Raw genomic sequence first — 56492 nt, 5'->3', positions numbered from 1 at the left:
GTTTCTTCCCCGACGAGGGGCAGTACATGCCGATTCCGGACCCAGATGCCGAAGGGATGAAGATTGTAGAATTTGAAATGGAGCCCGGTGACGCAGTGGCCTTCAATTATCGCACACTACACGGGGCTCGAGGCAATACTTCCGATAGCCGACGCAGGGCATTTTCGCTGCGATTGGTTGGTGATGATGCACGTTATGTCGAGCGTCCAGGCCGGACTTCGCCGCCATTTCCGGGACATGAAATGGTGCCGGGGCAGCGGCTGCGCGAGGACTGGTTCCCAGTTCTGCTACAGCGTTAGAACCTAGAACCACTGGCCCGATTCGATCAGGCCCAGATCCAGCAATTGGCGCGAGTCCCACTCGAACGGAGTTGAATGGTTCCAGCAGAAGTTGGAGATATCAAACGTCGATCCGGCGTTCGTCTTCAATGCTTTGGCCGCCCGGAACGAACAGATCGCGGCGGTCAAGTTGTTGTGCCACGGGCAGGCGTAGGTGTTGTATTCCGGCTCATTGAAAGTGTGATCAGGCAGAAGTTTCAGATCGGCTTTTGCTTTGAATAGCGAAATCCGATCGATACGGCGTCGTTCATACGGGATATGATCTTCGAACCGCCAACGCAGACCACCGGACATATCCAGTTGCCGCTCTAGCGGCTTGCCAGATGCGTCATGCCGCGTGTGGGCGTAGTATCCGGTCTTGTCCAGCATTGCGTGGTCGGGGGCCACTCCGTTTGGATAGGCCGTCAGATCATTCGCATAAAGATCGATCACATGGGTCAGCATGGCCTGGCGCCGTTCTTCAGAATGGAAGGCCAGCAACTCTCCGACCGAGCGGGTCTCGCAGAAAGGGTAGAACAGATATTCAGAGTTGTAGCAGTAGTATACCCACGTGCCTTGAGCCGCCTGAATGATCCGATTGACGGCCTCAAATACGACGGTTCTGGGCGCGCAGGTCATCGTCACTCGATGAACCCTTTCCCCCAGCGCTTCATCCAGCGTGAATTCCTGGGGCAGGAATGTGATCACGGATTTGAACCCCAGCTTCAAATGATGGTGCAGCGTCCCTTCTAGCTCGACATTATCTTCGGCAAATATCAGTGCCACGGGTCCCTTGCTCAGGATCGACCGATCGGATTTCAGAAGGTGATCAAGGGATTCGTACTGCATCGTTGGTTTCGTTGCCGCCTTGCTGGAAATTCCCGCCAAATTCGGGTAATTGCGCCAGCATTGCAAGCGGCGTTCGATACGTATAGACGACGCCGACCCAGCGACTGCAAAGGCCAACCCATGTCTGAACCGAAAAAGCTGTTTATCAAGACCTATGGCTGTCAGATGAACGTCTATGACAGCGAACGCATGGCCGAAGCGCTGGGCGGACAGGGCTATGTCGAGACCAAATCGCCCGATGATGCGGATATGATCCTGCTCAATACCTGCCACATACGAGAAAAGGCAGCTGAGAAAGTCTATTCCGAACTGGGCCGTTTCAAGGGCCTCAAGGCGGAAAAGCCGGAACTTAAAATCGGTGTCGCAGGTTGCGTCGCTCAGGCCGAAGGCGAGGAAATCATCCGCCGCCAGCCGCTTGTCGATCTGGTGGTGGGGCCGCAAAGCTATCATCGCCTGCCCGAGATGGAGGCGAAGACGCGCGCGGGTGAAAAGGCGCTGGATACCGAGTTCCCCGAAGAAGACAAATTCGAAAAGCTCGAGAACCGCCCCAAGGCCAAGCGCGGACCGACGGCATTCCTGACCGTGCAGGAGGGGTGTGACAAGTTCTGTGCCTTCTGCGTTGTGCCCTATACACGCGGGGCCGAGGTCAGCCGCCCGGCAGATCGCATCCTGTGTGAGGCCCGCGATCTGGTTGAACGCGGTGTGCGTGAGATCACGCTGCTGGGGCAGAACGTAAATGCCTATCACGGGGCTGGACCGGACGGAGACATGACCCTTGCCGGTCTGATCTGGGAATTGAACAAGGTCGACGGGCTAGAGCGCATACGCTTTACCACCTCGCACCCGAACGACATGGATGATGCGCTGATCGAAGCGCATGGCACCTGTGAGAAGTTGATGCCATATCTGCATTTGCCGGTGCAGTCGGGGTCGGACAAAATTCTGAAGCGGATGAACCGCAGCCATACGGCTGAAAGCTATCTGCGATTGATCGAGCGTATCCGAGAAGCGCGCCCCGATATTCTGATGTCCGGCGATTTCATCGTGGGCTTCCCGGAAGAAACGGAAGAGGATTTTCAGGCTACTCTGGATTTGGTCGAAGAGGTCAAATACGGCTACGCCTATTCCTTCAAATACTCGACGCGACCCGGCACACCTGCAGCAGAACGGCCACAGGTCGAGGCCGAAGTGGCGGATGAACGCCTGCAGCGCTTGCAAGGGTTGATCACGCGCCACCAGCGCAAGATTCAGGACTCGATGGTCGAAAGGACTGTTAATGTCCTGTTTGAAAAGCCTGGGCGGCAACCGGGCCAGATGGTTGGAAAATCCGAGTATCTGCATGCGGTTCACGTCGCGGACGCTGATATCGCGAGCGGCGACTTACGTAAGGTAAGGATAAAATCGTCTGGCGCGAACTCGCTGGGTGGTGAATTGGTCTGATCCCTTGTGGCTGGCCCGCAAAGGGTTTTCGCCTTGAAATTTAACCCTTGATTTATGGCTTGGAACTATGTTCCGAGGAAGGCTAGATTTTTCTGGGCCGAATTTTGGGTGTCGACAAACTCATCGACCCCGCCTGAAGGCCCGCCTTTGCGGAGGGTACGAGTAGTGAGCTGGATACGTTTTCCGAGTGTAAACCTTTCCCGTGTTTTGTCGGCGACTGTCGTGTTGCTATCTTGCGCTGCCCCGACTTTGGCCGGCGATGTCGTCGGGGAAGTCACTGAGCCCGACGTAATCTCGTCTCAGCGTTTCGCGCGCGACGTCAATGCGTTCTATCTGGGGGTCAGCGCCGGACATGCCTCGGGCGGTTCGGACGAGTTTGGCCTGCGCGTGAACGACGGAGACACGTTTGCTGCGGGCGACCTTAAGCCAAGCGGAAATTTCGCAGGTTTTCGCGGTGGCTGGCGCGGTATTCTGCCAGCCAGAGGTGGGCGCGACTATGTGTATGGGCTGGAAGTCGGCTATGACTTTGGCACGCTCGATGACATCACCTCGTCCCGATCCGGCGGGGCAGAGGTCAGCGGCAGATCCGCGATATCGGATGTTTTGTCCATCCGCTTGCGGAACGGGCTGACGAACCGCAGCGGCAGTGTCCTCTATTTCGTGACTGTGGGTTATGTCCGCGGCGATATCACCACGTCAGGTTCACTAACTGATGCAAGCGGGACAAGCCGATTTGAGAGCGAGGACCGCCGACAAGGTTTCTCGGCCAGCTTGGGCGCTGAACACAAACTGAACGAAAATTGGTCGATCACCGGCGAGATCGAGTATCTGCAGTTCGAATCAAAAACGGTCGAACTGGGTCCGTCATTCTCGACCAAATCGACGCCAAGCTATCGCGGACTGCGGATCGGGTTGAACTATACATTCTGATACCCGTGCGATTGGCGTTCATAGATGGCTGTTTCAGCGTTCATCGGCGCATTTGTCATGAGGTGTGCAAATTTTGAAACTGCCGCTTGCGTCTACCTCTTCAGTTTGTCTACGCTCAAGGTGAACCGCCAAGACAGGAGAACGGATTGGCCATCGGTGCCCTGACCCCACCGCAAGATGACATGCCCCAGCGTGAGGCGCTTGTTGAATTTCCAGACAACAGATTATTGATCGATTTGTGCGGAGAGTATGACCGCAACTTGACCGATATCGAACAGAAGCTCTCGGTGCAGATTGTGCGACGCGGCAATCAGCTTGTCGTGCTGGGCGACGAGGATTCGCAAAAGCAGGCGATTGAGGTTCTACAGGCCCTCTATACACGGCTCGAAGGTGGGCGTGATGTGGAAGCCGCAGATGTCGACCGCGAGTTGCGCATGGGCAATTCCGAGGTCGGAACTGGCACGCGCGATGGTGACCAGCTTGAGATGTTCAAGGGTGGCACGGTCGAGATCAAGACACGCAAAAAACTGGTCGAGCCGCGCACCGACGCCCAGAAGGCCTATGTGCAGTCGCTGTTCAACAACGAACTGGCCTTTGGCATTGGACCCGCGGGCACCGGCAAAACCTATCTGGCCGTTGCGGTCGGGGTGTCCATGTTCATTGGCGGGCACGTTGACCGCATCATTCTCAGCCGTCCGGCGGTCGAGGCCGGTGAAAAGCTCGGTTACCTGCCCGGTGACATGAAGGATAAGGTCGATCCCTACATGCAGCCGCTTTATGACGCGCTGAATGATTTCCTGCCCGGAAAACAACTTGCCAAGCTGATCGAAGAAAAGCGGATCGAGATTGCTCCGCTTGCCTTCATGCGCGGTCGTACGCTGGCAAATGCATTTGTGGTGCTGGACGAGGCGCAGAATGCCACAACGATGCAGATGAAGATGTTCCTGACCCGGCTTGGTGAAGGTAGTCGGATGGTTATCACCGGCGACCGGTCTCAGGTTGACCTGCCGCGCGGTGTGCAATCGGGTCTCAAGGATGCCGAACGGTTGCTGAAAACGATCCCGAATATCAGCTTCAACTATTTCACCTCGAAAGATGTCGTCCGCCATCCGCTTGTCGCCGCCATTATCGAGGCGTATGAGGCCGATGCGGGGCGCGAAACCGGATAACTTTCAAGGCGCCGATTGAAGCTGGGCTCGGAGCCAAAGGTATGAATCTGGAAATCACGCTTGAGGATGATCGCTGGCGCGGGCTGGAGCCTTTGGCCACGCGCGCAATTGCTGCTGTTCTGGAGTATTGCGATCTTGAGGCGGATCAATGCGAAATCAGCTTGCTGGGCTGCGATGATGCACGGATCGCTGAATTGAATGCTGAATTTCGTGAAAAATCCACGCCGACCAACGTCCTCAGCTGGCCTGCCGAAGAACTGGCCCCGGATCGGGCGGGAGACACTCCGCCGGCTCCGCAACCTGACTTTACTGGCGAAATCGTGCTGGGCGACATTGCGATCTCTTATGACACCTGCGCGCGCGAAGCAGCTGAAGCCGGCAAAAGCACCGACGATCACGTGACGCATCTGATCGTTCACGGTACACTACATTTGCTGGGGTATGATCACATTCGTGACCTCGACGCCACTTTGATGGAAAGGGTCGAGGTCGAGATACTTGGCAAACTGGGTATAGATGACCCATATAATGTATGACATGGGCACCTTTGCCCGATCATTTGGAACAGGATAATGGGCGAAACAGACGGCAGTTCTAGGGCGGCGCATGGCGCGCATTCTCAGAACAGCAGCAATGACAGCGACGAAAGAGGCGGGCTTTTTTCTCGACTCATCGACGTATTTTCTTCTCAGGGCGAAGAGACCAGCCAGCTAAACGGGGCAGAGGTCGTCAGCGCTCAGCCAAGGGGCATGATCAACCTGCGCAGAATGCGGGTCGAAGATGTTGCGATCCCAACAGCCGAAATCGTATCGGTCCCCTCGACAACCCCGAAAGACGAACTTGTCCAGATTTTCCGCGACAGCGGCTTGTCACGCATTCCGGTTTACGATGGCACTTTGGATACGCCATTGGGGTTTGTGCATCTCAGGGACTTTGCGCTGACTCATGGCTTTAACGGCAACTCTTCCGAGTTCGATCTGAGGTCGATGCTGCGGACATTGCTGTTCGTGCCACCATCGATGCCAATTGGCGTTTTGCTGACCAAGATGCAGACAGAACGTCGCCATATGGCTCTGGTGATCGATGAATACGGTGGAGTCGATGGTTTGCTGACTATCGAAGATCTGATTGAACAGGTTGTCGGAGAAATCGCCGACGAACATGATGCCGACGAAGATCAGCTATGGATACAAGAGAAACCCGGCTGCTACGTGGTTCAGGCGCGTGTACCACTTGAAGAGTTCGAGGCCGAGATTGGCCGCTCTCTGACCAGCCACGAAGATGTAGACGAAGAAGAGATCGACACATTGGGCGGTTTGGTCTTCATGCTCTCGGGGCGGGTTCCGGCGCGTGGTGAGGTTGTATGCCACCCCGAAGGGCCCGAGTTCGAGGTCATTGACGCAGACCCGCGCCGCATAAAACGGTTGCGTGTCATGCTGCCGGATATTGTTGCATGAACCCTGCCGAGGGGTGGCCCTTTTGGCTGCGGTTGGTGCTGGCGGCGCTGTTGGGTGTCGCAGCGGCCAGTGGTCAGGCACCATTGGGATATTGGCCAATAAGCTTGCTGTCGCTGGTGCTGATAGCGCCGTTGTATCTGAGCACTGAGACAAATCGTCGAGCGGTTTTGCTGGGTTGGGTCTTCGCAACGGGCTATTTTGCGCACGCATTAAGCTGGATTATCGAGCCGTTTCTGGTTGATGTCCAACGCCATGCGTGGATGGCCCCTTTTGCTCTGATCTTCTTGTCGGGCGGGTTGGCCTTGTTCTGGGCGTTGGCCTTCGGAGTTTCGAAACGCATCGGTGGAGCGCCCGTCTTGCAGGGGGCATTGCTGTCTGTAACGCTGGCGCTGGTCGAGTTTGCGCGCGGCTACATTCTGACCGGATTTCCTTGGGCAGGCATCGCGCAGATTTGGGTAGATACGCCATTTGCCCAGACTCTGTCACTTGTCGGCCCTTATGGATTGGGAGCGCTGACACTGCTTGCCACAGTGCCATTGGGCGCAGCCTTGTTCAGCAATCGTACCCGAAGCGGCATCGTTGTACCTATCGCGTTGACCGCAGGCTGTGCGGCCTTGGCTTTGCTCTATGCAGCGAACCGACCTCCAGTCATGCCCTCTGGTCATATCGTGCGGCTGATTCAACCCAATGCACCCCAGCACCAGAAATGGGATCCTGCCTATGCGTCAGTGTTTTTCGCACGCCAACTTGAATTCACAGCGGCCGAGCCCCGCCCAGACCTAATCGTCTGGCCGGAAACCTCGGTCCCAGCATGGCTGGGCAGCGCACAGCCCTATCTTTCAGCAATTGGCGAAGCGGCACAGGGCGCCCCGGTAGTCCTGGGCATTCAGCGTGCCGATGGGCAGCAGATCTATAACTCGATGATCTATCTAAATGAGGAGGGTCAGCAAGACGGGCTATACGATAAACATCACCTGGTGCCCTTTGGGGAATACGTGCCATTTGGTGAAGTGATGGCACGGTTCGGTATCTACGGGATGGCCGCAACCACAGGGAATGGCTTTAGCGCGGGGCCAGGTGCCGCATTGATGGATGTAGGCGTGCTTGGCAAGGCGCTGCCGCTGATCTGCTACGAGGCGGTATTCACGCAGGATATTTTATCCGCGCCGGATCGTGCGGATTTTCTTTTGCAGATTACAAACGACGCTTGGTTCGGAACGCGTTCCGGCCCGTATCAGCACCTCGCCCAGGCGCAGATGCGTGCAATCGAACAAGGCCTACCGATGTTGCGCTCGGCCAATACCGGAGTTTCGGCAATGATTGGCCCATTGGGGCGGATCACCGAGGCGCTGGCGCTTGGGCAGGCGGGGTTTATCGACGCCGAATTGCCGCGTCCTCATGCCCCTACCGTTTATTCTCGAATTGGAGACAGTCCGGTATTTTTAGCTTTGTTGGTGCTATTTGCGCTGCTATGTCGGTACGCCCGGCGCGTAAACGACCAATTTCCGATTGACCCTGTCAAACGCTAAGCGTATTCGATCACACGCCTGCCACAACGGCTTCCTGACGTGGTGGGGAAATCTTAATGGAGCACTTTCATGTCCCGACAGAATTATATTTTTACTTCGGAATCCGTTTCCGAAGGGCACCCGGATAAGGTCTGCGATCGTATTTCCGATGCAGTACTAGACGCATTCCTGCGCGAAGAACCCGAGGCCCGCGTGGCCTGTGAAACATTTGCCACTACCGATCGTGTGGTTATTGGCGGCGAAGTGGGTCTGTCGGATCAGGACAAGCTGCATGATTATATGGCGCATATCGACGATATCGCGCGGGCATGTATCAAAGATATCGGCTACGAGCAGGACAAGTTTCACCACGAAACCGTCGAAGTGACGAACCTGTTGCACGAGCAGTCGGCTCATATCGCGCAAGGCGTGGATGCTGCCGATAACAAAGACGAAGGTGCAGGCGATCAGGGCATCATGTTCGGCTATGCCACGACCGAGACGCCAGCGCTTATGCCTGCACCGATCCAATACTCGCATGCTATCCTTCGCCGTCTCGCTGAAGTTCGCAAAAATGGCAGTGAACCCGCCCTTGGCCCGGATGCAAAATCACAGTTGTCTGTTATCTATCGCGACGGCACGCCAGTCGGTGTCAGCTCAATCGTGCTGTCGACGCAGCACATGGATGAGGCGCTGACCTCGGGTGATATTCGCGCCATTGTCGAGCCCTATATCCGTGAAACCCTCCCTGACGGCTGGCTGACCGCCGAAACCGAATGGCACGTGAATCCCACCGGCAAGTTCGTCATCGGCGGTCCGGATGGCGATGCGGGTCTGACCGGTCGCAAGATCATCGTCGACACTTATGGCGGTGCAGCACCTCACGGTGGTGGCGCATTCTCGGGCAAAGATCCAACCAAGGTGGACCGCTCGGCGGCTTATGCAGCGCGTTATCTGGCCAAGAATGTCGTTGCTGCAGGGATGGCAGAGCGCTGCACCATTCAGTTGAGTTATGCGATTGGGGTGTCAAAGCCCCTATCGATCTATGCCGACACGCATGGAACTGGCCAGATTGCCGATGCAGTGATCGAAAAAGCAGTTGGGCAGGTGATGGACCTGACTCCGCGCGGAATTCGCCAACATCTGCAACTCAACAAGCCGATTTATCAGAGGACCGCTGCTTATGGCCACTTTGGTCGTGAACCCGATGCGGACGGCGGATTCAGCTGGGAGCGCACCGATCTAGTGGACGCGCTGAAACAGGCGGTCTGATCAAAAAATTAGAAAAACGCGCCGGTTTCGGCGCGTTTTTTGCAAGCGGGCGACCACTTGCAACAATTTCAGCCCCACAGTATGGGCTGCGCCATGAGTACAAAGAGCCCAAAACGCCCGCGCAGAAATTTTTATGGCCGCTTTAAGGGCAAAACCCTGAAGCCCAGTCAAAAGACTTATCTGTCGGAAGACCTTGCTGCCTTGTCCCCCGGTGCGGTGGATTGGGACGGTAATCCTGAACGCGATCCGCTTGATCTCGACGGTCTATTCAGAGGCAAGCCTGTTTGGCTTGAGGTCGGCTTTGGCGGCGGTGAGCATCTGGTGCATCAGGCTCAGCAAAACCCGGATATCGGCATCATCGGAGCCGAACCCTATATAAATGGTGTTGCGATGCTGTTGGGTAAAATCCGTCAGGCCGGTGTTGAAAACCTTGCCGTACATCCCGGGGACGCGCGAGACTTGTTCGACGTTTTGCCAGAAGCCAGCATATCGCGCGCTTTTCTGCTCTATCCCGATCCATGGCCCAAAACACGGCATCACCGCCGTCGGTTTGTCACACCTGAACATCTGGAGCCTTTAGCGCGCGCGTTAAAGCCAGGCTCAATCTTTCGCGTTGCCACAGACATCCCTGACTATGTGCGCCAAACGCTGGAAGAGGTGCCGCGGGCAGGCTTCGAATGGCTGGCCGAGCGCCCCGCCGACTGGCGGGAGCCGTGGGATGACTGGATTTCCACGCGCTACGAACAGAAGGCGCTGCGCGAAGGCCGTACACCCCATTACCTGACCTTCCGCCGCAAAAACTGATTGTCGCTGGACCAACCGGCCCCAATTCGCTAATCGGCCTGAGGACTGATAGCGAAAACAGGAGCCCCCATGTCCGGACACGGCACGCCCATCCCGATGACTTCGCAGCCTTGCGGCCCGCTGACAGGCACCGCAGAGGTGCCCGGGGACAAGTCGATCTCGCACCGGTCCCTGATCCTGGGGGCAATGGCTGTGGGAGAAACCAAGATATCGGGCCTGCTGGAAGGCGAGGACGTATTGGACACCGCTAAGGCCATGCGTGCCTTTGGGGCCGAAGTAACGGATCATGGCGGTGGTGAATGGTCGGTGCATGGCGTGGGCGTTGGTGGTTTTTCCGAACCAGATCAGGTAATCGATTGTGGCAATTCGGGCACTGGCGTGCGCCTGATCATGGGGGCGATGGCGACTTCTCCGATCACAGCGACCTTCACCGGAGATGCGAGCCTGAACAAACGTCCGATGGCGCGCGTCACCGATCCGCTGGCGCTGTTCGGAACCCAATCTGTCGGCCGAGACGGTGGACGTCTGCCGATGACCATTATCGGTGCTGCGGACCCCACCCCGGTGCGCTATGAGGTGCCTGTGCCGTCGGCGCAGGTGAAATCCGCCGTTCTGCTGGCAGGGCTTAACGCCCCCGGCAAGACCATCGTGATTGAGAAAGAAGCGACTCGCGATCATTCCGAACGGATGCTTGCGGGCTTCGGCGCAGAAATCACGGTCGAGGACACGGATGAAGGGCGCGTCATTACGCTGACCGGTCGGCCCGAGCTGAAGCCACAAGTCATCGCCGTGCCGCGCGACCCGTCCAGTGCGGCCTTCCCCGTCTGTGCCGCACTGATCACACCGGGCTCGGACGTGTTGGTCCCCGGTATCGGCCTGAACCCGACCCGCGCAGGCCTGTTCACCACGCTGCGCGAAATGGGTGCCGATCTGACCTACGAAAACGAGCGCGAAGAGGGGGGTGAACCGGTTGCCGATCTGCGTGCAAAATACTCGCCCAACATGAAGGGGATCAACGTCCCGCCCGAACGCGCGGCGTCGATGATCGATGAATACCCGGTGCTGTCTGTTGTGGCCGCAAATGCGACCGGCACAACAATGATGGGCGGCGTGAAAGAACTGCGCGTCAAGGAAAGCGATCGGATTGACGCGATGGCCCGTGGCCTGCGCGCCAACGGTGTGACCGTGGACGAGGGTGACGAATGGTGGTCAGTCGACGGTCTCGGCATCGGCGGTGTGCCCGGTGGTGGGACCTGCGAAAGCTTCTTGGACCACCGCATTGCCATGTCGTTCATGGTCATGGGGATGGGGGCTAAAAAGGCGGTTTCGGTGGATGACGGCGGACCGATCGCAACGTCGTTCCCGATTTTTGAGCCTTTGATGGCCGCGCTCGGTGCCAAGGTCGAGCGTACATGAGATTCACCGTAGCTATCGACGGCCCTGCGGCGGCGGGCAAGGGGACGATTTCCAAGGGCGTTGCCGCGCATTTCGGGTTTGCGCATCTGGATACCGGTCTTCTCTATCGCGCGGTGGGGCGTCGTATGCTGCAAGGTGACGAACCGGTTGCAGCGGCAGGGTCCCTGACAGCAGAAGAATTGCAGCAGGGTGATCTGCGTACGGCTGAGATCGCACAGGCGGCCTCGAAAGTTGCGGTCATTCCTGAAGTCCGAAGTGCACTCGTTGATTTTCAACGGGGGTTTGCCCGTCGCGCCGGAGGCGCCGTGCTGGACGGGCGCGATATTGGAACCGTGATTTGCCCAGACGCTGAGGTCAAACTGTTTGTCACCGCCAGCCCCGAAGTGCGGGCGGAACGGCGATATCTTGAGCTTTCGGCCAAAGGTGCGGACGTGTCACGCGAACAGGTGCTCGCGGATGTCAAAGAGCGTGACGCACGTGACGCGGATCGCAGCACCGCACCGATGAAACCTGCAGATGACGCCGTGCAGCTTGATACGTCAAACCTGAGCATTGAGGCCGCGCTGGCACGGGCGCTCGAAACAATTGAACAGAACCTGCCCGCAGCCTGAAGTGGATGCGGACAGGTGTCCGTTAACTACAATTCACCAACTGCGATGCTCTTGATGTTGGTCCACTGGTCATCTGCGGTTTTAGCGGTGCCGGTGACGTCTTTCAGGAAAGCAGCGCGGGTATCAGCATTCAGGAACAGATACAGCTTGCCGTCTGCGAACAGGTACTGATCCGGGTCGCCGTCGAACTTTTTGCCAACAGACACCCCGAACGAACAATAGCCACCGTGCTGGGGCAAGTAAGCCGCCGGATTGGCCTCGAACGCTTCAAGGTTTTCCGCGCTGGTGAAGTAATAGGATGCGCCGTCATAAGTCGCCGAATGATTGGCGAAGCCTTCTACCGGATTGCCATTGTTGACAAGCGCGACCAGATCGACGCCATGGGCTGCCAGGGGTGCACCAGCCGCCGACAGGCCTTTGGAGACGTTGATTTCGTCTGCGGCAAAAGCCGGAGCTGCCAGGGCCAGAGTTGCGGCTAATGCAGTAAGTGCGAGCGATTTCATAGTAGGGGTCCTTTCCCTTTTTGGTTCAAGGCTCGGGTCCGCCCCAAGCCGATGTAACTAAGTTAGAAAAGGTTATTCGGACGGGTAATCGCAGATAGGTCATGAGATTTTGCAGATCGTCCAAAGATCAGTGCGTTTTGCAAAAACTGTTCACATAGCTTTGTTTGGCCACCTGTCCGATGGCCGCCTAAGCTTGCTGGACAACCGTAGGAGTGGCCCATGATCAGACTAGCCCTGTTTTTGTTCTTTCTTGCAGGTAGCGTAGCTGCGCAGCAATCAGATACGCCGGTGCCCGAGGCCGAACCTCCGATGACTTACGAGCGTCTGGGAAAAATCATCTTTGCGCTAGATCCCGAGGCGCAACCGATCGGGCCGGGGTTTGAGTTGACGATATCTGATGTGACGGTGCTGGTTGTCACCGATACCAATGCTGATCGCATGCGGGCGATGGTCGCGATCGGCAGTGCTGCGGATTTGTCGCCAGCCGATTTGCAACGGATGATGCAGGCAAATTTCGACAGCACGCTGGATGCGCGCTATGCGATCGCAAATGGCACCTTATGGGCTGCGTTCATTCACCCGCTTTCGCTGTTGCAAAGGGATCAGTTGATCTCGGGGCTGGCCCAGACTGTGAATATCGCCAACACCTATGGCACATTGTACACCGGTGGTGCGGCGGAATTCGGAGGGGGCGACAGCCATGATCTGCAGCGTGAGCTGATCGAAGAACTTCTGAAGAAGGGTGAGGAAATCTGACACTTGTCCAAAGTAGGCGCACAGCCTGAATTCTGATGACGAATGTGCCAGCGACCATGGGTGTCATAGGCTCTAGCTGGATGCTTGAAAGCTGTTATAGTCTTCCCACAGCTAAATAAGGGAAAGCTGCTGTTAAATCCCCATCACTCAAAAAAAAAGGGGAGGCAGCTACAAAATCCCAAGCCAACAGGGACAAAAAATATGAATAATCGTTTGCGTAAGATCACCATCGTGGGTGGTGGTACGGCGGGTTGGATGACTGCGCTGATCCTGGACATGGTGTTCTCCCGCACGTCAGCACCCAAGGATCGCCCACGCATTTGCTTGATCGAAAGCCCCAACATCTCGACTGTGGGTGTCGGTGAAGCGACGGTGCCGCGTATGCCGGTCACGCTCCGTCAGGCGGGCATATCAGAGCGGGATTTCTTCCGCGAAACCAACGCATCGTTCAAGTTGGGAGTTAAGTTCTGCAATTGGAACAACGACGCCAAGGGCAATCGGATTGACTACGTAAACCCGTTTGCCCATGGTCAATTGCTGGAGGGGTTGGAGGCTGCCGAGTATTTTCTGCGTTTTGGTAACGGGGATCGGGATTTCACGCAGTCAATCTCACCGCATGATGATCTGGCCCGGTTGTGCAAGGGTGCGCGCCCGTTGGGTGCACCTGAGTTCGAACAGCGGTTTGGCTATGCCTATCATCTGGATGCCGTGAAATTTGCGGGCATGCTGACAAAGGTCTGCGCCAAGCGCGGCGTCGAGCATATTCAGGATGAGGTGCAATCGGTCGAACTGGACGAGCAGGGCAATGTCAGCCACCTGATGTTAGAGCGCAAGGGACGCCATGACATTGAGATGGTCATAGATTGCACCGGTTTCCGGGGGTTGATCATCAATCAAGCGTTGGGCGAGCCGTTCATGGATTACTCGGACTACTTGCCCAACGACCGTGCCATGGCCTTGCAGATCGAGCACCCTAACCCCGAAAAGATCGAAAGCGTTACACGCTCGACCGCGCTTGGTGCGGGTTGGACGTGGCGTGTGCCGCTCTACAATCGTGTAGGTACGGGATATGTGTATTCATCCGCGCATCGGACCGATGATCAGGCGGCCGACGAATATCTTGAGTGGTTGGGCGACAGCGGCAAGGGGCTGACACCGCGCGTGATCCCAATGCGTGTTGGTCGTGTACGCAATGCCTGGGTTAAGAACTGCTTGGCGATCGGTTTGTCTGGTGGATTTATCGAACCGCTTGAAAGTACCGCGATCCACATGATCGATCACGCGATCCGCTGGTTTGCCGAGCATCTGCCGACCCGCGATATCGAGCCCGCGCTGCGCAACCGATATAACCGGCAGATGAACAAGCTTTATGACGAGGTACTGGATTTTATCTGCCTGCACTACCGGTTGGGTAACCGCACCGATGATCAATATTGGATCGACGCCCGCACCGAGATGAAGATTCCGGATCGGTTGGCCGAGAACCTTGAGCTGTGGCAGCATCGTCTGCCGATGGAACACGATATCGAGTTTGCGACGCTGTTCAATTTCCGCGTCTATCAGACGGTTCTTCTGGGCAAACAGGTGTATGATACGGGCTATGGCGAAGGTATCCGTGATCGTCTGCGACCGCTGAAGAAACCGATTTGGTTCCAGTGGTGGAAGGGGGCAAAAATGGACCTTGCGCAGATCCTCAAGACCATGCCAGATCACAAAACCCTGCTGCGAGATATCCGGGGCGAGTTGGAGAAGCCTGCCTTTGGCAAGGCCGCAATGGGGCAGCCGACTGTCGCAATGCCGGGCGCGAAACCGGCACCCGTGGTGATCGAGAACATGCCAAACCTCGCTGAGATTCAAAGCGGCAAGAAGGATCTGCAACTGTTCTAGCGCCGCATGGTATCATTCGGCAGAACTGACAAAGAAGGCCGGGGATCGGATCGCGTTTGCTTCGATGCCCGGACCCGATGTTCGGATTTTGTGGGATTGGCCAGTGTTTAAGGGCTTTGCTCTTGCACATGACACGGAATCCGCCTATACGCGCGCTGTCTGAACAAGGGCGGTTAACGTCCGGATGACGTATCTGAGCAGGGCCGGGTTACCTCGGCCCTTTGTGTTTGTTAGCTCGGGCGCGTTCTGGATCACGCATTCAGGCATCATGAAACAAGACCGGCGGAGACAACCGCTCGGCCAGCAAAAACGTTATGTAAAGGAAAACAACGCCACATGGCTAACGCATCCATGGAGGAATTCGAAGCCCTCCTGAATGAAAGCTTCGAAATGGACACACCCGAAGAGGGTTCTGTTGTCAAAGGCAAGGTTCTGGCGATCGAAGCCGGCCAAGCCATCATCGACGTAGGCTACAAAATGGAAGGCCGCGTTGATCTGAAAGAATTCGCAAATCCCGGCGAAGCCCCTGAAATCGCTGTAGGCGACGAGGTCGAAGTGTACCTGCGCGCCGCAGAAAACGCCCGTGGCGAAGCCGTCATCTCGCGCGAGATGGCCCGCCGTGAAGAGGCATGGGACCGTCTGGAAAAAGCATATGCCGACGACCAGCGCGTCGAAGGTGCAATCTTTGGTCGCGTCAAAGGTGGCTTCACCGTCGATCTGGGTGGCGCAGTTGCGTTCCTGCCCGGCTCGCAGGTTGACGTTCGCCCCGTGCGCGACGCTGGCCCGCTGATGGGTCTGAAGCAGCCGTTCCAGATTCTGAAAATGGACCGCCGCCGTGGCAACATCGTTGTTTCGCGTCGCGCTATCCTGGAAGAATCGCGTGCCGAACAGCGTGCCGAAGTTATCGGCAACCTGTCCGAAGGTCAGACCGTCGAGGGTGTTGTCAAGAACATCACCGAATACGGCGCATTCGTTGATCTGGGCGGCGTTGACGGCCTGCTGCACGTCACCGACATGGCATGGCGCCGTGTGAACCACCCGTCCGAGATCCTGACGATCGGCGAAACCATCAAGGTTCAGGTCATCAAGATCAACAAAGAAACCCACCGCATCAGCCTGGGCATGAAGCAGCTGCAGGAAGATCCGTGGGATCTGGTTGCTGCGAAATACCCGCTGGGCTCGGTCCATCAGGGTCGCGTCACCAACATCACCGACTACGGCGCGTTCGTCGAGCTGGAAGCCGGTGTCGAAGGTCTGGTGCACGTGTCCGAGATGTCCTGGACCAAGAAAAACGTCCACCCCGGCAAGATCGTTTCGACCAGCCAGGAAGTCGACGTCATGGTTCTGGAAATCGACGGCGCCAAGCGTCGCGTGTCTCTGGGCCTGAAGCAGACCCAGCGCAACCCATGGGAAGTGTTTGCAGAAACGCACCCCGAGGGCACCGAGGTCGAAGGCGAAGTCAAGAACATCACCGAATTCGGTTTGTTCATTGGCCTCGAAGGCGACATCGACGGCATGGTTCACCTGTCCGACCTGTCCTGGGACGAGCGTGGCGAAGATGCGATCCAGAACTACCGCAAAGGCGACATGGTTTCGGCCGTCGTCTCGGAAGTTGACGTTGAGAAAGAGCGTATCTCGCTGTCGATCAAAGCCCTGGGCGGTGACAAGTTCGCCGAAGCCGTGGGCGGCGTGAAGCGTGGTTCGGTCATCACCGTCGAAGTGACCGCGATCGAAGATGGCGGCATCGAGGTCGAGTACGAAGGCATGAAGTCGTTCATCCGTCGTTCGGACCTGTCGCGTGATCGTGCTGAGCAGCGCCCCGAGCGTTTCTCGGTCGGCGACAAGGTCGACGTCCGCGTCACCAACGTCGACAGCAAGACCCGCCGTCTGGGCCTGTCGATCAAGGCACGTGAGATCGCCGAAGAGAAAGAGGCCGTGGAACAGTACGGTTCTTCCGACTCGGGCGCGTCGCTGGGTGATATCCTGGGTGCAGCACTGAAGTCGGGCGACTAAGTCCGGGGCGTATCCCAAACATGAAATTCGGCCTCGCACCATGGTGCGGGGCCGTTTTTGTTGCGAATCAATATCTTCCAAATAGTCGGTTTAATTTGCCTATCGTTCGCGCATGAAGTGTGGAAATCAGGCCAACGGGCAAAAATTCGCGTGAGATTGTCGCAAAATGCCGCCTTTGCTGGCAGAGTATCCGTTCCCCCGATCCGGGTTTTTTCCTATACTGTCAGAACTATAGGCTTGTCACATCGTCCGCCTGGGAGGGTATTGCGTATGATCCGTTCAGAATTGATTCAGAAAATTGCCGACGAAAACCCGCATCTCTATCAACGCGACGTCGAGCGGATCGTGAATACCGTTTTTGAAGAAGTGACCGACGCCATGGCACGCGGCGACCGTGTAGAGCTGCGCGGTTTCGGCGCGTTTTCGGTGAAAAAGCGTGACGCACGTGTAGGCCGCAATCCTCGCACTGGTGAGACTGTGCAGGTTGAAGAAAAATGTGTTCCATTTTTCAAAACTGGCAAGTTGCTAAGGGACCGTTTGAACGGTAAAGCCTAGCCTCATGATGCGCTACATTCGTTATGCTTTTCTGGCTGCATTGGGGATCGTTCTGGTCTCGGTTTCGCTGGCCAATCGCCAAATTGTTGAACTTAAGCTTATGCCGGATGCTTTGTCCGAGTTGCTGGGGTTCAACCTGTCAACCTCCTTGCCGCTGTTTCTGGTCGTGCTGGGTGGGGTTGTTGCCGGCCTGGTCATCGGCTTCCTGTGGGAATGGCTGCGCGAGCACAAGCACCGCAAGGATGTGACCGTGAAGCAAGGCGAAGTGCGCAAGCTTGAGCGTGAAGTTAAGAAGCTCAAGAAAAAGCAGAATGAAGGTCAGGATGATGTGCTGGCCATTCTGGATGAGGCAAGCTGAGGCCCTACGATGCCCGCTGATATCCGAGTTAAAATCTGCGGCCTGACCGCCCCTGACCACGTGCGCGCTGCTGTGGATGCGGGCGCGGGTTATGTTGGTTTTGTGTTTTTCCCCAAATCCCCGCGGCATGTTGAGCCCCAGACAGCTGCGACATTGGCACAGGAGGTGCCTGCGGGCGTCGCCAAGGTGGCGCTGACAGTGAATGCGACGGACGAGGATTTGGATCACATTCTTTCGATCGTGCCTCTGGATATGTTGCAACTGCATGGCAAAGAAAGTCCTGAGCGTGTGCAGCAAGTGCGAGACCACTTCGGCCTGCCAGTAATGAAGGCCATTGGTGTGGCCGAGGCCGAAGACCTCGCGGCCATCGATCTCTATTCAGATGTGGCGGATCAGCTGTTGATCGACGCAAAGCCACCGCGAAACGCGGAGCTGCCTGGTGGTAACGGTTTGTCTTTTGATTGGCGCCTGCTGGCAGGTCGTAAATACTGGCGTAGGCCATGGATGCTGGCCGGAGGTCTGACCCCTGACAATGTCGCAGAAGCGGTGCGAATGACCGGCGCTCAGCAGGTGGATGTCTCATCCGGCGTCGAAAGCTCTCCGGGTGTCAAGGATGCCGGGCTGATCCGCGCCTTTATCGACGCGGCAAGTTGATCTGATCTGCACGAACCTGCGTATCTCCTCAAAATGGGGGAGAGCATGCTGGCGGTGATCGGCGGAGTTTCACTTAAACGATGGTATCACGGGCCCGAGTTCTTCTGGCGCGCTCATCAATCCTTGCGGCAGGCACGCGGTGACGCGCTGTGCCTGCATGCCGAGGTATTTGTGCGTCAAGGCTGTTATTTTTCATACACAGTCTGGCATGATGTCGAAGCTATGCTGACATTCGCACATTCCGGCCCTCATCGTCGTGTAGTACGCGCGTCGACCCGTCTGGCAGATATCAATGTGTTCTGTCAATTTCCCTGCATTGCTGTTCCAAGTCGAGTTCAGGCACTTCAGGTATGGGAACAGCGCGCTCAGGCGGCGGAATGATACGTTTTGCGATGGCAAATCACTCCATCACCTCCTATGAACATCGGGTACGACGAGGGAGACTTCCATGGCCAACGATCTTTTTAATTCCTTCATGTCCGGCCCCGATGAACAAGGCCGCTTTGGCATCTTCGGCGGGCGCTTTGTCAGCGAAACGCTGATGCCGCTGATCCTGTCACTGGAAGAGGAATATGACAAAGCCAAGGATGACCCCACATTTTGGGCCGAGATGGACGATCTGTGGGCAAACTACGTGGGTCGCCCTTCGCCGCTCTACTACGCGGAACGCCTGACCGAACATCTGGGCGGCGCAAAGATATACTTGAAACGTGACGAACTGAACCACACCGGCGCGCATAAGATCAACAATGTGCTGGGCCAGATCATTCTGGCGCGGCGCATGGGAAAGACCCGGATCATCGCCGAGACCGGGGCAGGGCAGCACGGCGTGGCCACAGCCACCGTCTGCGCCAAGTTCGGCCTGAAGTGCATTGTCTACATGGGTGCCCATGACGTTCAGCGTCAGGCCCCGAACGTGTTCCGTATGCGCCTGCTGGGAGCCGAAGTGATCCCGGTGACATCCGGCAGGGGTACGCTGAAAGATGCGATGAACGACGCTCTGCGCGACTGGGTGACCAATGTGCGCGATACCTTTTACTGCATCGGCACCGTTGCTGGCCCGCATCCTTACCCGGCGATGGTGCGCGACTTTCAGTCGATCATCGGCAAGGAAGCCAAGGAACAGATGCAAAAGGCCGAGGGCCGTTTGCCCGACACCATCATCGCCGCCATCGGAGGTGGTTCGAATGCGATGGGCCTGTTCTACCCGTTCCTCGACGACAAGGATGTGAATATCATCGGTGTTGAAGCGGGCGGCAAGGGCGTGAACGAGAAGATGGAGCATTGCGCCTCATTGACTGGAGGTCGTCCGGGCGTGCTGCACGGCAACCGCACCTATCTGCTGCAGGATGATGACGGGCAGATTCTCGAAGGCTATTCGATCTCGGCCGGTCTGGACTATCCGGGCATTGGCCCCGAGCATTCCTGGCTGCACGACATCGGTCGCGCGAACTACGTCTCGATCACGGATAAAGAAGCGCTTGAAGCGTTCCAGTTGTGCTGCGCCACCGAGGGTATCATCCCTGCGCTGGAGCCCTGCCATGCGCTGGCGCATGTTATGAAAATCGCGCCGGAATTGCCCAAGGACCACCTGATCTGCATGAATATGTGTGGCCGGGGGGATAAGGATGTGCAGACCGTCGCACGGTACCTGAACTTTGATATGTCGGATACCGAAGGTCGCGCAGCGGACTGATTAGGCCTAACAGGCTTTGCGCCTTTGAGGAACTGTGCCAGTTTACATTGCATGTGCAGTGTTTCCTCAAAGGCCGGACCCGACCGACTTGACCAGAAATACGATCAGGCCGCCCCGGGCTGGGCAGACAAGATGCGTCTGCTGGGGTATTTCGATGCCTATCTGGGTTTTCTGTCCTCGGACCCGCAGGTCGAATTGGGCCGTAACGCACTGGATATCGGGTGCGGTACGGGAGCCTTTGCCGAAGCACGCGCCGTGATCCGGCGCGAAGGGCATGTGACGCTTTTGGAACCTTCGGCCCGAATGCTGCAACTGGCAGGGTCAGCGTTGCAAAGGCGCGGTGGAAACGCCGAGACTGTCCAATCGCGCTTGGAAGAGTTCCATCCGGCATCCCGTTTTGACTGCCTGTTGGCTGCGCATGTTCTGGAGCATTGCGTTGATCCGATAGATGCTTTGCGCCGCATGCGCGATCTGGTTGAACCGGGTGCAACGCTTTGGTTGGTAGTCAGCAAGCCACATTGGTGTAATGCGATCATCTGGTTCCAATGGCGGCACCGAACCTATCGACCGGATATTGTGGCGGAGATGCTCGCGCGTTCGGGCTGGGATCTGCAGGCCGAGCATGGCTTTCCAACCGGGCCGCCGTCGCGCACGTCTCGCGGATATCGGGCGATCGCCATCTAGTGCTCGTCTTCAGCGCGCTGCATTTTTAGAATATGGAGAGGTACGATATCCAGCGCCCTCTGGTGCGTGGCTTCAAGGTGCACCTTGGGCGCGCATCCCTCGTCATGGGCTTGCAAAAAGCGCCCCGCACACAAGCACCAGCGATCACCAGGCTTGAGCCCAGGAAAATCGAATTCAGGCCGGGGTGTGCTCAGGTCATTTCCGACATATTTCGAATATGCCAGAAACTCTGCCGTCATCACGGCGCAGACCGTATGGCTTCCCTGATCCTCGGGGCAGGTGTTGCAGGCACCGTCGCGAAAGAAACCGGTTAGTGGTTTGCGCGAACAGGGCGCGAGCACGCCGCCAAGAACATTGATGCTGTCTTGCTTCTGCATGATGGTATCTTACAGGCTTCGCGCAATTTTGCGGAACATTTCTATGTTCTGCTCACCGACACCTGGATCGCGGAACTTTCGGTCTGCGCCCGTCGTGACAATCAGAACACCACGTGGCTGGTCGAAGTAAATGTACTGCCCATACACGCCCCGCGCCATGAATTCACCTTCATGGGCACCGATCGGAATCCACCATTGATAGCCATACCCTATCTTGCCCGGTTCGGTCGGTGCGCTTGGCCAAGTAGCGGCGTCGATCCAATCCGCGGGTACAATCTGCCGTCCATCGCGTTCGCCATCCTGCAAAATCAACTGCCCGAACCGGGCAAAATCGCGCGTTGTGAAGTTGAGACCACCCAGAACAAATGCAACGCCTGCTCCATCGGTGATGTAGTAGCCTTCTCGCTCCAATCCCAGCGGTGTGATCACTTTCTCGGTCAGTAACTCTGCAACGCTGCGTCCTGTTGCCCCCCGTATGACCATTCCGATCACATGAGTATCGATCGACACATATTGCCATGTTTCACCCGGCGCGACGAAACTGTCCTTCAACGAAGCCGCGAAGTCGTCCAGTTCACCTCCCAGCGCCACGACGCGGCCCATGCGATTGATGTCGGAATTATAGTCCAGATAATCCTCGTCAAAGGTCACGCCGCTGGCCATGTTCAACACGTTGCGGATCGTGGCGGTCTCATAGGCGCTGCCCTTGAGGTCAGGTGCGTATTGCACAACCGGATCGTCGAGCGAGTTGATCGCGCCTTCATCCAGCAAAATACCGAACAAGGCAGACAGGTAGCTTTTAGCAATTGACCAGGAGATCCTGCGATCATCCGGCCCGGTGTCCAGATAGTATTCTTCGAAGCGAATTTCTCCGTCCTGCATCACCAACAGGGATGTTACCGAGCGATCTTCTATCCACTGGTCTGTTCCAACGGGAAGATCGAAGCCAGGCCCATACGGCAGCTCCCAGGTCGGGCCATTGCCACGCGGCAGAGTGACCGTCAGAAAGGCTTCGTCCATATGCGAAAAGTTGTGGACGATCTTTTCTTCTGAAAACAGCGAATTCACCGCCATCAGGCGCTGGATTTCCTCGCGTTTCCAAAATCCGACAACCGCCGCTGCCAATGCTAAGGTCAACAGGATACGCAGCAGCCATCTGAGCGCTGTTTTCATTCGACAACTCCCTTTTCCTCTGACATTGGACTTTGGCCTGAGGCTTTGCGCAAGCGCAACGTTGCGGAATGATTATCTGAATTTATCCAGCAGCTTTTGCATGGCCGAACGCTCATCGGGCGCTGAAACGGCTTCGGCGGCAGCTTTGGGGGGCGTATCAGGTTTAGTGGGCTGCTTCGATGATCTAGGCGGAGCAGTGCGCAGGGCAACGGCATTCATGAATTTCCCGCTTTCGTCATCGGCAAGATAGGTGGCACCGTCCGAGACGCCGCGCAGCACGTCATCCAGCCAGTCCGCATCCGCCTTTGCAAAGTCGCTTAGAACATAAGGCGAGACCATTTCTTTGCGGCCCGGATGACCGATACCCAGCCGCACGCGATCATAGGCCGGGCTGATATGGTCGTGGATCGACCGCAACCCGTTATGGCCTGCGTGGCCACCGCCTGCCTTAACGCGCACTTTACCGGGTGCCAAGTCCAGCTCATCATGAAAGACGGTCACGTCCGTCGAGTCGAGCTTGTAGAAGCGCATTGCCTCTCCTACTGACTGGCCAGAGCGGTTCATGAAGGTTTGCGGCTTGACCAACAGCACTTTTTGGCCGCCTAGACGTCCTTCGGCAATTTCAGCCTGGAACTTGGACTTCCACGGACCAAAGTTGTGATCTTCGGCAATTCGCTCCAACGCCATGAAGCCGATATTGTGCCGGTTGCGAGCGTATTTTGATCCCGGATTTCCCAAACCGACAAACAGTTTCATCGCTTTGTCCCTTACAGTCTCGCGTCGTTATCTCATTGCATGGATCAGGGGATGTTTTCCAGCCCCGTACACGCAAAAGAAAACGGGGCCCCAGAAGGCGCCCCGTTTCAAATCTGGATTTGATCCGGATTTATTCTTCTTCCTGGCCGATGACTTCAACTTCATCTGCAGCCACTTCTTCCTCATCACCCTCTTCGTCGTCGCTGGTCGACAGACCGGTGGGTGCCGAGACGTTGGCGATCACGAAGTCACGATCGATGGTGGGCTTGGTGCCTTCGGGCAGCACAACCGAAGAGATGGTGACAACGTCGTTGATTTCCATGCCAGTAAGATCAACAGTGATCTTCTCAGGAATGTCACCGGCTGTGCAGAGCAGTTCAACCTCGGGGCGGACAACGGTCAGAACGCCACCCTTTTTGATACCGGGGGCTTCTTCTTCGTTGATGAATTCAACGGGGATGAACAGCGCGATCTTGGTGGTCCGACGCAGGCGCATCAGGTCCAGGTGGGTCGGCAGGTCTTTGACAACGTCACGCTGGACATCGCGGCAGATGACGCGCACGTCTTCGTGACCTTCGACTTTCAGGTTCCACAGGGTCGACTTGAACCGGCCTGCTTTCAGGCGCTTGAACAGTACGTTGAACGGGATCTGGATCGGCAGCGGCTCTTTATCGCCACCAAAAACAATGCCCGGAACCATGCCATCGCGGCGTGCTTGACGAGCGGCGCCCTTGCCTGTCCCCGTCCGTTCCAGAGCTACGAGATCAGGAATCTCTCCAGCCATGATAATTCTCCAATGTTAGGGCGGGCATCCTCCAAGGCTGTATGCCCGCGTGAAGCCGCGTCCTTAGCTTGATTCAGTTGGTTTGGAAAGGGCTTTTTGTAGCCCGAGGATTTTTGCGAGGCTCTGCCTCGCGCTCCGAGGTATTTACGGCCAGATGAAGGACGGATCCTCTGCTTCATCTGGCTGCAAGTACCTTGAACGAGACGCTCAATGGGCGGCCATGCGGCGTCTCCATCTACGTGGGAGGCGTAGGATCAAGCCTGCCAGCGACCGCCAAAGTCTTCGGGGACTAGAAGATTGTGGCGCCCAAGATCGGCTACGTTACGTTCACCGCAAAGTGCCATCGTTGTATCGAGCTCTTTCTGGATCACTTCCAATGCCGTTGTCACGCCTTTCTGACCCATTGCACCCAGCCCATAGACAAAGGCGCGACCAATAAAGGTGCCCTTGGCCCCAAGCGCCAGAGCTTTCAGCACGTCTTGCCCTGAACGGATGCCGCTATCCAGATGCACTTCGACATCACTGCCGACGGCATCCATGATCTCGGGCAGAACCCGGATCGAGCTGAGCGCACCATCCAGCTGCCGTCCACCATGGTTTGAGACAACAATTGCATCTGCGCCAAGCTTTGCAGCCATTTTGGCATCTTCGGCATCAAGAATGCCCTTAAGGATCACCTTGCCGCCCCATTGTTCCATCAGTTTCTCGACTTTGCCCCAGTCGAGGCTGGGATCGAATTGCTCGGCGGTCCATGTGCCCAGCGAGCGTGTGTCGGTTATACTGTCGACATGACCGACGATATTCCCGAATTCTCGGCGCTTGGCACCTAGCATCTCGATGCCCCAGGCCCATTTCGTCATCAGGTTGGCGATGGTCTTGGGGGTCAGCTTTGGCGGCGCAGATAGGCCATTCTTCAGGTCCTTGTGTCGTTGGCCAAGGATTTGCAGATCAAGCGTAATGACAAGGGCCGAGCATTTCGCATCCTTCGCGCGCTGGATAAGTCGCCCGACATAATCCTGATCTTTCATAGTGTAGAGCTGAAACCAGAAAGGGGCCGAAGTGTTTTCAGCGACATCTTCGATCGAATTGATCGACATGGTCGACAGTGTGAAGGGTACACCAAAGGCTTCGGCGGCTTTGGCCGCTTTGATCTCGCCATCCGCGTGCTGCATTCCTGTCAGGCCTACCGGAGCCAATGCAACGGGCATGGATACATCCTGCCCGATCATCTGCGATGCGGTCGAGCGCCCTGTCATGTCTACGGCGACCCGTTGGCGCAGGCGGATATCTTCGAAATCCGACGTGTTCTCGCGGAAGGTTTGTTCGGTCCAGCTGCCGCTTTCTGCATAGTCAAAAAACATGCGGGGTACGCGACGCTCATAGATCCGTTTGAGGTCTTCGATATTAGTAATGACTGGCATTGATCAGGTTCTCGCAGGATTGGTTAAGTTTCTTTACCAATTATTTTGAAGCACCGCAATGCCCGCTTTCTGCGGTTGGTTGCCGCGTGGCCAAAACTAAAAACACCGCAGTAGGCGGCGCGCCTGCTGCGGTGAAGAACAATCTGAAAATGGAAAGAAATTGTTAGGCGGAGTGTGCGCCATCTGACAGTGTTTTGACAAAATCCAGAACCTCGGTCACCGGTTTTCCGGAACCGATCTGGCTGACAATGGCAGATCCAACTACCGCGCCATCGGATACACTCGCGATCTTGCGAGACTTTTCTGGCGTATTGATGCCGAAACCGACGATCACGGGCAAATCAGTTGCAGCTTTGATCCGAGCGACCTCGGGCCCAACATCGGTTGCCTGCGCTTCGGCAGCACCGGTTATGCCGGTAATCGATACATAATACACAAAGCCGGATGTGTTTTGCAGTACGCGAGGCAAGCGTTGGTCATCGGTCGTCGGCGTCGCCAAGCGGATGAAGTTCAGCCCGGCAGCTTGCGCGGGCAGACAAAGCTCTTCGTCCTCTTCGGGGGGCAGGTCGACGACGATCAGCCCGTCGATCCCCGCTGATTTTGCATCTGCCAGGAATTTCTCGACACCTCGGCTGTAGATCGGATTGTAATATCCCATCAGCACGATCGGTGTGGTGTCATCGGATTCACGAAAGGCGCGGGCCAGATCCAGAGTGCGTTGCAATGTCATTCCACCATCCAACGCCCGTTGGCCAGCAGCCTGAATGGTCGGGCCATCGGCCATCGGATCGGTAAAGGGCAGGCCCAACTCGATGACGTCGACACCTGCGCCGGGCAAACCCTTCACGACCTCCAGCGATGTGTCGTAGTCGGGATCCCCGGCCATGACATAAGCTACAAATGCCTTTTTGTCCTGTTCCTTCAGGGCGGCGAATTTGGCGTCGATACGGGTCATCGGAAGTCCTTGCACTCGGGTTTGGACCTGATGTGCAGAAACTTTCGCTGAAAATCAATCCCGCTTGGTGGGCTTCCGATCAGAAGGCGTAATGGTATCTCAGCAAAAGTGCATTTACGCCTGGGTTGTCTTCCTGCGTGCTGGCGTTGGATATATGAGTGATAGCGGCAGACAGTTTGTTGCCGCTTTCCAGCGTATAGCCAAGGCCCAGTAAGCTGCGTATCTGAAAGCTGCCGCCCAGATCATTCCGTTCATTGGATTCACTATAGTATCCCGGCATGACACTGCCCTCGATGAACCAACGGTCCGCAAAAGTGTAAAGCCCGATCAGGCCCGCGCCGACATGCGTGTCACCGTCGGTATCAACAGACAGGGACGCACCCCAGGTGGCGCTGAAACGGGTCGCTTCGTAGAAAGAGCGATGCTGGTATTCCAGCGAAACAATCGCCTGATCTTCGCTCTCAGCGCTGGAATAATCTGCGTAGCCTGCTCCGAAAATGATGGATTGGGCCTGTGCTGCAGTAGCGGCTGTCAGCGCAAAAGCCAGAATAACAAGGGATTTCATTTTTACCTACTATGTCCGTCGTTCGTTGGTATTGGTTTTATTGAGGAATGTAGGTGCATGTTTTCAATGGACGCAAGAACACAAATCGATGTCGATTTTGTGATGTGGCAGAATAGACTCGCGGCAGTGTTCAGGCACTTTGCCTTGCGCATTGCACCGGACCTGCCTAGAAGCGGCGCTCGAATGGTATCAGGAGGCCGTCATGGGCTTTAAAATGGGAATCGTGGGTTTGCCGAATGTTGGCAAGTCGACTCTCTTCAACGCACTGACCAAAACTGCGGCAGCTCAGGCGGCGAATTTCCCGTTCTGCACCATCGAACCCAATGTGGGGGATGTCGCCGTTCCTGATGACCGGCTGGATAAACTGGCGGCGATTGCGACCTCGAAACAGATCATTCCAACCCGCATGACCTTTGTGGATATCGCGGGGTTGGTGAAAGGGGCCTCGAAAGGCGAGGGGCTGGGCAACCAGTTCCTGGCAAACATCCGCGAGACCGACGCGATTGCCCATGTGCTGCGTTGTTTCGAAGATGGTGACGTGACCCATGTGGATGGCCGCGTTGATCCGGTGGCCGATGCCGATACGATCGAAACCGAGCTGATGCTGGCCGATCTGGAAAGCATCGAAAAGCGTCGCGCCAATCTGGTGCGCAAGCTGAAGGGCAATGACAAAGAAGCGCAACAGCAGGACCGCCTGCTGGCCGAGGCGCAGGAGATGCTGGAAAACGGCAAGCCAGCGCGTCTGGTTGAAGTGTCTGATGAAGACGCCAAGGCATGGAAAATGCTGCAACTTCTGACCACCAAGCCGGTGCTTTATGTCTGCAACGTGTCCGAAGAAGAGGCCGCCGAAGGCAACGAGTACTCTGCCAAAGTCGCTGAGATGGCTGCCGCGCAAGGTAATGCTCATGTCGTTATCAGTGCCAAGATCGAGGAAGAGATCAGCCTTCTGGAAGACGACGAGGCACAGATGTTCTTAGAGGAAATGGGTCTGGAAGAGCCCGGCCTCGACCGTCTGATCCGTGCCGGTTACGACCTGCTCAAGCTGGAAACCTATTTCACCGTCGGCCCGAAAGAGGCCCGGGCCTGGACCATCCGCACCGGCACCGCCGCACCACAGGCCGCAGGTGTCATCCACGGAGACTTTGAGAAGGGCTTCATCCGCGCCGAGACTATCGCCTATAACGACTACATTGCTGCCAATGGCGAACAAGGTGCCAAAGAGGCGGGTAAGATGCGGGCCGAAGGGAAGGGCTACATCGTCAAGGATGGCGATGTGATGCACTTTTTGTTCAACACCTGAGAAGCCACCAAAGCAGTCACTGCTCAGCTTATAACCTCGGATTTTCTGCGAAGAACGGGCCGATATCGGGTTGCTCGTGTGTGAATGCCATTGTCCACTTCATGTTGTGGTGGGCTACGTAGATATCCGCGCCAAAAGATGTGAAATCTGGATATGATTCTGAGAGGCAGCTATACGACCATTTGATATCTTCATCAAAGATAACATACGCGGCAGGCCACTGGTTCTTATAGGAATTTAAAGCGTCATCGCCCGCCCGCGCGATTTGAAACCCGTAACTGAAACCATGCCAGCGGAAGCGATTGTGAATCCAGGAACCGGTTGATTTCTTTACGTTCCCGGCGAATGTCTGATGCCAGCATTGAACAACCTCACCACCTTCTTTGGAATCGAGAGGATCAAAATCGACGCATTCACGCACCAAGAAGTCCTCAATTTGGTTTCTCGTAAGGTTCATGGAATAATTCGGTTCTATGTTGTTGTTGAACCGGCATATCGCGCGTTAAGGCGAAGTGTCAAAACCGCTCAGGTGGCAAGATGCGATCCTGTTAGTTTCATTTGGGCTGGAGCAGCAGTTCGGCAGGCTCAACCACCCGAGTATTGCATGTATCTGAAGCGCCGATCCTGTGGCAGCCAACAAATTGACGATGCTCGCATCTCGCACATTTCTCTTGTGCAGAAATGTGGTTAGTTTGGTTTTTGACCTGATACTTGAGACAGCTCTAGATGATCGAAATCCGCGACCTGCAATTGCTCAGCGCATTGGCGCGGCATCGTCATTTCGCCAAGGCAGCTGAGGAATGCGGGATTTCACAGCCTGCGTTCTCGATGCGAATCCGAAACCTGGAGGATCGGCTGGGTGTCTCCATCGTTCGCCGCGCAAACCGATTTCAGGGGCTAACCGAAGAGGGCGAGATGATTGTCCAGCGCGCGCGGCGCATTCTCGACGACACCAAGGCTTTGGAACAACAGGTGCTCGCTGCAAAGGGTGAGATCACCGGCACGCTTATTTTGGGTGTGATCCCAACAGCGATTGCCTTCACCGGGCGTCTCACGAAGCGGTTGCGCGATGCGCATCCACGTATCGTGACCCGGATTGAAACAATGTCTGCAACGGCCATTCAGCACCGGTTGGACGAAGGAAGTCTGGATGCTGGCATCACTTATGGCGACAGTATCGGTACCGATCTACGGCAAGTGCAGCGCTTGTACGAAGAAACTTATGTCCTATTGGTCCCCTCGCATATGACCGATGAGACAGGCCCGATCCCATGGGCCCGCGTGGCCGAGTTTCCCCTGAGCCTGCTGGAACCACAGATGCAGAACCGGCGGATTCTGGATCGGATATTCGCCGAACAGGGCTTGCACCCGGATATTGTGGCCGAGACCAGCGGATTCACTGCCTCGATGGTCATGGCACGCGAGGGGCTAGCGGCCACCGTGATTCCACGCGTGCTGGTGCGGGCGCTGGGCGACCTGAAGGACACAAGGGTGCTGTCCCTGATCGAACCCGTGGTGAGCAAGCCGATTTGTCTGGCCACGCTCACTCGTGACCCGGAATTACCCACGGTCGCGGCCTTGCGCACAGTGATGGCGTCTTTGCGGTGATAAACTGTCGTTATCGTGCGATTGAAATATGCGATTTGACGATATGCTAGTCTGATGAGACACGGGGCCTCAATCGGAGGGCATCATGGCACCATTAGACACCAAGCCATCAGGCGCGCCAAAGGGCGTCTGGAAGTCAGGTAAAGGCAAGGGGCGGCACACGCCCAAAGGCCGTCAATTCTCGGACGAGGCACAAGCGGAAATTGCACGACTGTTGGGTGACCGCCCGCGACGTCGCGACCTGCTGATTGAATTTCTGCATTTGATTCAGGACGCACACGGCCATATCAGCGCCGACCACATCGCCGCTCTGGCGGTTGAGATGCGGATCGGGCAGGCTGAGATTTACGAAACCGCAACCTTCTATGCCCATTTCGATGTAGTGAAAGAGGGTGAAACGCCTCCTCCGGCGTTGACGATCCGTGTGTGCGATTCGCTGTCCTGCGAAATGGCCGGTGCCCAGCAGCTGCAAAAAGCGCTGGAAGAGGGTTTGGATGCCTCGCAGGTCCGCGTTGTCCGTGCGCCCTGCATGGGACGCTGCGACACCGCTCCAGTGCTGGAGATCGGTCACAACCACATCGACCACGCGACCCCCGAAAAGGTGCAGGCCGCGATTGCGTCGAATGACACCCACGCCCATCTGCCCGATTACGAAGCCTTTGCGGTTTATGAAGCCAATGGCGGCTACGCCAAACTGAAAGAGCTGCGCGAGGGCGGCGATTGGGAGAAGGTGCAGGAAGACGTCCTGTCCTCGGGCCTGCGTGGTCTGGGCGGCGCTGGCTTCCCGTCGGGCAAGAAATGGGGCTTTGTTCGCATGAATGAAGGCCCGCGTTATCTGGCTGTCAACGGCGATGAGGGCGAGCCCGGCACATTCAAGGACCGCTACTATCTTGAGCGCACGCCGCATGTCTTCCTCGAAGGGATGCTGATCGCCGCTTGGGCCGTCGAGGCAGAGACCTGCTTTATCTATATGCGCGACGAATACCTGGCAGTTCTGGAAATCCTGCGTCGTGAGATTACCGCGCTCGAACAAGCCGGGATCGTCGAAGAAGGCTATATCGACCTGCGCCGTGGTGCTGGCGCTTACATCTGCGGCGAAGAATCCGCGATGATCGAGTCGATCGAAGGTAAGAAAGGCCTGCCGCGTCACCGCCCTCCGTTCGTGGCGCAGGTTGGGGTCTTTAACCGCCCGACCTTGGTGCACAATGTCGAGACGCTCTATTGGGTGACCAAAGTTTGCCGTGAAGGGCCTGAATGCCTTAACAGCACCGAAATGAACGGTCGCAAGGGTTTGCGTAGCTATTCGGTCTCGGGTCGTGTCGCAAAGCCGGGCGTTTACCTTCTGCCCGCTGGCTCGACCATTCTGGACGTGATCGAGGCTGCCGGAGGCATGGCCGGGGGCCAGACCTTCAAGGCTTATCAGCCGGGTGGTCCATCCTCGGGTCTGTTGCCTGCATCGATGGATGACATCCCGCTGGATTTCGACACGTTGCAACCGCACGGCACCTTCATCGGGTCCGCTGCGGTTGTGGTTCTGTCCGATCAGGACACCGCCCGCGATGCGGCACTGAACATGCTGCGCTTCTTCGAAGACGAAAGCTGCGGCCAGTGCACGCCCTGCCGTGCAGGCTGCGAAAAGGCGGTCAAGCTGATGCAAGCCGACAAATGGGATCAGGACCTGCTGAAAGACCTGTGTCAGGTCATGGGCGATGCCTCGATCTGCGGTCTGGGGCAGGCGGCCCCGAACCCGATCCGCCTGGTCATGAAACATTTCGCTGACGAAATCTGAGGGAGACAGCCATGCTTGATGCAAGCCCAAACAAGACCGTCACCTTCAACCTGAATGGCGAAGATGTCACCGTGCCCGAGGGCTGGACCATCTGGGAAGCGGCCAAGGGGCAGGGGTTCACCATCCCTCACCTGTGTCACAAGCCGCAACCCGGTTACAAACCCGACGGCAATTGCCGTGCCTGCATGGTCGAGGTAGAAGGCGAGCGCACGCTGGTCGCCTCATGCATCCGTCCGGCAGCCGACGGCATGGTGGTTAAGACCGACAGCGACCGGGCCGAGAAATCGCGCGCGATGGTCATGGAGCTGTTGGTCGCGGATCAGCCTGAGGAAGCGCACGACGCCTCCAGCCACTTCTGGGATATGGCCAAGCTGAACCATGTCAGCGACAGCCGTTTCCCGGCGAAAGAGGCCGAGAAAATCCCGCTGTTGGATGACAGCCACGTTGCGATGCGCGTCAATCTGGACGCCTGCATCAACTGCAACCTCTGCGTCCGGGCCTGCCGCGACGTGCAGGTCAACGACGTGATTGGTATGGCCGGTCGTGGCCACACAGCGCAGGTGGTGTTCGACCAGAACGACCCGATGGGTGCTTCGACCTGTGTGGCTTGTGGTGAATGCGTGCAGGCCTGCCCGACCGGTGCTTTGATGCCAGCAACCGTACTGGATGACCAGCAGCGAGGCGACAGCAAGGACTACGACTCGGAAACGGAAAGCGTCTGCCCGTTCTGCGGCGTGGGCTGTAAGGTTTCGCTCAAGGTCAAAGACGGTAAGGTGAAGTATGTCGAGGGCATCAACGGCCCCGCAAACGAAGGTCGTCTGTGCGTCAAAGGCCGCTTTGGCTTTGACTACATTCACCATCCGCATCGCCTGACCAAGCCGCTGATCCGTCGCGAGGATGCTCCAGCCAAGGGATTGAACGTCGATCCCGGCAACCTGGATACCCATTTCCGTGAAGCAACGTGGGAAGAGGCGATGGATTTGGCCGCGACCAAGCTGATGGACTTGCGCGACAAAGACCCGCGCAGCGTTGCAGGCTTCGGCTCGGCCAAGTGCACCAACGAAGAAGCCTATCTGTTCCAGAAGTTCATCCGTCAGGGCTTCCGCCACAACAACGTCGACCACTGCACCCGTCTGTGCCACGCGTCATCTGTTGCGGCCCTGATTGAGAATGTGGGCTCGGGCGCTGTGACCGCGACCTTCAACGAGATCGAAAACGCGGATGTGGCGATCATCATCGGGGCCAACCCGATTGAAAACCACCCTGTCGCCGCCACCTATTTCAAGCAGTTCACCAAACGCGGCGGCAAGCTGATTGTGATGGACCCGCGCGGCGTTGGGATGCGCAAGTTCGCTGATGAGATGCTGCAATTCCGTCCCGGCGCGGATGTCTCAATGCTCAACGCGATCATGAATGTGATCGTCGAAGAGGAATTGTATGACAGCCAGTACATCCACCGCTGGACCGAGAACTGGGAAGCCGAGAAAGAACACCTGCGCCAGTTCACGCCTGAGGCTATGTCGCCGATCTGTGGCATCGAACCGGATCAACTGCGCCGAGTGGCGCGCACCTTTGCGCAAGCCAAGGCCGGTCTGATTTTCTGGGGTATGGGTGTCAGCCAGCACATCCATGGCACTGACAACTCGCGCTGCCTGATCTCGTTGGCTCTGATGACCGGCAATGTTGGTAAACCCGGTGCGGGTCTTCACCCGTTGCGCGGTCAGAACAACGTGCAAGGTGCCTCAGACGCGGGCCTGATCCCGATGTTCCTGCCGGACTATCAGTCCGTTACCGACGACGGCATTCGGGCCAAGTTCACCAACGTCTGGAATGACGACCGCGACTTCTCGAACGAGAAGGGGCTGACCGTCACCGAGATCATCGATCAGGCTTATGCGGGCAACATCAAGGGTATGTACATCCAGGGGGAAAACCCCGCCATGTCCGACCCCGATGTGAATCACGCGCGCGACGCACTGGCCAAGCTGGAACTGATGATCGTGCAGGATATCTTCCTGACCGAAACGGCGAACTATGCCGACATCATTCTGCCCGCCTCAGCGCTCTATGAGAAGAACGGCACCGTGTCGAACACCAACCGTCAGGTGCAGCGTGTGCGACCTGCCGTTAACCCTCCGGGCGAAGCGCGCGAGGATTGGAAGATCACCGTTGAGCTGGCGCAGCGGATCGGTTTGAACTGGGATTATTCCGATGTTTCTCAGGTCTTTGCTGAGATGAAGCTGACGATGAATTCGCTCGACAACATCACGTGGGAACGGCTTGAGACTGAGACGATCACTTACCCGTCACTGTCCGAGACAGACCCAGGTCAGGCGATTGTGTTCGGCGATGGTTTCCCACGTGCGGATGGTCGCGCCCGGTTCACGCCAGCCAGCGTCATCCCACCGGATGAGGCCCCGGATGATGAATACCCGATGATCGCCACTACAGGCCGCCAGCTAGAGCATTGGCATACGGGGTCAATGACCCGCCGGTCCAACGTTCTGGATGCCGTGGAACCTGAAGCGAACTGCTCGATGAACCCGCGTACATTGAAACTGATGGGGATTGAGCCGGGCGATATGATTCGTCTGACTACTCGCCGCGGTTCGATTGAAATCATGGTGCGGGCCGACCGGGCGATTGCCGAGGATATGGTGTTCATCCCGTTCGCCTATGTCGAGGCGGCGGCGAATATCCTGACCAACTCGGCCATCGATCCTTATGGCAAGATCCCCGAGTTCAAGTTCTCGGCAATTCGCGTCGAAAAGATCGCAGACGCCGTCGCGGCGGAATAGTCTTCAATCAACTGAAAAAAAGGCGGCCCTTTGGGGTCGCCTTTTTTTTCAGTAGTCGCGTTCGAAAAAGATACCCAAGCCCGTCTCACCCCGGCCATCCACCGTGCCGCGCACCGTGAAGCTGTCGGTGACGTCGAGGTTCAAGTTCACCTCGGTGTCACCTTCGGTATTGACGGTGAAATCGGTGTAGAGATCGTCGCTTAGATATGCGCCCGCACCAAGGCTGCCCCCACCGCCCTCAGTCGCGCCAAGGTCGATAGTGTCCAGGCCCGTGGCCTCGCGCACCCCTTTGGTAGTATCCCCGCCGGCGCCGCTGAGTTGGGCCAATGAGGCCGCCATCTGCGCAATGACAAACGGTGACAGTTCTGAGAACCGGTTGCCGAACAAGAGCATTGCTAGCGCTTCCTCGGTCGGGCGTTCAGGATCTGAGAATACGTCGACCTCGGGTGAGTCCAGCGGCCCGGCGATCTCGATCGTTGCGGTGCCGTCCGAGGTGCTGGAGGACGATTCAAACTCGATATATGGCGTCAGGTCACCCTGCAGGGTGACCACACCCTTAGTCAGCGCAAGGCGGCGACCAAGGATATCGATATTACCGCGGATAAGCTCAATCTGGCCTGACGGCACAACAGAAGTTGTAGTTCCACCAATCTGTATGCGACCGCCCAGTTCCGCGTTCACGCCGCGTCCTCGGACAAAGACTGCCTTGGGTGCAAGCAATCCGATGTCGAGCGACATGCGCGAGTTGCTTTTAGTCTCATCCTCGGTTTCCACCAGATTGGCGCGTTCCCGCGTTACGAAACCGGCACGGCTTTCGTTCAGGTGTTGGATCGTCGGAATTGGTGCTGCGCCGACTGCTCCTGCGGCGGCTGCAAGATTGATGTTGGTTTCGCCAAAGTTGATCTGCCCGGCCAGCGAACTGTTCCCGGCCAATGCCCCGGTCAGGGCGATCTGACCGTTCAATGTGGTTTCATAGAGCAGCTTGTCTGTCAGCACGAGATTGTTGAGCGCTGTGGTTATCTGGGCGTTGAAGGGTGGCGTCAGATCAATCGGGCCGTTGACGGTAAACCCTCCGCCCGCTCGTAACCCACCCTGCAGTGCAATCGTGGCGCGGCTTTGCGCGATGTTTACGGAACCCCCGATGCCAGTGATTGTCTGTCCCACATCGGGCAAGGCCATCGACGCGCCGGATGTTGAAATCGTTCCGCTAAGCGCATCCAGCGCAGGTGCCCCTTTCAGGGCCAGATCGAACCGGGCAGTACCGGCCAGATTGTTGGGAGAGATAAATGCATTGGCGATACCGATGTTGACACCGCCCTGCATCTTCAGGTCCGCTTCGCCGCTGGTTTCGTTAAAGGTCCCGGCAACAGTTGTACTGATATCGGCGGGGCCATTAGCCTTTGCGTCGATGGTCCACATCCCGGCGTCGCGGCGGGCGGCACCACTGGCGGCGACGGTTCCGGGGAAATCGGGCACAAAACGTTCGACCCGATTCAGGCGGGCGTCAAAATTTAGATCCGCGGTGCCACCGGTTTCTACGGTTCCGGTTAAATTGGCGTACGAGCTATCAGGTCCCTGCAGGCGCGCATTGCCTTCCAAACCGGACCCTGTAGGGGCGACGTTGCCATCCAGCGTGAGCGGCCCGGACAATGTCGAGGATAGACGGCCGATGTCGTCCAGCATGGCCGAGAAATCGAGGCCACCGGCCTCCCGATCCAATCGGCCCGATGCATCTGCGGTCAGCGCGGTTCCGTTCAGACTGAAAGTGCGGATGTTCAGCCCCTGATCATCGTTGGCGGCATCCACGTTCAGCGTGGTTCGTCCCTGTACCAACGCATCTACGGCTTGGATACCCGTGGCAAGGTCGTCTGCTCTCAGGTTGCCTTTGATATCAAAGGCCTTGCTGCTTTGCGCGGCCCGACCGGTGACGTCGGCATCAATCGACCCGGCCAGATCAAGCCCGGCGAGGCCGGAGAACAAAGACAGGTCGGGGGCGTTCAGCTTGGCGCTTCCATCCACCGCGATGTTTCCGGTGGGGTCATCGATGGTTGCGCCCACCTCGGCAGTAAGAGCAGCACTTTTGATCGTGGCGTTTCGAATAACGATTTGGTTGCCCGAATGCGCACCGTCCAGATTGATTGATGTCCGGCCTTTCAACAGCGGGTCGAACTCGCTCATCCCGGTTTCGATATTTGTTCCGATCACGCTGGCTTGGCCGTCGAATTCCAACGTCTGTACGGTGCCTTTGCCATCCAGCCGGGCCTGTAATGCGCCCGCCAGATCACGCTGTGCGATGCCTGAGAACACCGCCAGATCGGGGGCGTTCACGCTGGCCTGACCGTCAATTGTCAGATTGCCATTTGGCGTCGTGACCGTGCCGCTGGCCTGCGCTGTCAGAGCGTCGCCATTCACGGTGAAATCGCGAATTGTTACCCCATCGGTGTCGCGTTTGGCATCCAGAACGATTTCGGTTTCACCCGTGATCATTGGATCAATATCGTCACGCCCGGTCACCAGATCACGCCCATTCACCGTGACCTTGCCGTCAAAGCTGCGTTCCAGTGGTGAGCCCTTGCCAACCACCTGGATCGAAGCCTCGCCACCAAGCTGAAGCTGTGCCAGGTCCGAGAAACGCGACAGGTCGGTCGCCTGCAGCAGTGCCGTGCCATCAACCTGCAACCCGGTCGCAAGCCCGCTGATCAACGCATCAGCATCTAGGGTATAGTCGCTGCCGACCAGTTCGACCCCGGACAATTGCAATGTCTGGTCGCTGCCGTACTCGAACTGTCCATCCAGTGTGATCTGATTTCCGACGGCGGCATTCAGTGCGGCATCTGTCAGATCAATGCCATCCAACACAGCCTGCAGATCGCCATCGACCGACAGCCCGCTGGATTGATCTAGCGTGCCTTGCCCGCTGATCCGTGCATGATCGAGGTTCAGGTTGGGGGTTTCAATCTTGTTGGTCGTCAGGCTCAGGTCCCAGAGATTGCCATTCTCGGTATTGTACAAGGCCGAAATCTGAGCCGCGCCGATTGACGTATCGCCGCCGCTGACGGGCAGAACGACCTTGTCACCTTCCGGCGGCGTGATACGACCTTGCAGGGCGACCAGTTTCAGAACACCACCCGAAGCAAGGCTGAGTTCGCTTTTGAGGTCCAGCGCTTCCGAGGTAATCTCGATATCCGATATATCCAGCGCCCCGTCAGAATGGGTGCGCCCATCTACAAACAGCCGTGTGTCGGTACCGAAGAACGTGTCCATCTCTTCGGCCAGAAACGGCGTCAGGTCGCCTCCGACATCGGCAGTAAACGCGATTCCATCGGAGGCGTTGCCACTCTCTTCGGCCGTGCGCAGTCGTACCTGACCGGACACGCGAAGCTGCTGATCGCTGCTTAGACCGATATCAGCATTAAAATCCGTTATCGGCCCCGAGCCTTTTGCAGTCAGCTCAAGCGGCGGGGCATCGGGGATGGACAGGGCCGTTGCGATCAGACCGCCTGATGCTTCGGCTACGGTCAAGTCCAGATCGATCTGGCGGCTGTCGTTCTGAAAGCCTGCTTTCAGATCAATCGTGTCCCCGGCGCGGTCCAGTCGGTCGATATCCAGCGTAGTATCCAGTGTTCCATCAGCCAGCGATAGGTTGCCGTTCACGGCAAGCTCGGCAGCGACGCCGATCAGCGGCTCACCCAGAGACAGGTCATCGACACGCAGCTCTCCGATTTCGATCGAGACCGGAAGTTCAGGCAGTTGGAAGGGTTGGGTTTCGGCTGAAGGGGGCGGCGTGTCCTTTGTTGTTGTACCAGGTGCGCGGGCGATATCGATTTCCTGCGCCGATAGTGTGTTGACCGAGAACCGACCGCGCAGCAGTGCCAATCGGTTCCAGTCCAATTCAGCGTTTTTAATGGTGAGCCAGACGCCGTCGTCATCGGCGACTGTGATTTCCTGAATCGTCGCACGCGAACTCAGAGCTCCTTCAAGGCCGATCACCCGCACATTCTGATCATCACCGGACAGGGTATCTTGCAGTAACTGCTCGATCATGCTGCCGCCCTCGTCCTGAGCGGTCGCCGCGATGGGAACGGTGATCGCTGCTGAACTTAGCAACAGGGGATATACAACGCGACGCATCAAAAGGCTTGCCCGATCCCGAGGTAGAATTGCAGCCCGTCACCCGTATCGCCCTGAACCGGCACCGCAAGGTCAAAGCGCAAGGGCCCGAAGCCGCCCAGATCATAACGGATCCCAAGGCCCGCGCCAGAATGCTCTTCCGCGCCGCTGCCGATGAATGAGGACGTGTCGACCACACCGTAGTCATAAAACCCAACCAACGAGATTGCGTCAGTGACTTTGCCTCGGACCTCGGCTGAGAGCCCCAGAAAAGATTTGCCACCGGCGACACCATCCCCGATGGGGATACCTAGGCTTTCAAATGGCTGACCCCGTACTGTACCGGCACCACCCGAGAAGAACAGGAAATCTGGAGTCACACCATCTGCCGGAGGTCCGAGGACCGATCCCAACTGCACCCGGCCTGCCAACACCAGCCGACCGGCGGTGCCCAGATCGTTATAGGCGCGACCGTCAAAGAACATTCTCAGGCCGGTATCCGATCCGGAGAACCCGACAAAGGGCATGACTTGCGAGTCTAGATAATAGCCGCGCGTCGCGCTGACCTTGCTGTCGCGTTCATCCCATTCTGACCGGAACGGAAGAATGAAGTATCGAAACTTGCGCCCATCGCCATAGGCGTCATCTGCGTCCGACCATTGGAAACCTGCCGAGGCTTCGGCGTAGAGGCGGTCAGAGAATGTGCGGCGTGCACCATATGCAAGCGAGGCGACGGTGACGTTGTAGTTTTCGGTATTGCGCCGCTCCAACAGTGCGCTCCAGAATGTATTGTCGTCAGGGCCCAGACGATCAGGTTGATCCAGCCGCAGACCAATGCGTCCATCGATATCCTCGGCACCGCCGATATTGCGGATTGCCGCCTCGAACCGCAGCCTTTCGGCTCGCCGGAAAACGTTTCGATGGGTCCACGTAGCGGTAAGATCAACCCCGTCGCGCGAGGCAATCTCGGCCCCAAAGGTCAGGCGGCGCGGTGGCAGGTCTTCGAAAGTTGCGTCGAAATCAAGCGTGCCATCCGGGTTGGGTTCTTCATGTTCCTTGAGCGAAACCGTAGCGAATGTGCCGGTGCGCCGCAGGCGGGTGCCAACCTTTTGGACCTGTTCAGGCGAATAAACCTCACCCGACGGGAAGCCTGCGACTTTCTCGATCGATCGATGGCGGACATTTGTATCGCCCTGAATGATCATTTTGCCGAACCGCAACCTTGGCCCCGGAGCCAGATCAATTGTCGCGTCCAGCCGTGCCTGCGCATGGCGCGCTATTACTTTCTGATCTTCCACTTCCGCCTTGGCATGGCCTGTATCGCGCCAGCCCTGCACCCCGGCCGAAGCCGCCTGTTGGATCGCTCCGGTGGTCGCGGTCTTACCCGTGGCGAACTCTTCGGGCAGTTCCGTGCCCGGTGCCAGCGGTTGCACGACAGCCGTTCCGAACTTGAACTTCCGCCCTGGTGTGACAAGGATAGTCGCCCGTTTGAATTGGGCTGGAACGTTCAGCGAATTGATTTTGGCGGCTTCCTGCCCGTCAAGCTTGATGCTGACGACGGGGCTGAAATAGCCTTCATCGTACATGATCTGAACGATGGTGCGGTAGTCGGACAAAGCTGCCGACAGTATTTCCAGTGACGTATCAAGACCACGCGATTCCGAGGTGAAGATGGATGAAGTCTCTTCCAAGCGATCGACCAGATCTTCAGATGCACCAGGGGCGGATAGGGTCGTTTCTAGCGCGGTAGCAAGATTGGGGGACAAGGCCACAAACGCACCAAAAAGCCAGCCTCTCAGATCGCTGCGCGGTCTGCTCCCTGTCATTGTCTGGCTCCAACTGCCCCAAGTCGAAATCGCTATGGCCGCGAAACAAAACGAATGCGGCGTGTTGAATTCATTTAGAGCATCTGACGGCGCTTAGGGGAAGAACTAAACAAAGTTCAGGTGTTTTTATTGGCAAACTCGTGTGCCAATCCGCTACAGACCAGCATTTCGGAACCAGCGAACAATCGCATCCCGGTCTTCAGGTTCCATATAGGTCACGTTCGCGGGAGGCATGGCATGTGTGACGCCGGATTGCAGATAAATCTGCTGCGCGTTCTGAGCAATGTCAGCTTTTGTTTCCAGCAGGACACCTTTGGGTGCCCACATGATGCCTTCCCAGACAGGTTCGCGCGCGTGGCACATAGAACAGCGACCCAGAACTATGTCCTGTGCTTCTTCAAAGCCATCCGCTGATGCGAATTTCTGTTCGTAGGGAGTTAGTTGCCGCGCTTCGGCCTCTTCCAACGGGTCGTTCATCGAAGCGGTCGACAACCACATGATGGTCATGAACAGCAAAGCCGTTACCAGCCAGGTCCAGGTTGGGTTTCCAGCGCGCGCGTGGCGGGTGTTGAAATAGTGCCGGATCGTGACACCCATCAGGAAGACCAGCGCGGCGATGATCCAATTATACTCGGTCGCAAAAGCCAGCGGATAGTGGTTCGACAACATCAGAAACACGACCGGCAATGTCAGATAGTTGTTGTGGGTCGAACGCAGCTTGGCGATTTTGCCGTATTTCGGATCAGGTGTGCGCCCGTTCTTTAGGTCGTCCACCACAATGCGCTGGTTTGGCATGATGATGAAGAACACATTTGCGGTCATGATTGTGGCCGTGAAGGCCCCAAGATGCAGCATCATCGCGCGACCGGTGAATATCTGGTTATAACCCCAGCCCATAATCACCAGCAGCACGAACAGAAGAACCATCAGCAATGTCGGACGCTCGCCCAATCCCGACTTGCAGAGAAAATCGTAGACCAGCCAACCGACAGTCAGCGAGGCAGCCGAGATCAATATGCCTTGCCATAGCGCCAGATCCGCCTTTTGGGCATCGATCAGATAGAGCTCTCCGCCTACCCAGTAGACGATCATCAGTAGCGCGGCACCGCTGAGCCATGTGGCATAGCTTTCCCATTTAAACCAGGTCAGGTGGTCGGGCATACGCTCCGGAGCGACGAGATATTTCTGGATGTGATAGAATCCTCCGCCATGGACTTGCCATTCCTCGCCGTCCGCCGGTCCGGGGATATCGCGGTTCAAACCAAGATCCAGCGCGATGAAGTAGAAGGATGATCCGATCCAGGCAATCGCGGTGATAACGTGCAACCAGCGCACGCCAAAACCAATCCAATCCCAGAACACGGCGAAGTCGTACATGCTTATGTCTCCGATTGCGTTGCGCCACACTAGGCAAACGGGCTTTTCTTCGGTATTCCCGTATATTGTCAAACTGTATCAAAAAAAACGATAAGATGTCCTATCTCGACAACATTCGAACCTTTGTCCGGGTCTATGACTTGGGCAGCATGTCAGCCGCCGGGCGGGATATGAGAATTTCACCTGCGGTGACGTCGGCGCGAATTTCGCAGTTGGAGGATCATCTGGGAGTGCGCCTGTTTCAGCGCACAACCCGGAACCTGACACCAACGGAACAGGGACGGGCGTTCTACCCCGGCGCGGTTGCGGTTCTGGATGCAGTTGATGAGGCAGAGGCCCAAGTCACGCATCTGACCGAAGCCCCCCGCGGGTCTCTGTTTGTTGCTGCGCCCTTGGGCGTCGGGCGCCGGTTATTGGCGCCTCATGTGCCTGATTTTCTGTCAGAATACCCTGAGATTGATGTGCGTTTAAGACTGACAGACCGCTCGGTTGATCTGACCACTGAAGGCTTGGATCTGGCTTTTTTCATCGGTCAGCCCGAAGACAGTACATTGCGCATTCGCAAGATTGCGGATTGCCAGCGTGTGCTATGTGCAGCCCCTGATTACGTGAGCCGATGTGGGATGCCAGAAGCTGGATCCGATCTGATTTCAGGCAAGCATGAATGCTTGAACCTGCGCTTCCCCGGCGCGGCAGAGTTTCAGTGGATGCTGGAAACACCCGATGGCCCGAAACGATTTGCTGTCTCGGGCAGGTATGAATGTGACGATGGTGATGTTTTGACCGATTGGGCGCTGTCCGGGCAAGGTATTGCCATGAAACCCGTTTTTGAGGTGTCAGAGCACTTGAAGGCGGGGAGGCTGATCCCGGTGGCGATGAAGACGCCTCCGGTTCCCGTGCAAATGGCCTGCCTGTATACGCATCGCCGCCATCAGGACCCGAAGGCGCGGCTGTTTATGGATTTCATGATTGACCGGATCGGCAAAGTGGTTCGAAGCGCCGAAGTCTAGGGCTAGCTGCCCCGGTAGGTCGAGTAGCCGTAGGGGGACAACAGCAGCGGAACGTGGTAGTGCGAGTCCGCATCGGACATGCCAAAGCGGATCGGCACCTGATCCAGAAACAGAGGATCATCGCCATCCTGACCCGTCGCGCGCAGGTAATCTCCGGCGAAGAATATCAGCTCATAAGTGCCGGTTTTAAAGTCGTCCTGCGGTAAGATCGGGCTATTGGTTCGGCCATCCGCGTTGGTTTCCATCTCGACCAGTTTACGGTGCGAGTTCCCTGACACTTTGTAGAGCGCGATTTTCAACCCCTCAGCGGGGCAGCCGCGCGCCGTGTCGAGAACGTGGGTTGTCAGATAGCCAGCCAAGGGTCTCTCCTATGTGTTTCTTTTGGTGTGCCACAGTCTGGGCCAAACCGCAAAATGGTTGAAATGCCGAAAGAAGTGGAAACAGTGTTCGGATTGATTTGATAATCAATAGACCGTTTCTGCGGTAAAGCTGTCAAAACACCTAATCGGACTGGAAGACCCTATGCAGCCGCCTCGTTACCCCCGCGATATGATCGGATACGGAGCCAACCCACCTGACGCCGCATGGCCTGGCGGGGCGAAACTGGCTGTGCAGATTGTGTTGAACTACGAAGAAGGCGGCGAGAACTGTGTACTGCACGGGGACGCTGCGTCCGAGGCGTTCTTGTCCGAGATCGTTGGGGCGGCGCAGTGGCCGGACCAGCGTCATTGGAACATGGAATCGATCTATGAATACGGTTCGCGGTCGGGGTTCTGGCGCCTGCATCGCTTGATGAAAGACCTACCGATTACCGTTTATGGTGTGGCTACCGCGTTAGCGCGTTCGCCTGATCAGGTTGCGGCGATGAAGTCGGCCGGGTGGGAGATTGCCAGCCATGGCCTGAAATGGGTCGAGCACAAGGATATGCCCGAGGCGGAAGAACGGGCCCAGATCGCCGAAGCGATCCGTCTGCATGCCGAAGTCGTAGGGGATCGCCCGCGCGGCTGGTACACTGGGCGCTGTTCGGACAACACCGTGCGTCTGGTCGCCGAGGAAGGTGGCTTTGCTTATGTTGCCGATACCTATGCAGACGATCTACCCTACTGGATGCAAACCGGTGGTCGGGATCAGTTGATTGTTCCCTACACGCTGGATTGCAACGACATGCGCTTTGCGACGCCACAGGGGTTCAACGCCGGGGATCAGTTCTATTCATATCTGAAAGACAGTTTCGATGCGCTTTATGCGGAAGGCGAGGCTGGTGCACCCAAGATGCTGTCGATCGGTTTGCACTGTCGCCTGATCGGGCGACCGGGACGCGTCATGGCGCTGAAACGGTTTCTGGATTACGCGCGCGGGTTCTCGGACGTGTGGTTCGCGACGCGATTGCAGATTGCCGAGCATTGGGCCGAAAAGCACCCGGCGGCTGAGCGTCCACAACCCTCGCAAATGGGCCGCGAAGAATTCGTCTCTGAGTATGGAGGTATCTTCGAGCATTCCGCTTGGATCGCCGAGCGCGCCTATGATCTGGAATTGGGCGCGGCGCATGACACGGCAGGCGGATTACACAATGCTTTGACCCGCATGTTTCGGTCCGCCTCAACCGAGGAACGGTTGGGCGTTTTGACGGCCCACCCTGATCTGGCAGGCAAACTGGCGCAGGCTAAGCGGCTGACACAGGAAAGTACGTCCGAGCAAGCCTCGGCAGGGCTTGATGCGCTGACGGATGAGGAACGCGCCACCTTCACCGAACTGAACCAGCGCTATACGGAAAAATTCGGCTTTCCGTTCATCGTTGCCGTGCGGGACCACAACAAGGCTTCGATCCTAAACGCATTCGAACGGCGCATCGAACAGGATCGCGAAACCGAGTTCGCCGAGGCCTGCCGACAGGTCGAGCGGATTGCCGAGTTCCGTCTTCGCGATGTGCTGCCCTCATGACACGGATTGTCGCTGAACCGATCTCGGCCGAAGCTTTCGCACCGTTTGGTGATCTGATTGATGTGTCAGGTGAGGCCGACAAGATCATCAACCAGGGCCAGTGCGGGCGGTATCATGATCGGGCAAGGCTGGATTTCGGTGATGCCCAAGCGGGCATCAGCCTGTTCAATGCAAACCCACGCGAACTGCCTTATCAGCTAGCGATGGTTGAGCGTCATCCCGACGGCAGCCAGGCGTTCATTCCGATGACTCACCAGCCCTTTCTCGTGATCGTCGCCCCGGATGAGGAGGGGCAACCGGGTCGTCCTCGCGCGTTCATTACACAGCCAGGACAGGCGGTGAACTATCACCGGGGAACATGGCACGGAGTCCTGACACCCTTGCATGGACCCGGTCTGTTCGCAGTCGTTGATCGGATCGGGGAAGGCCCGAACTTGGAGGAATACTGGTTCAGCACACCGTACGAGGTGGTCAACCGCTGAAACCAGAACCGAAGCCGCCAGAGAAGCGGTAAGAACCCCATTGGATCTTAGGGAGGACAATGAGATCATGGCTGAAACTTCGATAGGGACGCCCGAACAGCTTCGGGACCCGAACTTCACACCCGCCTTGCACAAGGCGATACCGCTGGGCATTCAGCATGTTTTGGCGATGTTCGTCTCGAACGTGACACCGGCCATCATCGTGGCGGGTGCTGCCGGTTTTGGATTTGGGTCGAACTCCCCGGATTTTCCCGAATTGCTGTACCTGATCCAGATGTCGATGCTGTTCGCTGGGCTGGCGACCCTGCTGCAGACTATCACGATTGGCCCGGTCGGAGCGGCTCTGCCGATTGTACAAGGAACGAGCTTTGCGTTTTTGCCCATCATGATCCCTCTGGTCGCCGGAAAAGGCGTGGATGCCTTAGGGGCGCTGTTTTGCGGTGTCCTGGTTGGCGGCTTGTTTCATGCCTTTCTTGGCCTCTTCATAGGCAAGATACGGTTTGCGCTTCCGCCGCTGGTCACCGGACTTGTCGTAACAATGATCGGTTTGGCGCTGGTCAAGGTCGGTATTCAATACGCCGCTGGTGGTGTGCCTGCGATTGGCACCCCGGAATACGGATCGCTGCTTAACTGGTCGGCAGCTTTGGTTGTGGTTGTTGTGACGCTTGGCCTCAAGTTCTTTGCACGCGGTATGCTGTCGGTGTCTGCCGTACTGGTTGGTTTGGCCATCGGCTACGTCTATGCCCTGATGGTCGGGATGGTGACGTTCGAGGCCATTGGCACAAGTTGGTCACGCGCCTCAGCTTTTGCTCTGCCCGTACCGTTCAAATATGGGTTTGAGTTCTCTCTGGCCGCCGTGATCGGCTTTTGTCTGATGTCTTTTGTCTCGGCCATCGAGACCGTCGGTGACGTATCGGGTATCACCAAGGGGGGTGCGGGTCGTGAAGCGACTGACAAGGAAATCGCCGGTGCCACCTATGCAGATGGTTTCGGTACCGCCGTTGCCGGCATGTTCGGCGGTTTTCCCAACACGTCGTTCAGTCAGAATGTCGGCTTGATTGCGATGACGGGCGTGATGAGCCGCCATGTCGTGACCTGTGGTGCCATCTTCCTGATCCTGTGTGGCCTCGTGCCAAAGGTCGGGGCGATTATCCGCACCGTGCCTATCGAAGTGCTGGGCGGTGGTGTGATCGTCATGTTCGGCATGGTGGTCGCGGCAGGTATCTCGATGCTGTCAGACGTGGATTGGAACCGTCGCAACATGGTGATCTTTGCGATTTCGCTGTCGATCGGTCTTGGGTTGCAGCTGGAACCCGGCGCGGTTCAGCACCTTCCTGATACACTTCGTATTCTGATGACCAGCGGCCTGCTGCCCGCAGCGCTGATCGCCATTGTATTGAATTTGGTCCTGCCAGAAGAACTGGCCGAAGAGTCGACTGAAGAGGTTTCAGGGGGTATGGCCGGTCACGGGGCGGGCAGCCTACCTCACGATTGAAGTCCTAAAGTAATCCGCAGCGTGCTTCAGCGCTGCGGATCACCCTGCTTTCGCCATCAGGCGTGCGACATCCAGCATGCGGGCTGAAAACCCCCATTCATTGTCGTACCAGCCAAAAACCCTGATCTGCCTCTCTCCAATCATACGCGTCTCGGGCCCCGCCACCACCAGTGACTCGGGGCGGGACCGCAAATCAGATGACACCAAGGGCAGATCGGTCCAGCCCAGCACGTCAGAAGCTACAACCGCGTCGCGAAAGGCTTGGTCGAACTGATCAGCGCTCATGCCACGTTCAAGCGTGGCGACAAGATCAACGGCAGATACGCTGGCCGTCGGAACACGCACCGCGGCCCCCGACACACGACCGGCCAGGTCTGGCAAGACGATATCAATCAAATGCGTCGCGCTCGAGGTCGTGGGCACCATCGACAATGCCCCGGCGCGCGATCGGGCTAGATCCCCGCGTGGCGCATCGACCATCGGCTGGCTGTTTGTATAGCAGTGGATGGTGGTCATGTGCCCGGACACAAGTCCACCGATTTCATCAATCAGCTTGACGAGCGGTGCCAGACCATTGGTGGTGCAGGATGCATTTGAAACGATCCGTGCGCTGCCCAATTGATCTTCGTTTGCCCCCAGTACCAGTGTGACTTCGGCAGCGGGTGACGGACCGGAAATCAACACTTTATCCGCCCCAGCAGTCAAGCCCCGGCTGGCCACGTCGGATGTCCGCGCGATGCCGGTGCAATCGAGCATGACATCGACGCCGGACAGATCGACCTGTGCCAAATCGGCGCTGTGAGACATCAGAATAACGCGGCCATCGATATTCAGTGCTTCACCTTCGGTCGTGACCGAACCCTGATAGGGGCCAAACGTGCTGTCATATTTGAACAGGTATGCGCATGTTTCCAGCGGTGCGATATCGTTGATCAGCACCAGTTCGACATCCGAATGCTGCGGCAGGCTTAAGACCTGACGCAGAATGGTGCGGCCGATACGACCGAATCCGTTGATCGCGAGTTTCATGCGCAAGCTATGGCAGGCAGATCAGGCGATCTCAATCAAAGTATTGTACCAATTTCAGTTGCAGCTGACCTGCGAAAAGAACTGGCCCGAAATGTTTTGATACATGCTGGAATAGATCGCCTTGCAACCGGTCGCCTTCTGTATCGCGGCCATTGCCTGGATGGTGCGAAGACGTGGCGGCGGGCCAAAGGGGTTCAGATTGTTATTGTCCCGCGTCGCCCGATAAACCACAGGCGCGTCCGAGACCTGCGTCACCGCCCATGTGCGGCTCATGACGAAAACGGATTTGGTTTCTTCCTTGGCTGCGACCGGGGCGGCGTTGAACGCCGAAAGGCCAAGGGTGGCAACCAGTGCAATCATCGTACCGCGCAGTAACATCGAACAATCTCCAGTGCTGAAAACTCATTTGATTTCATCAGATTCCAGCGATTCTGTGAACCCCTTTACCAGAACTTGACCCGGTCAAGCCCCGATCGTCAGCTACCTAGACGGTACAGACAACGGCATGTGCCTATTCACATCCTTGTACAACAGATAGCGAAACCGTCCCGGTCCGCCTGCGTAACAGGCCTGCGGGCAGAAAGCGCGCAGCCACATGTAGTCACCGGCCTCAACCTCGACCCAGTCCTGATTGAGACGATAAACGGCCTTGCCCTCAAGCACATAAAGGCCGTGTTCCATCACATGGGTTTCGGCAAAGGGAATCACGCCACCAGGTTCGAAATTGACGATGTTGACATGCATGTCGTGACGCAGGTCCTGCGGATCAGTGAAGCGGGTGGTAGACCAGCGGCCTTCGGTGCCGGGCATTTCGACGGGTGCTACATCGCGTTCGTTGGTGATGATCGGGTCAGGGGCGGGCAGGCCGGGCACTGCATCATAAGCCTTGCGCACCCAATGGAACCGGGCAACTGAATCGCCATGGTTGTGCAGCGTCCAGTCGCTGCCCGGGGGGATATAGGCATATCCACCGATCTCAAGAACATGATCCGCTTCGTTCAGCGTCAGCGTAACGCTGCCCTCGACCACGAAGATCACCCCTTGCGCATTTGGGTCGGTTTCGGGCGTATCGCTGCCACCGCCGGGCTGCACCTCCATTATGTATTGCGAGAATGTCTCGGCAAAACCACTCAGAGGCCGGGATAAGACCCAAAGACGTGTATTCTCCCAGAAAGGCAGAAAGCTGGTCACGATGTCGCGCATCGTGCCCTTGGGGATTACCGCATAGGCATCGGTGAACATGGCACGGTCGGTCAACAGTTGCTCTTGCCCCGGATGTCCGCCTGTCGGTGCATAATATTTAGGATGGGTCATCAAATGCCTCTGCTTCGTCTGGGCACAATATGAGGCGATCTCACGGGCGGACCTAGCGCCCGCCTTGCGAAAGGTTTGTTCGGGATAATTTGAAGGTGGCCAAGTGGGGCTTGGCCGCACACGCATAGAGGTATATCTATGGACGTGAAAGTCATTCAAATCGGCGAGGCCCTTTGATGAAAGCCTTTGTTTACACAGCGCTGGTTGCTGCACTTTTTCTGGGGGTGGGTGGAATAGCACATGCTAAACCACTTTCCCGAATCATCGCGGAAATGGGGTTGAGCCCCGCTGACTTTGAGGTGTTGAACGACACCTCAAACGCGTTGCTGTCGACGGGCACTCCATCCGTGGGGCAGGAGAGGGCTTGGCTCAATCAGGGCACCGGCTCGAAGGGGACAATCCGCGTGCAAAGCGTTCAGGGCAATTGTGTGATACTTCAGCACTTTGTGCAGCCTGAAGGTGCTGCACAGGCCCGCGATATCAGAACGCGCCGCTGCAAGACCGCTGATGGGAACTGGATCCTGACACCTTAAAGGCCGTTGCACTGGCCAGCACCCGAACCAGCACAGCTGCAACCTTGTGATTTGCTCCAGCTAATTTTACCGCAAGCCCCCTGCTGGGCATCGCATTGATGCTGGACCGGGCTCAATTTGCGTGAATGACGTTCCGTCACTTAGCTGGACACGCTCATGGCCACTAAGCCATCCTCGGACCAAAGCCAAAGACCCGCATTGCGCCACAGGGAAGGAATAGACATGACCATGACTTTCGGATTGCGTGAGGAAAACCGCGCCCTGTTACAGCGGGTGAGGGATATGATTCACGACGAGGTCATGCCGCTTGAAGATGAGTATCAGGCAGAAATCAATAAAGGCGATCGTTGGAAATATACCGAGCGACAGGACGAGATTCTCGAGGGGCTGAAAGCCAAGGCCAAGGCGGCGGGGCTTTGGAACTTCTGGCTGACAGACAGCGACAAAGGTTTTGGCCTCAGTACAGTTGAATACGCCTATTTCGCCGAGGAGATGGGCAAGACGCCCTTGGGGGCCGAAGTTTTCAACTGCTCCGCGCCCGATACAGGGAATATGGAGGTGTTTGAACGCTACGGGTCAGGCGCGATGAAAGAGCAGTGGCTGAAGCCTTTGCTCGACGGGCAGATTCGCTCGGCCTATCTGATGACCGAACCCGATGTGGCCTCATCAGATGCCACCAACATTTCGATGTCCTGCGTGCGGGACGGGGCCGAATATGTTCTGAACGGCGAGAAATGGTGGTCGTCTGGGGCGGGCGATCCGCGTTGCAAGGTCTATATCGTGATGGTCAAAACCGGCGGGGACAATCTGCCAAAGCACCAGCGCCAGTCGATGATCGTGGTCCCAGCAGATGCGCCGGGTATTGAGGTATTGCGCCCGATGGAGGTCTATGGCCACGACGATGCGCCCCATGGTCACATGCATATCCGCTTTACCGATGTCCGGGTCCCAGCCGAAAACATTCTACTGGGCGAAGGGCGCGGGTTCGAGATTGCGCAAGGTCGCTTGGGGCCGGGCCGTATTCACCATTGCATGCGCGCGATTGGTCAGGCCGAGTCTGCGCTGGAGCAGATGTGCAAGCGTTCACTACAGCGCCAGGCGTTTGGGAAGAAACTGGCGCAGCTGGGGGCAAACTACGACATCATCGCCGAATGTCGGATGGAGATCGAAATGGCCCGTTTGCTGTGCCTCAAGGCCGCCTGGTACATGGACCAGGGCGATGCAAGGGCGGCGGCCCCATGGATCAGCCAGATCAAGGTCGTTGCCCCCAAGGTCGCGCTGAAGGTGATCGATGAGGCCGTGCAAATGTTCGGCGCACAGGGGATCAGTCAGGATACGCCCTTGGCAAATGCATGGACCCATGTGCGCACCCTGCGCCTGGCGGATGGTCCTGACGCCGTGCATCGCCGTCAGGTCGCTCGCGCCGAGTTGAAGAAATACACGCAGGAAAAAGTCTGAGGCGACAGAACCACAATGACATCGGATGTGTTGGGGCAGGCGTATTTCCACCAAAATGCGCAGGGTGTGTTTGTCGGAAATGACCCCGCGCGCGGGCCTTGGTCAGCCGATCATTGCCATGCTGGGCCAGTCAGCGGACTGATCGTGCGGGCGGCAGAAACCGAAGTCGGCCCTGAAAAGATGTTGACCCGGTTGACCGTCGATCTGCTGCGTCCATTGCCTCTGGCTGGTTTGCGAGTCGCGGCAGAGACGACACGCCATACCAAGACGCTGGCGACCACACGGGTCACCGTACATGATCTGGACGACACGCTTTGCGCCACCGCCACAACCATGCATATGGTGCGCAAAGACCTTGGGGCCGTGCCTAATGTCGAACTGCCCGCGCCCAGGGTCGAAGATATGGTCGATGGCCCGTTTCCGATCGGTGAGATGCGCCATCAGTTGCCCGGTTTTGCCCATCACTCCCAGATCGGCTATCCCGCTGATGGCAAGCAAGGGGCAGGTCCGAAAACCGTCTGGATGCGTACACCTGCCTTGCTGGAAGGAGAGGACCCGTCGCCGATCCAAGCGCTCTGCCCGCTTGCAGATTGCGGCAATGGCATATCGTGGAACGCGCCCACATCTGAGATGGGTTTCATGAATACCGACCTGACTGTGCAAGTCCACCGCGAGCCTGTCTCGAACTGGCTGGCCTCTGACTCGATCTCGCACTGGCAACCCTCGGGGATCGGTATGTCGCAGTCAGTTCTTTTTGATACGCAGGGGCCAGTTGGGACGGCTTTGCAGACATTGGTCCTGTTCCCGCCGGAGTAAATGGCGGGATTCTGCAGCCTGGTGTTTAGTAGGATTGCCGATACCCGCTGCGCATTCTATCTTTGCAACATGCGCTGGCTTGCCTTCTCCTTGACCTGCCTTCTGCCGATACCGGCACTGGCTCATCCCCATGTTTTTATCGACACGGGGCTAGAGTTCATGGTCGATGACGCAGGCAACCTGACCCATGTGCGTGTGACCTGGGCCTATGATGAGTTCTATTCATTGCTGGTTCTCGAAGACATGCGACTGGATCAGGATGCTGATGGCGTGCTGACCGAGGCCGAAGAGCAGTTTTTAAGCGGCTTCGACGCGCAGTGGGTCGAAGGTTACAATGGCGATCTGGTCATTCGCCTGGGCGAAACCGTGATCTCGCTATCCGGCCCGCTTGAACCGCAGGCCACGACCGAGGATGCCCGCATCGTGACCACACATCTGCGCGCGATTGAAGGAGACCCCGTTCCCGCGGATGCGCTGTCGATCAAAGCGTTTGATGAGAGCTTTTATACCGCATACGAAGTGACCCGCCCGGTTCTGGTTTCAGGCCCCACGACCTGTAATATCGAACGCAGCGATCCGGATATCGACAACGAACTGGCCCAGATGCAGGCTTTTTTGCTGACGCTGGATGCCGAGTATGACCTTGAAGAAAACGATATCCCTCTGGTCGGTGAGAAATTCGCAACCGAGATTCGGCTTTCATGTCCAAATACCTGATCGTTCCCGTTGCCATCGCCTGCGGGGTGCTGCTGTGGTTCTGGGGCAGCGGTGGTTTTGACCATCTGGCCGCTTGGGCTGCCGGAGAGCAGCGCGAATTCCAAAACCAGATCGCCCGCGCCCTGCGCGCAGCACGCGCCGAGCAGCCCGAAGCTGTGGCAACGCTACTGACGGTCTGTTTTGCATATGGGTTTTTTCATGCCATCGGACCGGGCCATGGCAAGGTTCTGATCGGAGGATACGGGCTTGGCCGTCGTGTCGCGTTTTGGCGACTTTCTGCAATAAGTGTCCTGTCGAGCCTAGGGCAAGCAGTTACGGCGGTTGTGCTGGTTTATGCAGGGATATTGGTATTCCAGATGTCACGCGAGTCGCTTGTAGGCACGACCGAACAGGTCATGGCACCGATCAGCTACGGCGCAATTGCCGCTATAGGCCTGTGGCTGGTTTTCCGCGCCATCCGCAGTTTTGCGCGGCGTCACAAAAACCAAGCCTCTCAAACGCACGACCACCATCACCATGCGCATGATCACGACCACCATCATCACGACCACGAGGTTTGCGCTGACTGCGGCCACCGCCACGGCCCGACGGCCGATGAGGTCGCTCAGGTCGGCAGCTTTCGCGAGGCGTTGATCCTGATCGCTGGTATAGCCGCACGCCCCTGTACGGGCGCGTTGTTTGTGCTGATCCTGACATGGCAGATGGGTATCGCAATGGTCGGCATCGCAGGCGCATTCGCCATGGCTTTAGGCACCGCAACCGTCACCACTTTGGTCGGTTGGACATCCTTTGGGTTGCGCGGCGGGTTGCTGGCCTCAGCCTCGGCTACGCGCTTTGCATCGGTACTGGCCCCGACCATCGAACTGGTTGCGGGTCTTATCATCGCCGTGATTGCAAGCGGGCTGCTACTGCGGGCCTTGTAGACTTAGCCAAACACCGGTTCGGGATATCCTACCCGTGCCAGATACAATCCTTGCGGCGGGCATACCGGCCCACAGGCCGCACGGTCAACCGCCTCAAGCGCATCGCGAACGTCCTCAGGCGTCCATGCCCCAGCCCCCACACGCTCCAACGTGCCAACAAAGCTACGTACCTGATTGTGCAGGAACGATCGGGCGCGAACATGGAAGTGGATTTCGGCCCCCGAGAAGCCCTGAACCTGTTCCACCCGCAACTCATCCAGTGTTTTGACCGGGCCGGCGGCCTGACAGATGGATGAACGGAAGGTGGTGAAATCATGCCGCCCGATCAGCATATCAGCCCCGGCCTGCATCGCTGCAACGTCCAGAGAATGATTGATCTGCCAGACCTGCCCCTTGTCATGGGTGGCGGGTGCACGGCGCATCAGGATACGGAACAGATATTGCCGTTCAAGCGCCGAGAACCGCGCATGCCAGTCATCATCCACCCGTGCGGCTTGCACGATCGCGACAGGCTGCGGTTTGAGGTGATAATTCAACGCCTCGGACAGGCGGAATGGGTCCCATTCTTTGACCAGATCGCAATGCGCCACTTGTCCTAGCGCGTGAACCCCCGCGTCGGTACGACCGGCGGCGGCGATTGTGTGGTCTCCGGGTTCGATCCGCGAAAGCGCTAATTCGATCGCGCCCTGAACCGAAGGCAGCTCCTTTTGCCGCTGCCATCCGGCAAACGGTTCCCCTTGGTATTCGACTTGCAGCGCGTATCTGGGCATGGGGCGCTGGTATCGCGCCTTGGTCGGACGGGCAAGGGGGCGAAAGCTCTGGCAAGTGCCGCAACCGCTACCTATCTTGGGCAAAACGATAATTGCGGGGCGACAGCTTGGTCATCTCATCATTGGCAGACAGTCTGGTGCGCGGCGTCGAATCCGTGGGCGACCGTGTGTCCGAGACATTCTTCGAACCGGTCATCCGGCTGGGCGTCACGGGATTGGCGCGGTCTGGTAAGACAGTGTTCATCACATCACTGGTCGCCAACCTGCTGGATCGGGGCCGCATGACCGGTCTTGTGGCGCAGCAAGAGGGGCGTGTCACCGCCAGCTATCTGCAGCCGCAACCCGACGACACCGTGCCCCGGTTCGATTTCGAATCCCATCTGTCCGCGCTGACCGGACCAGCGCCGCACTGGCCGGACAGCACGCGTGCTGTTTCCGAGTTACGCCTGTCCTACAAAGTCAAGCCCGCAGGTCTGCTTTCGGGATTGCAGGGCCCTCGAACATTGCATCTGGACATTGTGGACTATCCGGGTGAGTGGCTGCTGGATCTGGCCCTACTGGACAAATCCTATGAAGATTGGTCGCGGGACACGCTCGAACACATATCCAGTCGCCCACAAGCAGGGGCATTTCTGGCAAAGGTTCAGGCGACCGACCCAACCGCGCCACATGATGAGCCGCAGGCGCAGGACCTCGCCCGCAGCTTCACCGATTACCTGAATGCCGCGCGTGATGCCGGTTTCTATGACTGCACTCCCGGACGGTTTCTTCTGCCGGGCGATCTGGCCGGGTCTCCTGTGCTGACATTCGCGCCGCTCCCGGTGTCGGGGGCGTCAATTCGGCGTTCACTACACCGCGAGATGGAGCGGCGGTACGAGGCGTACAAATCGCGTGTGGTCAAACCTTTCTTTCGCGACCACTTTGCCCGGATCGACCGGCAGATCGTTCTGGTAGATGCGTTGGGGGCAATCCATAAAGGCCCGCAAGCGGTCGAGGATATGCGCCGCGCGATGGCCGATATCCTGTCGGCCTTCCGCCCCGGTCGCAACGCATGGCTCAACAGGCTGCTGCTTGGCAAGCGGGTCGAGCGTATCCTGTTTGCGGCCACCAAAGCGGACCATCTGCACCATCTGCAGCACCCGCGCCTGACCGCGATCATTGAGGCCCTGACCCGTGAGGCCCGCGACCGCGCCAGCTTTGCCGGGGCTGAAACTGCGGCCTTATCGTTGGCTTCACTTCGGACAACGACGGAAGAGATGCGCAGCCATAACGGCGTAGAACTGCCATGCGTGCGCGGCACTCTGCTAGATAGCGGTAAGCAGGCGGCCTTTTACCCCGGTGATTTGCCAGAGGACCCTGCCCATCTGCTGGGCCCCGCGCGCAATGGGGCCGAGCGATGGCTGGGCGAGGACTATGGCAATATGGCCTTTGCACCCGCACATTTGACCCTGAATCCCGGTGACGGTCCGCCACATATTCGGCTGGACCGGGCTGCGCAGTTTCTGATCGGAGACCGGCTGTGAACGTGATCCTTCGCCCCGCTCGCAGTACCGATGCCGGAACCATAGGCGCTATTCTGCACGGGTTCGCCCGCGAAAACGACTGGATGCCTGAACTGCATTCTGAGGCCGAGACCATTGCGTTTTGCGGCAGGATGATTGATCTCGGCTGGGTCACGGTGGCCGAAAAGCAGGGGCAGGTGGCCGGATTTCTGGCGTTGAATGGGGACGAAGTACAGTCGCTCTATCTGGCGACCTCGGCGCGCGGGCAGGGGATCGGGCAGCGATTGCTGGATCGTGCCAAAGCGCAGCGTCCCACGCTCAACTTGTATGCGTTTCAGGCCAATCCTTCCGCATGCCGGTTCTATGAGCGTAACGGCTTTGTCGAGGTCGCACGCGGCGATGGGTCCGAGAACGACGAAAACCTGCCCGACATCAGATATGTTTGGACGCGCGAGGAGTTGGTCGATGGCTAAAGGCCCCGTTTTGATTGATCTGGAAGACGATGCCTCGGCAGTTGATGTCTCGACCGCGCCTCCTGTTCCGGACATCGCGCCTCCGCAGGGGCAGGCGATGCAGGCAGCGGTACGGTTTGTAGCGCGGAAACCTTCGGTTTTGGCGCGTTGGTTCTGGGGGCTGGCATTAGCCGTTGTGGGGGCGGTGGTCTCGGTCGCCGCATGGGATTTTGCCATCTCTCTGCTGGAACGCGCACCAATTCTGGGTTGGATCGTCACCGGTCTGATCGCTGCGCTGTTGCTGGTCGTCCTGATCATTGCACTGCGCGAGT

Annotated in this window: 54 protein-coding genes and 1 riboswitch (2 of these 55 only partly in view); of the genes, 36 read left to right on the top strand and 18 right to left on the bottom strand. The window is 57.4% G+C overall.

Annotation, left to right across the window (positions count from 1 at the left end; genetic code table 11):
* Positions 1-299: the 3' portion of a phytanoyl-CoA dioxygenase family protein gene (locus tag ACR0KC_RS07365; protein WP_170564552.1), read on the top strand. It extends 499 nt beyond the left edge of the window; 299 of the gene's 798 nt are visible here — the last part of the coding sequence; the start codon falls outside the window, past its left edge; its stop codon occupies positions 297-299.
* A 3-nt stretch (positions 300-302) separates the two neighbouring features.
* On the opposite strand, the gene ACR0KC_RS07360 is transcribed toward ACR0KC_RS07365, so the two are convergent.
* Entirely contained in the window at positions 303-1166 is an 864-nt protein-coding gene (locus ACR0KC_RS07360; RefSeq protein WP_170609068.1) for a hypothetical protein, read from the bottom strand.
* 120 nt (positions 1167-1286) lie between these two features.
* Here ACR0KC_RS07360 and miaB point away from each other — a divergent pair, with 120 nt between their 5' ends.
* From miaB to cmk, 10 genes are all read left to right on the top strand, one after another.
* Positions 1287-2606 (top strand): tRNA (N6-isopentenyl adenosine(37)-C2)-methylthiotransferase MiaB, encoded by a 1320-nt coding sequence (gene miaB, locus ACR0KC_RS07355; protein WP_480771657.1) that lies wholly within the window; start codon positions 1287-1289, stop codon positions 2604-2606.
* A gap of 165 nt (positions 2607-2771) precedes the next feature.
* Positions 2772-3536, top strand: coding sequence for an outer membrane beta-barrel protein (locus tag ACR0KC_RS07350; protein WP_170397562.1), 765 nt, complete (start codon positions 2772-2774; stop codon positions 3534-3536).
* 146 nt (positions 3537-3682) lie between these two features.
* Positions 3683-4705, top strand: a complete 1023-nt coding sequence (locus ACR0KC_RS07345) for a PhoH family protein (protein ID WP_170404555.1) — start codon at positions 3683-3685, stop codon at positions 4703-4705.
* A 41-nt stretch (positions 4706-4746) separates the two neighbouring features.
* Positions 4747-5241, top strand: a complete 495-nt coding sequence (gene ybeY, locus ACR0KC_RS07340; protein ID WP_170404552.1) for an rRNA maturation RNase YbeY — start codon at positions 4747-4749, stop codon at positions 5239-5241.
* A 36-nt stretch (positions 5242-5277) separates the two neighbouring features.
* The gene (locus ACR0KC_RS07335) at positions 5278-6162 is read left to right on the top strand and encodes a hemolysin family protein (protein WP_170397541.1); all 885 of its coding nucleotides are present in this window, start codon (positions 5278-5280) and stop codon (positions 6160-6162) included.
* Positions 6159-7691: an apolipoprotein N-acyltransferase gene (lnt, locus tag ACR0KC_RS07330; protein WP_170636459.1), complete on the top strand. Its 1533-nt coding sequence runs from the start codon at positions 6159-6161 to the stop codon at positions 7689-7691. The genes ACR0KC_RS07335 and lnt overlap by 4 nt, the downstream gene beginning before the upstream one ends.
* A gap of 15 nt (positions 7692-7706) precedes the next feature.
* Positions 7707-7755, top strand: a riboswitch (SAM-SAH riboswitch).
* A gap of 5 nt (positions 7756-7760) precedes the next feature.
* Complete coding sequence (metK, locus tag ACR0KC_RS07325) at positions 7761-8942, top strand: methionine adenosyltransferase (protein WP_480561127.1); 1182 nt, start codon at positions 7761-7763, stop codon at positions 8940-8942.
* A gap of 93 nt (positions 8943-9035) precedes the next feature.
* A complete protein-coding gene (gene trmB, locus ACR0KC_RS07320) occupies positions 9036-9746 on the top strand; it encodes a tRNA (guanosine(46)-N7)-methyltransferase TrmB (protein WP_480771656.1) in 711 nt (236 codons plus the stop codon).
* Positions 9747-9815: 69 nt separating this feature from the next.
* On the top strand, positions 9816-11162 hold the full coding sequence (gene aroA / locus ACR0KC_RS07315; RefSeq protein WP_480771655.1) for a 3-phosphoshikimate 1-carboxyvinyltransferase: 1347 nt from the start codon (positions 9816-9818) through the stop codon (positions 11160-11162).
* On the top strand, positions 11159-11773 hold the full coding sequence (gene cmk / locus ACR0KC_RS07310; protein ID WP_480705644.1) for a (d)CMP kinase: 615 nt from the start codon (positions 11159-11161) through the stop codon (positions 11771-11773). The genes aroA and cmk overlap by 4 nt, the downstream gene beginning before the upstream one ends.
* A gap of 26 nt (positions 11774-11799) precedes the next feature.
* Here the strand turns inward: cmk and ACR0KC_RS07305 are convergent, their stop codons facing one another.
* On the bottom strand, positions 11800-12276 hold the full coding sequence (locus ACR0KC_RS07305; RefSeq protein ID WP_223117646.1) for a YHS domain-containing (seleno)protein: 477 nt from the start codon (positions 12274-12276) through the stop codon (positions 11800-11802).
* Positions 12277-12495: 219 nt separating this feature from the next.
* Here ACR0KC_RS07305 and ACR0KC_RS07300 point away from each other — a divergent pair, with 219 nt between their 5' ends.
* The 9 genes from ACR0KC_RS07300 to ACR0KC_RS07260 all read left to right on the top strand — a co-directional run bounded on the left by ACR0KC_RS07300 (position 12496) and on the right by ACR0KC_RS07260 (position 20879).
* Positions 12496-13032 (top strand): hypothetical protein, encoded by a 537-nt coding sequence (locus tag ACR0KC_RS07300; RefSeq protein ID WP_170404529.1) that lies wholly within the window; start codon positions 12496-12498, stop codon positions 13030-13032.
* 201 nt (positions 13033-13233) lie between these two features.
* A complete protein-coding gene (locus ACR0KC_RS07295) occupies positions 13234-14919 on the top strand; it encodes a tryptophan halogenase family protein (protein ID WP_170404526.1) in 1686 nt (561 codons plus the stop codon).
* A gap of 336 nt (positions 14920-15255) precedes the next feature.
* Positions 15256-16932 carry a 30S ribosomal protein S1 gene (gene rpsA, locus ACR0KC_RS07290; protein WP_039532111.1) on the top strand — a complete coding sequence of 559 codons (1677 nt, stop codon included), beginning with the start codon at positions 15256-15258 and terminating at the stop codon, positions 16930-16932.
* 270 nt (positions 16933-17202) lie between these two features.
* On the top strand, positions 17203-17487 hold the full coding sequence (gene ihfB, locus ACR0KC_RS07285; RefSeq protein ID WP_050603110.1) for an integration host factor subunit beta: 285 nt from the start codon (positions 17203-17205) through the stop codon (positions 17485-17487).
* A gap of 7 nt (positions 17488-17494) precedes the next feature.
* Positions 17495-17845, top strand: a complete 351-nt coding sequence (locus ACR0KC_RS07280) for a LapA family protein (RefSeq protein ID WP_170397774.1) — start codon at positions 17495-17497, stop codon at positions 17843-17845.
* Positions 17846-17854: 9 nt separating this feature from the next.
* Positions 17855-18499, top strand: coding sequence for a phosphoribosylanthranilate isomerase (locus ACR0KC_RS07275; RefSeq protein WP_170424387.1), 645 nt, complete (start codon positions 17855-17857; stop codon positions 18497-18499).
* A 45-nt stretch (positions 18500-18544) separates the two neighbouring features.
* Positions 18545-18880, top strand: coding sequence for a hypothetical protein (locus tag ACR0KC_RS07270; protein ID WP_170397511.1), 336 nt, complete (start codon positions 18545-18547; stop codon positions 18878-18880).
* A 67-nt stretch (positions 18881-18947) separates the two neighbouring features.
* The gene (trpB, locus tag ACR0KC_RS07265; RefSeq protein ID WP_170397508.1) at positions 18948-20195 is read left to right on the top strand and encodes a tryptophan synthase subunit beta; all 1248 of its coding nucleotides are present in this window, start codon (positions 18948-18950) and stop codon (positions 20193-20195) included.
* Between the two features lie 51 nt (positions 20196-20246).
* A complete protein-coding gene (locus ACR0KC_RS07260) occupies positions 20247-20879 on the top strand; it encodes a class I SAM-dependent methyltransferase (RefSeq protein WP_480705639.1) in 633 nt (210 codons plus the stop codon).
* Here ACR0KC_RS07260 and ACR0KC_RS07255 read toward each other — a convergent pair.
* The 7 genes from ACR0KC_RS07255 to ACR0KC_RS07225 all read right to left on the bottom strand — a co-directional run bounded on the left by ACR0KC_RS07255 (position 20876) and on the right by ACR0KC_RS07225 (position 26910).
* Complete coding sequence (locus ACR0KC_RS07255; RefSeq protein ID WP_170397502.1) at positions 20876-21256, bottom strand: DUF2237 family protein; 381 nt, start codon at positions 21254-21256, stop codon at positions 20876-20878. The two genes, ACR0KC_RS07260 and ACR0KC_RS07255, sit on opposite strands and share 4 nt — an antisense overlap.
* A 9-nt stretch (positions 21257-21265) precedes the next feature.
* Entirely contained in the window at positions 21266-22429 is a 1164-nt protein-coding gene (locus ACR0KC_RS07250) for a serine hydrolase domain-containing protein (RefSeq protein ID WP_480771654.1), read from the bottom strand.
* A gap of 72 nt (positions 22430-22501) precedes the next feature.
* Complete coding sequence (gene pth, locus ACR0KC_RS07245) at positions 22502-23185, bottom strand: aminoacyl-tRNA hydrolase (RefSeq protein ID WP_170397497.1); 684 nt, start codon at positions 23183-23185, stop codon at positions 22502-22504.
* A gap of 130 nt (positions 23186-23315) precedes the next feature.
* Complete coding sequence (locus tag ACR0KC_RS07240) at positions 23316-23969, bottom strand: 50S ribosomal protein L25/general stress protein Ctc (protein WP_170397494.1); 654 nt, start codon at positions 23967-23969, stop codon at positions 23316-23318.
* Between the two features lie 254 nt (positions 23970-24223).
* The gene (locus ACR0KC_RS07235) at positions 24224-25390 is read right to left on the bottom strand and encodes an alpha-hydroxy acid oxidase (protein WP_170397492.1); all 1167 of its coding nucleotides are present in this window, start codon (positions 25388-25390) and stop codon (positions 24224-24226) included.
* A 163-nt stretch (positions 25391-25553) separates the two neighbouring features.
* On the bottom strand, positions 25554-26345 hold the full coding sequence (gene trpA, locus ACR0KC_RS07230; protein WP_480771653.1) for a tryptophan synthase subunit alpha: 792 nt from the start codon (positions 26343-26345) through the stop codon (positions 25554-25556).
* A gap of 79 nt (positions 26346-26424) precedes the next feature.
* On the bottom strand, positions 26425-26910 hold the full coding sequence (locus ACR0KC_RS07225; protein WP_170397488.1) for an acyloxyacyl hydrolase: 486 nt from the start codon (positions 26908-26910) through the stop codon (positions 26425-26427).
* A gap of 202 nt (positions 26911-27112) precedes the next feature.
* Between ACR0KC_RS07225 and ychF the strand changes: the two genes are divergently transcribed.
* Complete coding sequence (ychF, locus tag ACR0KC_RS07220; RefSeq protein ID WP_480705633.1) at positions 27113-28210, top strand: redox-regulated ATPase YchF; 1098 nt, start codon at positions 27113-27115, stop codon at positions 28208-28210.
* A gap of 28 nt (positions 28211-28238) precedes the next feature.
* Here ychF and ACR0KC_RS07215 read toward each other — a convergent pair whose 3' ends face one another.
* Entirely contained in the window at positions 28239-28667 is a 429-nt protein-coding gene (locus ACR0KC_RS07215) for a DUF4275 family protein (RefSeq protein WP_480705631.1), read from the bottom strand.
* A gap of 269 nt (positions 28668-28936) precedes the next feature.
* Between ACR0KC_RS07215 and ACR0KC_RS07210 the strand changes: the two genes are divergently transcribed.
* The 3 genes from ACR0KC_RS07210 (at position 28937) to fdhF (ending at position 34405) form a co-directional block, all read left to right on the top strand.
* Complete coding sequence (locus tag ACR0KC_RS07210) at positions 28937-29818, top strand: LysR family transcriptional regulator (protein ID WP_170404498.1); 882 nt, start codon at positions 28937-28939, stop codon at positions 29816-29818.
* An 85-nt stretch (positions 29819-29903) separates the two neighbouring features.
* Positions 29904-31607, top strand: a complete 1704-nt coding sequence (locus tag ACR0KC_RS07205; RefSeq protein ID WP_480771651.1) for an NAD(P)H-dependent oxidoreductase subunit E — start codon at positions 29904-29906, stop codon at positions 31605-31607.
* Positions 31608-31618: 11 nt separating this feature from the next.
* Complete coding sequence (fdhF, locus tag ACR0KC_RS07200; RefSeq protein WP_480771650.1) at positions 31619-34405, top strand: formate dehydrogenase subunit alpha; 2787 nt, start codon at positions 31619-31621, stop codon at positions 34403-34405.
* A gap of 48 nt (positions 34406-34453) precedes the next feature.
* On the opposite strand, the gene ACR0KC_RS07195 is transcribed toward fdhF, so the two are convergent.
* The 3 genes from ACR0KC_RS07195 to ACR0KC_RS07185 form a co-directional block, all read right to left on the bottom strand.
* Positions 34454-38536, bottom strand: a complete 4083-nt coding sequence (locus ACR0KC_RS07195; protein WP_480791101.1) for a translocation/assembly module TamB domain-containing protein — start codon at positions 38534-38536, stop codon at positions 34454-34456.
* Entirely contained in the window at positions 38536-40341 is a 1806-nt protein-coding gene (locus ACR0KC_RS07190; protein ID WP_480705623.1) for an autotransporter assembly complex protein TamA, read from the bottom strand. The genes ACR0KC_RS07195 and ACR0KC_RS07190 overlap by 1 nt, the downstream gene beginning before the upstream one ends.
* A 153-nt stretch (positions 40342-40494) precedes the next feature.
* Positions 40495-41718, bottom strand: a complete 1224-nt coding sequence (locus tag ACR0KC_RS07185; RefSeq protein WP_170799770.1) for a urate hydroxylase PuuD — start codon at positions 41716-41718, stop codon at positions 40495-40497.
* Positions 41719-41813: 95 nt separating this feature from the next.
* Between ACR0KC_RS07185 and ACR0KC_RS07180 the strand changes: the two genes are divergently transcribed.
* Positions 41814-42728 (top strand): LysR family transcriptional regulator, encoded by a 915-nt coding sequence (locus ACR0KC_RS07180; RefSeq protein WP_170511345.1) that lies wholly within the window; start codon positions 41814-41816, stop codon positions 42726-42728.
* Positions 42729-42730: 2 nt separating this feature from the next.
* Here the strand turns inward: ACR0KC_RS07180 and uraH are convergent, their stop codons facing one another.
* Positions 42731-43087 (bottom strand): hydroxyisourate hydrolase, encoded by a 357-nt coding sequence (uraH, locus tag ACR0KC_RS07175; protein ID WP_480705621.1) that lies wholly within the window; start codon positions 43085-43087, stop codon positions 42731-42733.
* A 163-nt stretch (positions 43088-43250) separates the two neighbouring features.
* On the opposite strand from uraH, the gene puuE reads away from it, so the two are divergent.
* The 3 genes from puuE to ACR0KC_RS07160 all read left to right on the top strand — a co-directional run bounded on the left by puuE (position 43251) and on the right by ACR0KC_RS07160 (position 46646).
* Entirely contained in the window at positions 43251-44669 is a 1419-nt protein-coding gene (gene puuE / locus ACR0KC_RS07170) for an allantoinase PuuE (RefSeq protein WP_480705619.1), read from the top strand.
* Entirely contained in the window at positions 44666-45151 is a 486-nt protein-coding gene (locus tag ACR0KC_RS07165) for an ureidoglycolate lyase (RefSeq protein ID WP_170564627.1), read from the top strand. The genes puuE and ACR0KC_RS07165 overlap by 4 nt, the downstream gene beginning before the upstream one ends.
* Before the next feature lie 67 nt (positions 45152-45218).
* A complete protein-coding gene (locus ACR0KC_RS07160) occupies positions 45219-46646 on the top strand; it encodes a nucleobase:cation symporter-2 family protein (protein ID WP_170397461.1) in 1428 nt (475 codons plus the stop codon).
* Between the two features lie 39 nt (positions 46647-46685).
* On the opposite strand, the gene ACR0KC_RS07155 is transcribed toward ACR0KC_RS07160, so the two are convergent.
* The 3 genes from ACR0KC_RS07155 to ACR0KC_RS07145 form a co-directional block, all read right to left on the bottom strand.
* Entirely contained in the window at positions 46686-47675 is a 990-nt protein-coding gene (locus ACR0KC_RS07155; protein ID WP_480771648.1) for a type I glyceraldehyde-3-phosphate dehydrogenase, read from the bottom strand.
* 54 nt (positions 47676-47729) lie between these two features.
* Positions 47730-48053, bottom strand: a complete 324-nt coding sequence (locus ACR0KC_RS07150) for a hypothetical protein (protein WP_170397457.1) — start codon at positions 48051-48053, stop codon at positions 47730-47732.
* Positions 48054-48155: 102 nt separating this feature from the next.
* Positions 48156-48989: a bifunctional allantoicase/(S)-ureidoglycine aminohydrolase gene (locus ACR0KC_RS07145; RefSeq protein ID WP_480771647.1), complete on the bottom strand. Its 834-nt coding sequence runs from the start codon at positions 48987-48989 to the stop codon at positions 48156-48158.
* 176 nt (positions 48990-49165) lie between these two features.
* Here ACR0KC_RS07145 and ACR0KC_RS07140 point away from each other — a divergent pair, with 176 nt between their 5' ends.
* From ACR0KC_RS07140 to ACR0KC_RS07120, 5 genes are all read left to right on the top strand, one after another.
* Positions 49166-49522 carry a hypothetical protein gene (locus ACR0KC_RS07140; RefSeq protein ID WP_480771646.1) on the top strand — a complete coding sequence of 119 codons (357 nt, stop codon included), beginning with the start codon at positions 49166-49168 and terminating at the stop codon, positions 49520-49522.
* A 222-nt stretch (positions 49523-49744) separates the two neighbouring features.
* Entirely contained in the window at positions 49745-50980 is a 1236-nt protein-coding gene (locus ACR0KC_RS07135) for an acyl-CoA dehydrogenase family protein (protein WP_480771645.1), read from the top strand.
* Positions 50981-50995: 15 nt separating this feature from the next.
* On the top strand, positions 50996-51796 hold the full coding sequence (locus tag ACR0KC_RS07130; protein ID WP_480771644.1) for a thioesterase family protein: 801 nt from the start codon (positions 50996-50998) through the stop codon (positions 51794-51796).
* Positions 51797-51865: 69 nt separating this feature from the next.
* Positions 51866-52513 carry a DUF1007 family protein gene (locus tag ACR0KC_RS07125; RefSeq protein WP_480791100.1) on the top strand — a complete coding sequence of 216 codons (648 nt, stop codon included), beginning with the start codon at positions 51866-51868 and terminating at the stop codon, positions 52511-52513.
* A complete protein-coding gene (locus ACR0KC_RS07120; protein ID WP_480791099.1) occupies positions 52498-53436 on the top strand; it encodes a nickel/cobalt transporter in 939 nt (312 codons plus the stop codon). The genes ACR0KC_RS07125 and ACR0KC_RS07120 overlap by 16 nt, the downstream gene beginning before the upstream one ends.
* Positions 53437-53438: 2 nt before the next feature.
* On the opposite strand, the gene truA is transcribed toward ACR0KC_RS07120, so the two are convergent.
* Entirely contained in the window at positions 53439-54206 is a 768-nt protein-coding gene (gene truA, locus ACR0KC_RS07115) for a tRNA pseudouridine(38-40) synthase TruA (protein ID WP_480791098.1), read from the bottom strand.
* Positions 54207-54313: 107 nt separating this feature from the next.
* Here truA and ACR0KC_RS07110 point away from each other — a divergent pair, with 107 nt between their 5' ends.
* The 3 genes in view from ACR0KC_RS07110 to ACR0KC_RS07100 are tightly spaced (each overlapping or abutting the next) and all read left to right on the top strand, a layout consistent with a single transcriptional unit that may run on beyond the window.
* Positions 54314-55729, top strand: a complete 1416-nt coding sequence (locus tag ACR0KC_RS07110) for a YcjX family GTP-binding protein (RefSeq protein WP_480791105.1) — start codon at positions 54314-54316, stop codon at positions 55727-55729.
* On the top strand, positions 55726-56181 hold the full coding sequence (locus tag ACR0KC_RS07105) for an N-acetyltransferase family protein (protein WP_480754500.1): 456 nt from the start codon (positions 55726-55728) through the stop codon (positions 56179-56181). Before ACR0KC_RS07110 ends, ACR0KC_RS07105 begins: the two co-directional genes overlap by 4 nt.
* Positions 56174-56492: the 5' end (the start) of a YcjF family protein gene (locus ACR0KC_RS07100; RefSeq protein ID WP_480771639.1), read on the top strand. 671 nt of this gene lie beyond the right edge of the window; only the first 319 of its 990 coding nucleotides appear in the window; the start codon lies at positions 56174-56176; its stop codon lies off the right edge, out of view. Before ACR0KC_RS07105 ends, ACR0KC_RS07100 begins: the two co-directional genes overlap by 8 nt.

The organism is Ruegeria sp. CF3 (assembly GCF_056537365.1).
The sequence above is the reverse complement of the archived record's forward strand: the minus strand, read 5'-3'. Positions and strand labels throughout refer to the sequence as shown.

What these genes read in the sequence shown, in the direction of transcription:
- miaB (WP_480771657.1), top strand. Translation starts at nt 1,287, where the DNA reads ATGTCTGAACCGAAAAAGCTGTTTATCAAGACCTATGGCTGTCAGATG.
- trpA (WP_480771653.1), bottom strand. Translation starts at nt 26,345, where the DNA reads ATGACCCGTATCGACGCCAAATTCGCCGCCCTGAAGGAACAGGACAAA.
- ACR0KC_RS07140 (WP_480771646.1), top strand. Translation starts at nt 49,166, where the DNA reads ATGAAAGCCTTTGTTTACACAGCGCTGGTTGCTGCACTTTTTCTGGGG.
- aroA (WP_480771655.1), top strand. Translation starts at nt 9,816, where the DNA reads ATGTCCGGACACGGCACGCCCATCCCGATGACTTCGCAGCCTTGCGGC.
- ACR0KC_RS07205 (WP_480771651.1), top strand. Translation starts at nt 29,904, where the DNA reads ATGGCACCATTAGACACCAAGCCATCAGGCGCGCCAAAGGGCGTCTGG.
- ACR0KC_RS07190 (WP_480705623.1), bottom strand. Translation starts at nt 40,341, where the DNA reads ATGACAGGGAGCAGACCGCGCAGCGATCTGAGAGGCTGGCTTTTTGGT.
- ACR0KC_RS07155 (WP_480771648.1), bottom strand. Translation starts at nt 47,675, where the DNA reads ATGAAACTCGCGATCAACGGATTCGGTCGTATCGGCCGCACCATTCTG.
- ACR0KC_RS07180 (WP_170511345.1), top strand. Translation starts at nt 41,814, where the DNA reads ATGTCCTATCTCGACAACATTCGAACCTTTGTCCGGGTCTATGACTTG.
- trmB (WP_480771656.1), top strand. Translation starts at nt 9,036, where the DNA reads ATGAGTACAAAGAGCCCAAAACGCCCGCGCAGAAATTTTTATGGCCGC.
- ACR0KC_RS07160 (WP_170397461.1), top strand. Translation starts at nt 45,219, where the DNA reads ATGGCTGAAACTTCGATAGGGACGCCCGAACAGCTTCGGGACCCGAAC.
- ihfB (WP_050603110.1), top strand. Translation starts at nt 17,203, where the DNA reads ATGATCCGTTCAGAATTGATTCAGAAAATTGCCGACGAAAACCCGCAT.
- ACR0KC_RS07275 (WP_170424387.1), top strand. Translation starts at nt 17,855, where the DNA reads ATGCCCGCTGATATCCGAGTTAAAATCTGCGGCCTGACCGCCCCTGAC.
- ACR0KC_RS07305 (WP_223117646.1), bottom strand. Translation starts at nt 12,276, where the DNA reads ATGAAATCGCTCGCACTTACTGCATTAGCCGCAACTCTGGCCCTGGCA.
- ACR0KC_RS07335 (WP_170397541.1), top strand. Translation starts at nt 5,278, where the DNA reads ATGGGCGAAACAGACGGCAGTTCTAGGGCGGCGCATGGCGCGCATTCT.
- ACR0KC_RS07135 (WP_480771645.1), top strand. Translation starts at nt 49,745, where the DNA reads ATGACCATGACTTTCGGATTGCGTGAGGAAAACCGCGCCCTGTTACAG.
- ACR0KC_RS07250 (WP_480771654.1), bottom strand. Translation starts at nt 22,429, where the DNA reads ATGAAAACAGCGCTCAGATGGCTGCTGCGTATCCTGTTGACCTTAGCA.
- metK (WP_480561127.1), top strand. Translation starts at nt 7,761, where the DNA reads ATGTCCCGACAGAATTATATTTTTACTTCGGAATCCGTTTCCGAAGGG.
- ACR0KC_RS07130 (WP_480771644.1), top strand. Translation starts at nt 50,996, where the DNA reads ATGACATCGGATGTGTTGGGGCAGGCGTATTTCCACCAAAATGCGCAG.
- ACR0KC_RS07185 (WP_170799770.1), bottom strand. Translation starts at nt 41,718, where the DNA reads ATGTACGACTTCGCCGTGTTCTGGGATTGGATTGGTTTTGGCGTGCGC.
- cmk (WP_480705644.1), top strand. Translation starts at nt 11,159, where the DNA reads ATGAGATTCACCGTAGCTATCGACGGCCCTGCGGCGGCGGGCAAGGGG.
- truA (WP_480791098.1), bottom strand. Translation starts at nt 54,206, where the DNA reads ATGCCCAGATACGCGCTGCAAGTCGAATACCAAGGGGAACCGTTTGCC.
- ACR0KC_RS07240 (WP_170397494.1), bottom strand. Translation starts at nt 23,969, where the DNA reads ATGGCTGGAGAGATTCCTGATCTCGTAGCTCTGGAACGGACGGGGACA.
- ybeY (WP_170404552.1), top strand. Translation starts at nt 4,747, where the DNA reads ATGAATCTGGAAATCACGCTTGAGGATGATCGCTGGCGCGGGCTGGAG.
- trpB (WP_170397508.1), top strand. Translation starts at nt 18,948, where the DNA reads ATGGCCAACGATCTTTTTAATTCCTTCATGTCCGGCCCCGATGAACAA.
- ACR0KC_RS07165 (WP_170564627.1), top strand. Translation starts at nt 44,666, where the DNA reads ATGACACGGATTGTCGCTGAACCGATCTCGGCCGAAGCTTTCGCACCG.
- ACR0KC_RS07295 (WP_170404526.1), top strand. Translation starts at nt 13,234, where the DNA reads ATGAATAATCGTTTGCGTAAGATCACCATCGTGGGTGGTGGTACGGCG.
- lnt (WP_170636459.1), top strand. Translation starts at nt 6,159, where the DNA reads ATGAACCCTGCCGAGGGGTGGCCCTTTTGGCTGCGGTTGGTGCTGGCG.
- ACR0KC_RS07210 (WP_170404498.1), top strand. Translation starts at nt 28,937, where the DNA reads ATGATCGAAATCCGCGACCTGCAATTGCTCAGCGCATTGGCGCGGCAT.
- ACR0KC_RS07270 (WP_170397511.1), top strand. Translation starts at nt 18,545, where the DNA reads ATGCTGGCGGTGATCGGCGGAGTTTCACTTAAACGATGGTATCACGGG.
- ACR0KC_RS07145 (WP_480771647.1), bottom strand. Translation starts at nt 48,989, where the DNA reads ATGACCCATCCTAAATATTATGCACCGACAGGCGGACATCCGGGGCAA.
- ACR0KC_RS07235 (WP_170397492.1), bottom strand. Translation starts at nt 25,390, where the DNA reads ATGCCAGTCATTACTAATATCGAAGACCTCAAACGGATCTATGAGCGT.
- ACR0KC_RS07195 (WP_480791101.1), bottom strand. Translation starts at nt 38,536, where the DNA reads ATGCGTCGCGTTGTATATCCCCTGTTGCTAAGTTCAGCAGCGATCACC.
- ACR0KC_RS07215 (WP_480705631.1), bottom strand. Translation starts at nt 28,667, where the DNA reads ATGAACCTTACGAGAAACCAAATTGAGGACTTCTTGGTGCGTGAATGC.
- fdhF (WP_480771650.1), top strand. Translation starts at nt 31,619, where the DNA reads ATGCTTGATGCAAGCCCAAACAAGACCGTCACCTTCAACCTGAATGGC.
- ACR0KC_RS07300 (WP_170404529.1), top strand. Translation starts at nt 12,496, where the DNA reads ATGATCAGACTAGCCCTGTTTTTGTTCTTTCTTGCAGGTAGCGTAGCT.
- ACR0KC_RS07280 (WP_170397774.1), top strand. Translation starts at nt 17,495, where the DNA reads ATGCGCTACATTCGTTATGCTTTTCTGGCTGCATTGGGGATCGTTCTG.
- rpsA (WP_039532111.1), top strand. Translation starts at nt 15,256, where the DNA reads ATGGCTAACGCATCCATGGAGGAATTCGAAGCCCTCCTGAATGAAAGC.
- puuE (WP_480705619.1), top strand. Translation starts at nt 43,251, where the DNA reads ATGCAGCCGCCTCGTTACCCCCGCGATATGATCGGATACGGAGCCAAC.
- ACR0KC_RS07255 (WP_170397502.1), bottom strand. Translation starts at nt 21,256, where the DNA reads ATGCAGAAGCAAGACAGCATCAATGTTCTTGGCGGCGTGCTCGCGCCC.
- ACR0KC_RS07260 (WP_480705639.1), top strand. Translation starts at nt 20,247, where the DNA reads ATGTGCAGTGTTTCCTCAAAGGCCGGACCCGACCGACTTGACCAGAAA.
- ACR0KC_RS07150 (WP_170397457.1), bottom strand. Translation starts at nt 48,053, where the DNA reads ATGTTACTGCGCGGTACGATGATTGCACTGGTTGCCACCCTTGGCCTT.
- ACR0KC_RS07225 (WP_170397488.1), bottom strand. Translation starts at nt 26,910, where the DNA reads ATGAAATCCCTTGTTATTCTGGCTTTTGCGCTGACAGCCGCTACTGCA.
- ACR0KC_RS07120 (WP_480791099.1), top strand. Translation starts at nt 52,498, where the DNA reads ATGTCCAAATACCTGATCGTTCCCGTTGCCATCGCCTGCGGGGTGCTG.
- ACR0KC_RS07125 (WP_480791100.1), top strand. Translation starts at nt 51,866, where the DNA reads ATGCGCTGGCTTGCCTTCTCCTTGACCTGCCTTCTGCCGATACCGGCA.
- ychF (WP_480705633.1), top strand. Translation starts at nt 27,113, where the DNA reads ATGGGCTTTAAAATGGGAATCGTGGGTTTGCCGAATGTTGGCAAGTCG.
- ACR0KC_RS07360 (WP_170609068.1), bottom strand. Translation starts at nt 1,166, where the DNA reads ATGCAGTACGAATCCCTTGATCACCTTCTGAAATCCGATCGGTCGATC.
- pth (WP_170397497.1), bottom strand. Translation starts at nt 23,185, where the DNA reads ATGAAACTGTTTGTCGGTTTGGGAAATCCGGGATCAAAATACGCTCGC.